This is a genomic window from Haloarcula taiwanensis, assembly GCA_002844335.1.
GTDB classification, from domain to species: Archaea; Halobacteriota; Halobacteria; order Halobacteriales; family Haloarculaceae; genus Haloarcula; species Haloarcula taiwanensis.
Map to the genome: position 1 here is coordinate 2,880,015 of CP019154.1, position 56,078 is coordinate 2,936,092.

The 56,078-nt window shown below is 65.9% G+C and carries 56 protein-coding genes and 1 tRNA gene (1 of these 57 only partly in view); 30 read left to right on the top strand and 27 right to left on the bottom strand.

Going from position 1 to position 56,078, the window contains the following annotated elements:
- Nucleotides 1–59 precede the first annotated feature (59 nt).
- Genes BVU17_14700 through BVU17_14710 form a run of 3 tightly spaced genes read left to right on the top strand, consistent with a single transcriptional unit; the run spans nt 60 to nt 1,434 of the window.
- The gene (locus BVU17_14700; protein AUG48712.1) at nt 60–338 is read left to right on the top strand and encodes a glutaredoxin; all 279 of its coding nucleotides are present in this window, start codon (nt 60–62) and stop codon (nt 336–338) included.
- Nucleotides 338–847, top strand: a complete 510-nt coding sequence (locus BVU17_14705) for a peroxiredoxin (GenBank protein ID AUG48713.1) — start codon at nt 338–340, stop codon at nt 845–847. The genes BVU17_14700 and BVU17_14705 overlap by 1 nt, the downstream gene beginning before the upstream one ends.
- A 2-nt stretch (nt 848–849) precedes the next feature.
- The gene (locus tag BVU17_14710; GenBank protein ID AUG48714.1) at nt 850–1,434 is read left to right on the top strand and encodes a threonylcarbamoyl-AMP synthase; all 585 of its coding nucleotides are present in this window, start codon (nt 850–852) and stop codon (nt 1,432–1,434) included.
- A 30-nt stretch (nt 1,435–1,464) separates the two neighbouring features.
- On the opposite strand, the gene BVU17_14715 is transcribed toward BVU17_14710, so the two are convergent.
- Together BVU17_14715 and BVU17_14720 are read right to left on the bottom strand one after the other, a co-directional pair.
- Nucleotides 1,465–2,127, bottom strand: a complete 663-nt coding sequence (locus tag BVU17_14715) for a hypothetical protein (protein ID AUG48715.1) — start codon at nt 2,125–2,127, stop codon at nt 1,465–1,467.
- 117 nt (nt 2,128–2,244) lie between these two features.
- The gene (locus tag BVU17_14720) at nt 2,245–2,865 is read right to left on the bottom strand and encodes a conditioned medium-induced protein 4 (protein AUG48716.1); all 621 of its coding nucleotides are present in this window, start codon (nt 2,863–2,865) and stop codon (nt 2,245–2,247) included.
- Between the two features lie 143 nt (nt 2,866–3,008).
- On the opposite strand from BVU17_14720, the gene BVU17_14725 reads away from it, so the two are divergent.
- On the top strand, nt 3,009–5,093 hold the full coding sequence (locus BVU17_14725; GenBank protein ID AUG48717.1) for a Fe-S oxidoreductase: 2,085 nt from the start codon (nt 3,009–3,011) through the stop codon (nt 5,091–5,093).
- 30 nt (nt 5,094–5,123) lie between these two features.
- Here BVU17_14725 and BVU17_14730 read toward each other — a convergent pair whose 3' ends face one another.
- Entirely contained in the window at nt 5,124–5,873 is a 750-nt protein-coding gene (locus BVU17_14730; GenBank protein AUG48718.1) for a potassium channel protein, read from the bottom strand.
- A 384-nt stretch (nt 5,874–6,257) separates the two neighbouring features.
- Between BVU17_14730 and BVU17_14735 the strand changes: the two genes are divergently transcribed.
- A complete protein-coding gene (locus tag BVU17_14735; protein ID AUG48719.1) occupies nt 6,258–6,995 on the top strand; it encodes a competence/damage-inducible protein A in 738 nt (245 codons plus the stop codon).
- A 1-nt stretch (nt 6,996) separates the two neighbouring features.
- Here BVU17_14735 and BVU17_14740 read toward each other — a convergent pair whose 3' ends face one another.
- Nucleotides 6,997–7,686, bottom strand: coding sequence for a hypothetical protein (locus BVU17_14740; protein ID AUG48720.1), 690 nt, complete (start codon nt 7,684–7,686; stop codon nt 6,997–6,999).
- Nucleotides 7,687–7,825: 139 nt separating this feature from the next.
- Here BVU17_14740 and BVU17_14745 point away from each other — a divergent pair, with 139 nt between their 5' ends.
- From BVU17_14745 to BVU17_14790, 10 genes are all read left to right on the top strand, one after another.
- Nucleotides 7,826–8,806, top strand: a complete 981-nt coding sequence (locus BVU17_14745; GenBank protein ID AUG48721.1) for a delta-aminolevulinic acid dehydratase — start codon at nt 7,826–7,828, stop codon at nt 8,804–8,806.
- Nucleotides 8,807–8,908: 102 nt separating this feature from the next.
- Entirely contained in the window at nt 8,909–9,622 is a 714-nt protein-coding gene (locus tag BVU17_14750) for a hypothetical protein (GenBank protein ID AUG48722.1), read from the top strand.
- Nucleotides 9,619–10,146 carry a hypothetical protein gene (locus tag BVU17_14755; GenBank protein AUG48723.1) on the top strand — a complete coding sequence of 176 codons (528 nt, stop codon included), beginning with the start codon at nt 9,619–9,621 and terminating at the stop codon, nt 10,144–10,146. Before BVU17_14750 ends, BVU17_14755 begins: the two co-directional genes overlap by 4 nt.
- Entirely contained in the window at nt 10,143–11,399 is a 1,257-nt protein-coding gene (locus BVU17_14760) for a hypothetical protein (protein ID AUG48724.1), read from the top strand. Before BVU17_14755 ends, BVU17_14760 begins: the two co-directional genes overlap by 4 nt.
- On the top strand, nt 11,396–11,878 hold the full coding sequence (locus BVU17_14765; protein ID AUG48725.1) for a hypothetical protein: 483 nt from the start codon (nt 11,396–11,398) through the stop codon (nt 11,876–11,878). Before BVU17_14760 ends, BVU17_14765 begins: the two co-directional genes overlap by 4 nt.
- 339 nt (nt 11,879–12,217) lie before the next feature.
- Nucleotides 12,218–13,546, top strand: a complete 1,329-nt coding sequence (locus BVU17_14770) for an ammonium transporter (GenBank protein AUG48726.1) — start codon at nt 12,218–12,220, stop codon at nt 13,544–13,546.
- Nucleotides 13,539–13,904, top strand: a complete 366-nt coding sequence (locus tag BVU17_14775; GenBank protein ID AUG48727.1) for a transcriptional regulator — start codon at nt 13,539–13,541, stop codon at nt 13,902–13,904. The genes BVU17_14770 and BVU17_14775 overlap by 8 nt, the downstream gene beginning before the upstream one ends.
- Nucleotides 13,905–13,913: 9 nt before the next feature.
- The gene (locus BVU17_14780; GenBank protein AUG48728.1) at nt 13,914–14,372 is read left to right on the top strand and encodes an AsnC family transcriptional regulator; all 459 of its coding nucleotides are present in this window, start codon (nt 13,914–13,916) and stop codon (nt 14,370–14,372) included.
- 197 nt (nt 14,373–14,569) lie between these two features.
- Nucleotides 14,570–15,214, top strand: coding sequence for a chemotaxis protein (locus BVU17_14785; protein ID AUG48729.1), 645 nt, complete (start codon nt 14,570–14,572; stop codon nt 15,212–15,214).
- Between the two features lie 171 nt (nt 15,215–15,385).
- A complete protein-coding gene (locus tag BVU17_14790; protein ID AUG48730.1) occupies nt 15,386–16,741 on the top strand; it encodes a branched-chain amino acid ABC transporter substrate-binding protein in 1,356 nt (451 codons plus the stop codon).
- A gap of 262 nt (nt 16,742–17,003) precedes the next feature.
- Here the strand turns inward: BVU17_14790 and BVU17_14795 are convergent, their stop codons facing one another.
- From BVU17_14795 to BVU17_14805, 3 genes are all read right to left on the bottom strand, one after another.
- Complete coding sequence (locus BVU17_14795) at nt 17,004–18,770, bottom strand: ferredoxin--nitrite reductase (GenBank protein AUG48731.1); 1,767 nt, start codon at nt 18,768–18,770, stop codon at nt 17,004–17,006.
- A gap of 425 nt (nt 18,771–19,195) precedes the next feature.
- On the bottom strand, nt 19,196–20,518 hold the full coding sequence (locus BVU17_14800) for an MFS transporter (protein ID AUG48732.1): 1,323 nt from the start codon (nt 20,516–20,518) through the stop codon (nt 19,196–19,198).
- A 320-nt stretch (nt 20,519–20,838) separates the two neighbouring features.
- Entirely contained in the window at nt 20,839–22,959 is a 2,121-nt protein-coding gene (locus tag BVU17_14805) for a nitrate reductase (GenBank protein AUG48733.1), read from the bottom strand.
- A 177-nt stretch (nt 22,960–23,136) separates the two neighbouring features.
- On the opposite strand from BVU17_14805, the gene BVU17_14810 reads away from it, so the two are divergent.
- The 3 genes from BVU17_14810 to BVU17_14820 all read left to right on the top strand — a co-directional run bounded on the left by BVU17_14810 (nt 23,137) and on the right by BVU17_14820 (nt 26,226).
- Nucleotides 23,137–24,474: an aspartate aminotransferase family protein gene (locus BVU17_14810; protein ID AUG48734.1), complete on the top strand. Its 1,338-nt coding sequence runs from the start codon at nt 23,137–23,139 to the stop codon at nt 24,472–24,474.
- 1 nt (nt 24,475) lies between these two features.
- On the top strand, nt 24,476–25,276 hold the full coding sequence (locus tag BVU17_14815; GenBank protein AUG48735.1) for a hypothetical protein: 801 nt from the start codon (nt 24,476–24,478) through the stop codon (nt 25,274–25,276).
- 95 nt (nt 25,277–25,371) lie between these two features.
- The gene (locus BVU17_14820) at nt 25,372–26,226 is read left to right on the top strand and encodes a ribose-phosphate diphosphokinase (protein ID AUG48736.1); all 855 of its coding nucleotides are present in this window, start codon (nt 25,372–25,374) and stop codon (nt 26,224–26,226) included.
- A 114-nt stretch (nt 26,227–26,340) separates the two neighbouring features.
- Here BVU17_14820 and BVU17_14825 read toward each other — a convergent pair whose 3' ends face one another.
- Entirely contained in the window at nt 26,341–29,544 is a 3,204-nt protein-coding gene (locus BVU17_14825; protein AUG48737.1) for an isoleucine--tRNA ligase, read from the bottom strand.
- Nucleotides 29,545–29,631: 87 nt separating this feature from the next.
- The gene (locus BVU17_14830; protein ID AUG48738.1) at nt 29,632–29,802 is read right to left on the bottom strand and encodes a hypothetical protein; all 171 of its coding nucleotides are present in this window, start codon (nt 29,800–29,802) and stop codon (nt 29,632–29,634) included.
- 84 nt (nt 29,803–29,886) lie between these two features.
- On the opposite strand from BVU17_14830, the gene BVU17_14835 reads away from it, so the two are divergent.
- From BVU17_14835 to BVU17_14845, 3 genes are read left to right on the top strand one after another with little or no spacing between them, the layout of a single operon-like run.
- Nucleotides 29,887–30,510 carry a uracil-DNA glycosylase gene (locus BVU17_14835; GenBank protein AUG48739.1) on the top strand — a complete coding sequence of 208 codons (624 nt, stop codon included), beginning with the start codon at nt 29,887–29,889 and terminating at the stop codon, nt 30,508–30,510.
- A 34-nt stretch (nt 30,511–30,544) separates the two neighbouring features.
- Nucleotides 30,545–30,973 (top strand): HIT family protein, encoded by a 429-nt coding sequence (locus tag BVU17_14840; protein ID AUG48740.1) that lies wholly within the window; start codon nt 30,545–30,547, stop codon nt 30,971–30,973.
- A 42-nt stretch (nt 30,974–31,015) separates the two neighbouring features.
- Nucleotides 31,016–31,744 (top strand): cell division inhibitor, encoded by a 729-nt coding sequence (locus tag BVU17_14845; protein ID AUG48741.1) that lies wholly within the window; start codon nt 31,016–31,018, stop codon nt 31,742–31,744.
- On the opposite strand, the gene BVU17_14850 is transcribed toward BVU17_14845, so the two are convergent.
- The 3 genes from BVU17_14850 to BVU17_14860 form a co-directional block, all read right to left on the bottom strand.
- On the bottom strand, nt 31,741–32,115 hold the full coding sequence (locus tag BVU17_14850; protein AUG48742.1) for a hypothetical protein: 375 nt from the start codon (nt 32,113–32,115) through the stop codon (nt 31,741–31,743). The genes BVU17_14845 and BVU17_14850 overlap by 4 nt on opposite strands.
- A 43-nt stretch (nt 32,116–32,158) precedes the next feature.
- Entirely contained in the window at nt 32,159–33,175 is a 1,017-nt protein-coding gene (locus tag BVU17_14855; GenBank protein ID AUG48925.1) for a hypothetical protein, read from the bottom strand.
- A gap of 124 nt (nt 33,176–33,299) precedes the next feature.
- Nucleotides 33,300–33,569, bottom strand: a complete 270-nt coding sequence (locus BVU17_14860; protein ID AUG48743.1) for a hypothetical protein — start codon at nt 33,567–33,569, stop codon at nt 33,300–33,302.
- A gap of 96 nt (nt 33,570–33,665) precedes the next feature.
- Between BVU17_14860 and BVU17_14865 the strand changes: the two genes are divergently transcribed.
- Nucleotides 33,666–34,403 (top strand): exonuclease, encoded by a 738-nt coding sequence (locus tag BVU17_14865; GenBank protein ID AUG48744.1) that lies wholly within the window; start codon nt 33,666–33,668, stop codon nt 34,401–34,403.
- Nucleotides 34,404–34,477: 74 nt separating this feature from the next.
- Here the strand turns inward: BVU17_14865 and BVU17_14870 are convergent, their stop codons facing one another.
- The 4 genes from BVU17_14870 to BVU17_14885 all read right to left on the bottom strand — a co-directional run bounded on the left by BVU17_14870 (nt 34,478) and on the right by BVU17_14885 (nt 37,554).
- Complete coding sequence (locus BVU17_14870) at nt 34,478–34,783, bottom strand: hypothetical protein (GenBank protein AUG48745.1); 306 nt, start codon at nt 34,781–34,783, stop codon at nt 34,478–34,480.
- 358 nt (nt 34,784–35,141) lie between these two features.
- Complete coding sequence (locus tag BVU17_14875; protein ID AUG48746.1) at nt 35,142–35,420, bottom strand: hypothetical protein; 279 nt, start codon at nt 35,418–35,420, stop codon at nt 35,142–35,144.
- Entirely contained in the window at nt 35,420–36,850 is a 1,431-nt protein-coding gene (locus tag BVU17_14880) for a competence protein (protein AUG48747.1), read from the bottom strand. Before BVU17_14880 ends, BVU17_14875 begins: the two co-directional genes overlap by 1 nt.
- Nucleotides 36,851–36,948: 98 nt before the next feature.
- The gene (locus tag BVU17_14885; GenBank protein ID AUG48926.1) at nt 36,949–37,554 is read right to left on the bottom strand and encodes a rhomboid family intramembrane serine protease; all 606 of its coding nucleotides are present in this window, start codon (nt 37,552–37,554) and stop codon (nt 36,949–36,951) included.
- Between the two features lie 119 nt (nt 37,555–37,673).
- Between BVU17_14885 and BVU17_14890 the strand changes: the two genes are divergently transcribed.
- Both BVU17_14890 and BVU17_14895 read left to right on the top strand, forming a co-directional pair.
- Entirely contained in the window at nt 37,674–37,964 is a 291-nt protein-coding gene (locus BVU17_14890) for a hypothetical protein (protein AUG48748.1), read from the top strand.
- Between the two features lie 7 nt (nt 37,965–37,971).
- The gene (locus BVU17_14895; protein ID AUG48749.1) at nt 37,972–38,415 is read left to right on the top strand and encodes an endonuclease III; all 444 of its coding nucleotides are present in this window, start codon (nt 37,972–37,974) and stop codon (nt 38,413–38,415) included.
- On the opposite strand, the gene BVU17_14900 is transcribed toward BVU17_14895, so the two are convergent.
- From BVU17_14900 to BVU17_14920, 5 genes are all read right to left on the bottom strand, one after another.
- Nucleotides 38,416–41,091, bottom strand: a complete 2,676-nt coding sequence (locus BVU17_14900) for a leucine--tRNA ligase (GenBank protein ID AUG48750.1) — start codon at nt 41,089–41,091, stop codon at nt 38,416–38,418.
- Nucleotides 41,092–41,314: 223 nt separating this feature from the next.
- Nucleotides 41,315–42,361, bottom strand: coding sequence for a ribose ABC transporter permease (locus BVU17_14905; protein AUG48751.1), 1,047 nt, complete (start codon nt 42,359–42,361; stop codon nt 41,315–41,317).
- 10 nt (nt 42,362–42,371) lie between these two features.
- Complete coding sequence (locus BVU17_14910) at nt 42,372–43,652, bottom strand: ribose ABC transporter permease (protein ID AUG48752.1); 1,281 nt, start codon at nt 43,650–43,652, stop codon at nt 42,372–42,374.
- Nucleotides 43,649–45,205 carry a heme ABC transporter ATP-binding protein gene (locus BVU17_14915; GenBank protein ID AUG48753.1) on the bottom strand — a complete coding sequence of 519 codons (1,557 nt, stop codon included), beginning with the start codon at nt 45,203–45,205 and terminating at the stop codon, nt 43,649–43,651. Before BVU17_14915 ends, BVU17_14910 begins: the two co-directional genes overlap by 4 nt.
- Nucleotides 45,206–45,378: 173 nt before the next feature.
- Nucleotides 45,379–46,500: a BMP family ABC transporter substrate-binding protein gene (locus tag BVU17_14920; GenBank protein ID AUG48754.1), complete on the bottom strand. Its 1,122-nt coding sequence runs from the start codon at nt 46,498–46,500 to the stop codon at nt 45,379–45,381.
- A gap of 205 nt (nt 46,501–46,705) precedes the next feature.
- Between BVU17_14920 and BVU17_14925 the strand changes: the two genes are divergently transcribed.
- Nucleotides 46,706–47,899, top strand: coding sequence for an anion permease (locus BVU17_14925; protein ID AUG48755.1), 1,194 nt, complete (start codon nt 46,706–46,708; stop codon nt 47,897–47,899).
- A 38-nt stretch (nt 47,900–47,937) separates the two neighbouring features.
- Here the strand turns inward: BVU17_14925 and BVU17_14930 are convergent, their stop codons facing one another.
- Both BVU17_14930 and BVU17_14935 read right to left on the bottom strand, forming a co-directional pair.
- Nucleotides 47,938–48,369, bottom strand: a complete 432-nt coding sequence (locus tag BVU17_14930; protein AUG48756.1) for a universal stress protein — start codon at nt 48,367–48,369, stop codon at nt 47,938–47,940.
- A gap of 123 nt (nt 48,370–48,492) precedes the next feature.
- Nucleotides 48,493–48,565 (bottom strand) — tRNA-Gln (locus BVU17_14935).
- Nucleotides 48,566–48,734: 169 nt separating this feature from the next.
- On the opposite strand from BVU17_14935, the gene BVU17_14940 reads away from it, so the two are divergent.
- From BVU17_14940 to BVU17_14950, 3 genes are all read left to right on the top strand, one after another.
- A complete protein-coding gene (locus tag BVU17_14940; protein AUG48757.1) occupies nt 48,735–49,343 on the top strand; it encodes an IMP cyclohydrolase in 609 nt (202 codons plus the stop codon).
- 80 nt (nt 49,344–49,423) lie between these two features.
- Nucleotides 49,424–50,122, top strand: coding sequence for a YfcE family phosphodiesterase (locus BVU17_14945; protein AUG48758.1), 699 nt, complete (start codon nt 49,424–49,426; stop codon nt 50,120–50,122).
- 89 nt (nt 50,123–50,211) lie between these two features.
- Nucleotides 50,212–50,874: a ferredoxin gene (locus BVU17_14950; protein AUG48759.1), complete on the top strand. Its 663-nt coding sequence runs from the start codon at nt 50,212–50,214 to the stop codon at nt 50,872–50,874.
- A 14-nt stretch (nt 50,875–50,888) separates the two neighbouring features.
- Here the strand turns inward: BVU17_14950 and BVU17_14955 are convergent, their stop codons facing one another.
- Nucleotides 50,889–52,064: an aspartate kinase gene (locus BVU17_14955; GenBank protein ID AUG48760.1), complete on the bottom strand. Its 1,176-nt coding sequence runs from the start codon at nt 52,062–52,064 to the stop codon at nt 50,889–50,891.
- A gap of 200 nt (nt 52,065–52,264) precedes the next feature.
- Here BVU17_14955 and BVU17_14960 point away from each other — a divergent pair, with 200 nt between their 5' ends.
- On the top strand, nt 52,265–52,663 hold the full coding sequence (locus BVU17_14960) for a hypothetical protein (protein ID AUG48761.1): 399 nt from the start codon (nt 52,265–52,267) through the stop codon (nt 52,661–52,663).
- 29 nt (nt 52,664–52,692) lie between these two features.
- Here BVU17_14960 and BVU17_14965 read toward each other — a convergent pair whose 3' ends face one another.
- Both BVU17_14965 and BVU17_14970 read right to left on the bottom strand, forming a co-directional pair.
- Nucleotides 52,693–54,078 (bottom strand): threonine synthase, encoded by a 1,386-nt coding sequence (locus tag BVU17_14965; GenBank protein AUG48762.1) that lies wholly within the window; start codon nt 54,076–54,078, stop codon nt 52,693–52,695.
- Nucleotides 54,079–54,124: 46 nt separating this feature from the next.
- Nucleotides 54,125–54,514 carry a transcriptional regulator gene (locus BVU17_14970; protein AUG48763.1) on the bottom strand — a complete coding sequence of 130 codons (390 nt, stop codon included), beginning with the start codon at nt 54,512–54,514 and terminating at the stop codon, nt 54,125–54,127.
- Nucleotides 54,515–54,767: 253 nt separating this feature from the next.
- Between BVU17_14970 and BVU17_14975 the strand changes: the two genes are divergently transcribed.
- Nucleotides 54,768–55,511 (top strand): short-chain dehydrogenase, encoded by a 744-nt coding sequence (locus tag BVU17_14975; protein ID AUG48764.1) that lies wholly within the window; start codon nt 54,768–54,770, stop codon nt 55,509–55,511.
- 175 nt (nt 55,512–55,686) lie between these two features.
- On the opposite strand, the gene BVU17_14980 is transcribed toward BVU17_14975, so the two are convergent.
- A protein-coding gene (locus tag BVU17_14980; GenBank protein AUG48765.1) for an ornithine carbamoyltransferase crosses the window boundary here: on the bottom strand, nt 55,687–56,078 show its final stretch. It continues 505 nt past the right edge of the window; only the last 392 of its 897 coding nucleotides appear in the window; the start codon falls outside the window, past its right edge; its stop codon occupies nt 55,687–55,689.

The window sequence follows — 56,078 nt, forward strand, 5'->3', positions numbered from 1 at the left end:
CATGAAGGGGTCGCCAGCGAAGCCCTTACCCGGCTTTCACGCGTACCGTCCCACAGAGTATGAGCGAGTCCGACATCACACTGTACCGGTTGCAGGCGTGTCCGTTCTGTGAGCGCGTCGTCCGGAAGCTGCACGAATACGGTCTCGACTACCAGTCGCGGTTCGTCGAGCCGATGCACTCCGACCGCGACGTAGTCAAGCGGCTGTCCGGCAAGCGGACCGTGCCCGCTATCGTCGACGAGAACACCGGGGTTACGATGTCCGAGAGCGCGAACATCGTCGCGTATCTGGAGCGGACCTACGGCGAGGGCGATGAGACCGCAGGGGGTGTAGCCTGATGGACCTCGACTTCGATGTCGTCGACCTCGACCCGGTCGACCACCCCGAAGAAGGCGACACTGCGCCGGATTTCACGCGCCCGCTGGTCAACGACGAGTTCTGGGAGGACGAGTCGCTCGCGTCTGTGTGTGCCGACAGCGACCGGGTCGTGCTCGTGTTCCACGCGATGGACGGGGCGTTCCCGGCGACGTACATCTGGAACGAGATCCGCGACCGCGCGTGGCACGAGCAGGCCACCGTCGTCGGCGTCTCCATCTCGACGCCCTACGAGCACAAGCAGTTGCTCGAAGAGCGGGAAATAGAGGGGGACTACCGGCTGTTCTCGGACCCGGCCAACGGCGTCGCACAGCAGTACGGTATCGACATGGACCTCGACGGGATGGCCGGTATCGAGGAGCCGCGCCCGTCCGTGTTCGTCCTCGATAGCGACCGGACCGTCGAGTACGCGTGGGTGGCCGAGAGCTGGCCCGACTTCCCGGACTACGACGACGTCGAAGCGCAACTCTGACGATGACGACAGTCGACGACGCCGCGGCAGCGGTTCGCGACGGAGAGCTTGTCATCTATCCCACAGAGACAGTGTACGGTCTCGGCGCAGACGCCCTCGATGCTGCTGCTGTCGAGCGGGTGTTCGAGGCGAAGGGACGGGAGCGCGACAAGCCAGTGTCGATGGCCGTCCCCGACATCGAGTCCGCACGCGAGTACACCGACCTGAGTGAGCGTGAACTGGCGTTCATGCGCGAGTTCCTTCCCGGCCCGGTCACCGTCGTCGTCAAGCGCCGCGACGCAGTGCCGGACGTGCTGGTCGCCGGCCGGGACTGCGTCGGGGTCCGCATCCCCGACCACGACCTCGCGCTCGAACTCCTCGCCGAAACCGGGCCGCTCACGGCAACGAGCGCTAACATCTCCGGGAACCCGAGCGCCCGCACCGTCGGCGACCTCGACGCTATCCGCGAGCGTGCCGCCGTCGTACTCGACGCCGGCGAGACCGACGGCGGGACCGGGTCAACGGTCGTAAACGTCGCCAGCAGGACGATTCATCGCCGCGGCGCACGCGCCGACGCTGTCGAGTCGTGGCTCGATGACCGAGACTGAGACGGGGGACTGTCCGCGCGGTTGCCCTCCTTAGCGTAGCATCGACCGCAGGGACCGCGTCTTCACCCCGCAGTCGTCGCTGAACTCACAGGGCTCGCATTTGGCGTCGTTTCGCACCCGCCCCGGCGGGCCGTCGATGCTGTCGGCAGTTCTGATTGCCCGGCGATAGACCCCGGCCCGCCGCGCGTTCACCTCGATTCGTCGAATCACGCCGTGCGCCGGATACTCCGCGTAGGCGGTGTCGATGTCACGCTCGCGCTCCCAGGCGAGCGCCTTCGCGGCGGCGACAAGCCGCACGGTCTGGGGCTCCCAGACACCGTCTTCGGGCGGCCGACCGGCGAACACGAGCGACGGCGCGGGACCGTCCTGTCCGGCGATGACCTTATGTGCGATCCCGCGGGCGTCCTTCCCTTCGAGATAGGCCTCGGTCGCTGTCGGGGCGACCAGCGCGTCCCAGTCAGCAAGCCGCTCTCGAAGCGCTCTGAGCCGGTCGCGATACTCGTCCGGTCCCACTTCGATGGGGGCCGCCAGCAGGCAGGCATCGTCAGTTAGCAGTCGCTCGTACTCCCGGGCGAGCCGGCGAATCGACTCGATTTTGTCGGGAATCTCGCTCGCTCCGTCGCGGCGGCGGTAATAGAGCTTCCGTGGGCAGTAGGCGGCCGTTTCCAGTTCCCTGAACGTGTGCGTCGGCATGGAGGTGCGTGGTCGTGCGTTCACACAAGAAGGTTCGGCGCACTGCTGGCCGGTGAAACAGCAGCACAGTGAGGCAGCCTACCGCAACGGGAGACACCTACAGAAGATTTCAGGGAGTCACATCGACACGTCAGCGCCGGAATCAAGTGAGTCGATATCCTCGGTGGCCTCGTCAAGGCCGTCCTCGCGGAGGGCGGCGGCGTGCTGTGTCGACAGCCCGGCGTCGGTCAGCACGTCCTCGAACTCACTCTGGAATCGGTGGGAGACACGGCGGGCAGCATCCTGTGCGGCAACGACGCGCCGATAGTGGGCGGCCCGGGACTCGTCGATATCGAACTCGGTCGCGAGTTCGGCGACCGAAGGGTCGTCGTTGGCGACGCGACGGCGGAACGCAGGCAGGTCAAACGGTGCCTCTGTGTCCTCCTCGCGGAGGAGATGCAGGTCCAGTCGGCCCTCGACAACGTCGGGCTCGTCCGCGTCGATCTCGGCCGCGATAGTCGCGTCGTCGCTCCCCTCGTAGAACAGTCGGACCACTGTCACTAGCTCCTCGTCAACGAGTTCGGTTCGGAACTCGTACCGCTCGCGCATCCGCGCGATGATGTCACCGAGTCGGTCCGCGACACCGGCCTCGTCAGTGTCGGCCAAGGACCCTCTCGACGCCTCTTGGGACTCCGTCACAGCCCCCTCATCGGAGACGTCCATGAAGATGTCACGAAGTTCTTCAGTCTTCTCGTCCATCGAACATGATACTACCTCTCGGGAGTCATATATCTGTCGGACGGGCAACGTAACGCGGTGAAACTTTCAACAGTTTCCAAATTCTCGCAGGACTGCGACGGGGCGTGGCAAGATTTAAGCGGACACGAAGCACGTGTTAGCGTATGTCATCTATACTCCAGACGACCACGCGCCCGACGTTCTGGCGTATCGGCGACGTGGGGAAGGCGCTGTTCTACTATCTGGCAGCGCTCGCCATCATCGTCTTTCTGTACGGTGTGTACAATCGCGTCACCCGCTATGCGCAGGGCAGCGAGGACCCCTTCGAGCGACTGGACGACTTGCCCCAGCGGACGGTTGCAGCGGCGCAGTTAGCGCTGTCAAATCGGAAGCAACTGGACCGCGACACCGTCGCTGGCGTGATGCACGCGTTCATCGTCTGGGGCTTTCTGACGCTACTCATCGGGACGACGATTCTGGGTATCGACATGGACCTCTACCGGCCGCTGACCGGCGAGTCCTTCTTTGTCGGCCAGTTCTATCTCTCTTACTCGTTCGTCATGGATGCGATGGGGCTACTGTTCGTCGTCGGCGTCGGTGTCGCGCTGTGGCGACGCTACGGCCGCAAACTCGACCGCCTCCACGACCGCCACACCTCCCGCGAGGACGACCTGTTTCTGGGCGCGCTGTTCGTGCTGGGCGTCGGCGGCTACCTCACTGAAGGCGTCCGGATTCTCGGGACCTCGACAGTCCGTGACGTCTCCTTCGAGACGGTGAGCTTCGTTGGCTGGTCGGTCAAGGAAGTGCTCGTCATGGCCGGGATGACGCCGGAGCTGGCAGCGGGCGCATACCCCTTTGTCTGGTGGAGCCACTCGCTGGTCGCGCTGTGGTTCGTCGCCTGGATCCCCTACGCGAAGCCGTTCCACATGCTCTCGTCGTTTGCCAACCTTGTCGCGCGAGACGAAAAGGCCGGGGTGCGACTTCCGGGCGTGCCGAGCGACGCGAGTCCGGACGAAATCGGCCCCAGCGACATCGACGACTTCTCCTGGAAACAGCTGCTCGACCACGACGCCTGCACCAAGTGTGGCCGGTGTTCGTCCGTCTGCCCGGCAAAGGCTTCTGGGCGGCCGCTTGACCCGCGGAATGTCATCCTCGACCTGAAACGCTACCGCGAGGAGCGCGACGCCGGTGGTGAGGACGTGCCCATCATCGCCGACGGCGGGACTTCAGTCATCGATGCTCACACGATGGAGTCCTGCATGTCCTGTATGGCCTGCATGGACGCCTGCCCGGTCGACATCGAGCACGTCACCCAGTTCACCGAGATGAACCGCCGGCTGACCGAGGCCGGCGAGATGGACGAACACGTCCAGGACGCGATGATGAACGTGTTCCAGCACGGCAACACCTTCGGCGACCCCGAGCGCGCCCGGCCGGACTGGACCGAGGACCTCGACTTCGAGGTGCCCGACGCCCGCGACGAACCGGTCGAATACCTCTGGTACGTCGGTGACTACCCCAGCTACGACGAGCGCAACCAGAAGATAGCACGCGCGCTGGCTCGCGTCTTCGAGGCCGCCGACGTGGACTACGGCATCCTCTACGAGGCCGAGCAGACCGACGGCAACGACGTTCGCCGCGTCGGCGAGGAGGGGCTCTACGAGATGCTCGTCGAGGACAACGCCGAGGCGATTCTGGACTGTGAGTTCGAGTCTATCGTCACGACGGACCCCCACGCCTACAACACGTTCATGAACGAGTACCCCGAGTTCGAGGCCTGTGAGTGGGGCGAAGACGACGTGTTCCACTACACGCAGGTCGTCGCCGACCTCGCCAGCGCCGGCGCGCTTGGCCTCTCCGGGACCGAACTGGACTACACTGTCACCTATCACGACCCCTGTCACCTCGGGCGGTACAACGGCGAGTTCGAAGCCCCGCGGGACCTCATCCGAGCCACCGGGGCCGACCTCCACGAGATGCCCCGCAACAGGGACGACTCATTCTGTTGTGGCGGTGGCGGCGGCGGTCTCTGGATGGACCTCGAAGAAGAGAGCAAACCCAGCGAGGAACGCCTGCGCGAGGCCCTCGAAGACACCGAGGCGGGCGCGGCCATCGAGAAGTTCGTCGTCGCCTGTCCGATGTGCATGACGATGTACGAAGACGGGCGCAAAACCGGCGGCTACGAGGACGACATCGAAATCGTCGGCGTCACTGAACTCCTTGCCGAAGCAGTCGATACGGCGGTCTAAGCCAGCGACAGAGGCGGGTGACACTGACGGCTACAGCCGCTCACAGACCTGCTTCCCGCTCACGACCTCAGGGATGATCACCTCGTCCGCTCCGACGCGGCGGGCCACGGTCTCGTCCTGCTGGTCGCCGGCCCGGACGATGAGCCGGACAGTAGGCGCGAGCTGGCTGGCAAGCACCGCGATCTGAATATTTGCGTTCGTGTCATCGATTGCACCGATGACGGTGTCGGCTCGCTTGACGCCCGCATCTGTCAGTGCGTCCTCGCGGCTCGCGTCAGCCTCCAGCGCGAGATGGCCGTCATCAAGCGCCTGCTCGTACTGTTCTGCCTCCTGTTCGATGACGACCACTCGGGTGTCCGTATCGCCGATCTGCTCCGCGACGGTCCGTCCGAACGTCCCGTACCCACAGACGACGACGTGGCCGTTCAGGTCCTTGATTCGCTGTGCGATTTGCATACGTGTGAGTTCCGTCTGAATCTGGCCGCCGAAGGCCGCCGACAGCGCTGTCTCACCAGTCCACAGCCCGGCGACGACGAGCCCAGTCAGTACGACGATGGCATAGCCTTTGACCAGCCTCGCAGGCCCGTCGTGGCTCTGAAAGTGGAGTTCGATGCTCGTGGGGTCGAGGAGCCAGAACAGTGCGTTGACGACGCCGACCCCGCCGAACGTGACGAAACCGACCACGCCGGCGACGACAAGCCCGACGAACGCGAGAACTGGTTTCGAGAGTTGCCGGAGCAACGACCGGTCCGTGTCTGTACTGCTGTCGCTGAGTTCCATTGCTGTAGCTATCGAAGGGAGCGACACAGCGCCGCCACAACCGGCGCTGGCGTAGTTCGCCGCTGAGTTCAGTCTGTCAGTGTCTCGGCAAGGGGTGTGTGCGGCTCCTCGACGGGCGCGTCGTCGCCGCGGTCCATGCTCGGCGCGCGGCTCCGGTCCGGGTAGACCCGTTTGACACAGTCAGTACAATTGGTGACAAGTACCATACACCGTGGTCAGGAGAGCTTGCATATGTATGTTGCCGAAATATGGCTAGACGAAAATTAATGACATAATATACCATTAATACGTGTTCAGACCGGGACCGGCAGGCGGGTCGGTTACCCGATCTATCGCTACTTGCCAGCCAAACGCTTAACGCCGGCAGACACCCACAGCGAGATAATGGAGGTCGCACTGGTCACTGTCGGTGACGAACTGCTCGCTGGCGACACGGAGAACACGAACGCGTCGTGGCTAGGGCGCCAGCTCACGGCTGCCGGTGCGAGCGTCGCCCGCGTCCTGACTGTGCCCGACGACGAGGCAGTCGTCGCCGACACTGTGGCGCGATATCACGACGCCTTCGACGCGGTCATCGTCACCGGTGGCATCGGCGGGACGCCCGACGACATAACGAAGGCCGCCGTGGCGAGGGCGTTCGACCGCGACCTCGTTGTTCCCGACGACGTGCGGGCACACCTCGAAGCGAAGGCCGAGCGCTTCGCCGAGGACAACCCCGAGCTGGTGGACCGCTACGACATGGACCTGGACCTCGATGCGTGGGCGTCGGTCCCCGAGGGCGGCCAGCCGCTACTGACCGACGAGAGCTTCGCCGCCGGCTGTGTCGTCGACAGCGTGTACGTCATGCCGGGCATCCCCGAGGAACTGCGGGCGATGTACGAGACCGTCGCCGACGAGTTCGACGGCGACCGGACGACGGAGACGCTACACACGCCCGCTCCCGAGGGGGCGCTGGTCAGCCGCGTCACCGAGGCCCGCGAGCGGTTCGGCGTCGCTGTCGGGAGCTACCCCCGCAAAGACGACGCGCCCGGCCGAGTGAAGGTGACCGGCGAGGACGCCGCCGCCGTCACCGAAGCCGCGGCGTGGCTCCGCGAGCGAATCGAGACGGTCGACGGCGAGTGACTCACATCCCGCCGCCCGCGCCGCCACAGCCCGCGGCCCCGCCGGCTCCCGCAGCAGCGCCGGTACATGCGGCGGCCGCGCCCGCGCTTGCGCCGGCGCAGTGAGCTGCGATTGCCGCCTGCCCGCCGCTGTACGCGCCCGTGCCCATCGACTCGGCGTCGAAGGGCTTCCAGTCGACCGGCGGGATCTCGTCGTCGCCGTTGTCCCCCTCGGCGACGGCCTCCCGGAGTGACTCGATGTCGAAACCCGGTTCGGTCAGGTACCGCTCGACGAGCGGCGGATGGACCGCGATGCGGCAGTAGACGACCGCGTCCTCCTCTTCGTGGGCGTAGGCGAACTGGAGGTCGTAGTGACGGACGTGGCAGTCGGCGAACGGCTCCCGCACCGCCTCCAGCGCCCGGCCGGCGAACGACCAGACGGCGTCGCGGTCCGGTTCGCCGGCGTCCTCGAAGAGGAAGGTAACCACGGGGACGAGTATGTCGTCGCCGTCGTCGTGGACGTTGACTTTGTTTATTTCGGCGAGGTCCGGGTCCTCAGCGAGTTCCTCGGGCAGCGGGTCGAAGGCGGCGTCGATGGCGTCGTTGGCGGCCTCGCGCTCCTCGCGGTAGTCCGGCGTCAGGTCCGCGAAGCCGAGGCCGTCGAGGAAGTCGTGCATCTGTTCGGTCAGCGAGTCACTGTCCTCAGAGGGCATCGGTCAGGTGTGACGGCGGCGTCGGCATAAATCTCGTGTCTGGACGGGAACGTGTCACACGGTCCCGGGTCCCGTCGCCGAGGACGCAGTCGCCGCCGCAAGCGGTGGGTTCATGCCGCGGACGGCCGGAACAGTCGGTATGAACCTGACACAGCGCCCGCGCCGCCTGCGGACCGACGGCGTGCGCCCGCTGGTGCGCGAGACGGACCTCTCGGCGTCGGACCTCATCGCCCCGGTGTTCGTCGACGCGACGACGGACGAACGGGTCCCCATCGAGACGATGCCGGGCCACGAACGTGTCCCGGTCGACGAAGCGGCCGGCCGCGTTGAGGAGATTCTCGAAACCGGCGTCGAAGCGGTGATGCTGTTTGGCGTCCCCGAGTCGAAAGACGAGCGCGGGAGCCGCGCTTGGGCCGAAGACGGCGTCGTTCAGGAAGCCACGCGCCGCATCACGAGCGAAACCGACGCCTACGTCATCACGGACGTCTGTCTCTGTGAGTACACCGACCACGGCCACTGCGGCGTCCTCGAAGACGACGCCGCCGAGGACCCGCGGCTGACGGTGTGCAACGACGAGACGCTCGACCTGCTACAGCGGATTGCGACGAGCCACGCGGCCGCCGGGGCCGACATGGTCGCGCCATCGGGCATGATAGACGGGATGGTGGGCGCGATTCGGGAGGCGCTGGACGCCCAAGGCGACACCGACGTGCCCGTCATGAGCTACGCCGCGAAGTACGAGTCGGCCTTCTACGGGCCGTTCCGGGACGCCGCCGATGGCGCGCCGGCCTTCGGCGACCGCCGCCACTATCAGATGGACCCCGCGAACGCACGCGAAGCCCGCCGCGAGGTCGACCTCGACGTCAAGCAGGGCGCAGACGTGCTGATGGTCAAGCCCGCCCTGCCGTATCTGGACATCGTCAAGGAGATCCGGGAGTCTTACGACCACCCCGTCGCCGCCTACAACGTCTCCGGCGAGTACGCGATGCTCCACGCCGCCGCCGAGAAGGGCTGGCTCGACCTCGAATCAGTTGCTTACGAGTCGCTGCTGTCTATCAAACGCGCCGGTGCGGACCTGATTCTGACCTACTTCGCGGAGGACCTCGCAGACGAACTCTGAGCGGGACCGGTCGCGGCGTGTCCCCGTTCGAACCGCGCCCGTGAGCGTTCCACCGAAGGGCAGGTCCCTAACCTATTCATGTACCAGGGGCGGAGTGGCTGTATGCAGCGACAGTCCCTCCTCGTGGCGGTTGTCGCCGCGATTGCGCTGCTGTCGTTCAGCGTCGGCGCTGCGAGCCTCGACGCCGCCACCGGATCCGACCAGGCGGAGATGACCCGGGACGACAGCCAGATTGACAACCCCGACGGACAGGGCCTCAGTGACCCGCCCGGTAGCATCGACCCGCCGGAAAGCGAGAACGGTGCCCGCGCGCTGCTGCCGAGTGTCCCCGCCCCGGCAGTCGGTGCGCTCGCCGTTGGCCTCGCAGTCGGGCTCGTGGTTCTCTGGCGACTGGCCGGCCAGAGCCGGACAATCGACGAGACGGGCGGCGAAACGCCAGCCGTCGGAACCGCGGAATCCGCGGAGACCCCCTCGCATAGCGCGGCTGCAATCGACGTGCCCCTGACCAACGACGTGTACCGCGCGTGGGCCGCCCTCGAAGATGCGGTGACCGTGGACGACGATGCATCGTCCCCGCAGGACATCGAGGCGGACGCGACGGCGGCCGGGGCCGACCCAGACGCCGTCGCCTCGCTCCGGTCAGTGTTCGAACGGGTTCGCTACGGCCGGGAGCGGCCGGACGCTGACCTGGAGTCCCAAGCCCGTGCGGCGCTGGAACGAGCCGCCGACAACGCGGACGATATCGCGGCGAGCCCCGACGAGATGCCTTCTGCGGACAAAGACGCCGACGGGTCCGCGGGGGAGGGCAAGGCGTGACACTGCGCCGGCTTCCGCTGGCGCTCGGCCTCGTCGCGACAGCCATCGGCCTCGGCCTCGCCGCGCTCGGCGCGCCGCTGTTGCCCTCGGGCGCTGTCTCGGACCTCCCGATCCTCGCGGTGGCCGTCTTCGCCGGAGGCGTCGCGCTCCTCGCACTCCTCGTTCGTTCCCTCGACAGCGAACGCGGCGTGGCGCTGCCCGACACCGATAGCCAGTACGTCACGGTCCCCGGTGACGATATCGACGAGGCGCTTGCTGGTGGAGCCGGACAGGAAGCCATCCGGCAGCGCGTCGAGGGAGTTGCTGTCACCGTCCTCCAGCGCGACGGGCTCTCTCCCGACGAGGCAGCGGACGCGCTCCGGTCCGGCGCGTGGACGGACAGGGAGCCGGCTCAGAAACTGTTCGACGGGACACCGATATCGCTCCGGGCGCGGCTGTCCGGGTGGCTCTCGGGTATCCGTCCGTTCCAGCGGCGCGTCGCCCACGCGACGGCCGAACTCCGGCGGCGCGACGAGGAGCGATGAGCGAGGTCCACCGCACCGGCCGCTGGTTCGGGCTGGCCGGGGCCGCGCTGGTCGCCGTCGGCGTCGGGCTGGTGGGGCAGGTCCCCGCGCTCGTGTTGCTGGGCGGGCTCGGCGTCACGCTGAGCGCGTACGACCGGGTCGCCGTCCCGCCCGCCGCGAACGTGTCGATACAGCGGTCCATCACACCGACAGAACCCGCACTCGGCGAGCGGGTCACCGTGGCGCTCACGGTCCGTAACGACGGGTCGCGGACGATTCCGGACCTCCGGCTCGCCGACGGCGTACCGGATTCTGTCCGCGTGGTCGAAGGGTCGGCGTCGCTGGGAACGGCGCTACGCCCCGGCGCGTCGACGACCATCACCTACGAGATTACCGGCGGGACCGACCGTTGCGTGTTCGATCCGGCGACGGTCGTCGTCAGGGACGTTGTCGGCGTCGTCGCCCGGCGAACGTCCGTTACGGCCGAGCCCGACACCGTCACCTGGGAACAGCCGGCCAGTTCGGCGCTGTTGCCGCTGGTCCCGGCGGTGGCCCGCCGACCCGGGACAGTGCCCGTCGACGAGGGCGGCGAGGGGGTCTCCTTCTACGCGGTCAGGGAGCACCGCTCGAACGACCCGCTCTCCCGCGTTGACTGGAACCAGTACGCTCGCACCGGCGACCTTCGGACCGTCGAGTTCCAGCGCGAACAGTCGGCGACGGTCGTGGTCGTCGTCGACGCCAGGTCGGCCGCCGCGCTGGCCCCGCGACCGGACGCCGAGACGGCTGTCGAGCGGTCGACGATGGCCGCCGTCGCCCTCGTCGAGGGGCTCCCGGAGGACGGCCACGAGGTCGGCGTCGCGGCGTACTCGCCACACGGCGCGTGGCTCGCACCGGGCACGAGCGCTGCCCATCAGCAGCAGGCCCGGACCCTGCTCAGGACCGACCGCGCGTTCGCCGCGACATCGGTCACCCGAACACCGGATACGACGAAGCTCATCGCACAGTTGCCGACGGCGGCGAACGTCGTCTTCCTCGGCCCACTGTGTGACGACGACAGCGAGGCCCTGGTCCGCCGACTCGCCGCCAGCGGTCACCCGGTGACGGTCCTGAGTCCCGACCCGACCGCGACGGATACGGCAGGCCACCGGTTAGCCCGACTCGAACGCCGCGAACGGCTCCGTCGGCTGCGAGCCGCCGGCATCGCCGTCCACGACTGGCCCGCAACGGAGCCGCTGGAGCAGGTCACTGAACGGGCCTTGCGAGGTGGCCGATGACGTACCGAACCGGGCTCGTCTGTGGCGGTGCGGCACTGGCGGCGGGTGTCGTGACGCTATTCGTCGCCGGCATCAGTGCGGTCTCGACCGCTGCTGCCCTCGTTGGCGTGGTGCTGCTCGCCGGCGGGCAGCTAATTCAGTCCGGGCGGCTGATCGACCTCGCCAGCGCGTCGCTGTTCCTTGCATTGTTAGTGGCCGCCCTGCAGGGAGCAACGACGACGACGGTGCTGGTCGCCGGCGGCGCGACGGTGCTGGCCTGGACGTTCGCACACGCGGCAACCGACCTCTATGCAGACCTCGGGACAGCGCCCGGGACGCCCGTCGAGCTCACACATGTCGCGGGAACGACAGGGCTTGTCGGGGCGAGCGTCGTGGTGACGACGCTGCTCTTTCAGCTCGACGTGCCGCCGCTGTCGCCGCTGGCGCTGGCAAGCGTCGTGCTGGGCGCAATCGCACTTACCGCGGCGCTCAGGCGATGACCGGCCGAGCAGTGTGTACGGATAGCTGAGAGCGCGCGCAAGCAAAAACGGCCTATTTGGCCCCCTGTGGCCGGAACTGGGGTCGACAAACGTCCAAAATTCCAGTACACATATACGGACTTTCTTTACGGAGAACAACCTTATATCCATAATATCATACCATAATTTGGACGGTCGTCTACCAGATCCCCTCTAATTTCCGTTTTCATAAAGGCAAACCTTATGTAGTGTTGTTACCAGAGCCATTCTCGTGAAAGAGTTGAAGAAGTTGAGCCATAATGGGAGAAAGTTGGACATGCAGCCGGCAGTAGATAACAAAACGAAACAGGTGAACTAGAAATGAGCTACACCGCACTACAAGTTGACCCGAACGTACTCGCAGAAGGTGTCAACCTCCTGTGGGTCCTTACAGTATCGTTCCTGATCTTCTTCATGCACGCAGGCTTCGCCATGCTCGAGGCGGGCCAGGTGCGTTCGAAGAACGTCGCGAACCAGCTAACGAAGAACCTCCTGACCTGGTCGGTCGGAGTTGTCGTGTTCTTCCTCATTGGGTCCGGCATCTCGTCGCTCGTCGGGTCCGGATCCTTCGCGCCGGCGTTCGGTGCTGAGGCCGCAAACGACTACGTCGGGTGGCTGTTCGGTGCCGTCTTCGCGATGACGGCGGCAACCATCGTCTCCGGGGCGGTGGCTGGCCGAGCCAAGCTCCGTGCGTACATCACGTACACGTTCCTGCTGGCCGCAGTCATCTACCCCGTCGTGACCGGGCTCACGTGGGCCGGGTCCCACATCAGCCTCGGCGGTGTCGTGTTCAAGGACTTCGCCGGTGGGATGATTGTCCACGGTATGGGCGGTATCGCCGGTCTCACGGCCGCCTACGTGCTGGGTCCGCGCATGGGCCGGTACAACGAGGACGGCTCTGCGAACGTTATTCCGGGTCACTCGATGACCTTCGCCGTGCTGGGGACGCTTATCCTTGCTTTCGGCTGGTACGGGTTCAACGTCGGGACCGCAGCGAGTGTTTTTGTCGTTGAAGACGGCGCACTCGCGCTCGGTGCCTTCGCAACGGTCGGTCGCGTTGCGATGACGACGACCGTGGCGATGGCGATGGGCGCAATCGGTGCCGCACTGGTCGCGTGGCTGAAGACCGGCAAAGTCGACACGCTGTACGTCGCAAACGGGCTGCTCGCCGGGCTGGTCGGTATCACGGCCATCCCCGACACCACGACCTGGTGGGGCGCACTCATCGTCGGCGTCCTCGCTGGCGGTCAGCTTCCGATTGTGTTCAGCTTCATAGAAAACCGCATGAAGATTGACGACGTGTGCGCTGTGTTCCCGGTCCACGGCAGTGCCGGTGTGCTGGGCACGATCATGTACCCACTTGTCGCAACCTCCGGCACCGTTGGCTCTATCGGCAGCGCCCTCGCCGTGCAGGTGGTTGGTGTCGCCGTTATCGCCGGCTGGACGATTGTGACCACCGGCCTCATCTGGTACGGCCTCAAGGCAGCCGGCCAGGCTCGAGTTACGCCCGAACACGAGCAGGAAGGGCTGGACGTCAGCGAACACGGCGTCGAGACCTACCCCGAGTTCGGTGGCGGCGAAAGCGTTGTCGCCGATGGTGGTAAAGTGAATCCGAGTGTGCGTACTGACGGAGGTTCCAAAGATGACTGACGAAACCGACGACTCCGAAATCAAGATGGTAGTCGCAATGGTTCGACCGGACAAACTCGGCGACGTGAAGAAAGCACTCGCCGAGGTCGGCGCGCCCTCGCTGACAGTGACGAACGTCTCCGGCCGCGGCTCACAGCCCGCGAAGAAGGGGCAGTGGCGCGGTGAGGAGTACGTCGTCGATCTGCACCAGAAGGTCAAAGTTGAGACGGTGGTCGCGGACATCCCCGCAGAGGATGTCGTCGACGCCATCGCCGACGGTGCCCACACTGGCGAGAAAGGTGACGGCAAGATATTCGTCCTCCCCGTGGACAACGCCTATCAGGTCCGAACCGGCAAAGAAGGCCCAGAGGCAGTCTGAGCGGACGAGATGGTCGATGATACCGACAGACAGGTAGTAAACGCACTGCTCCAGGACGGCCGTGCGAGCGCCCGTGATGTCGCCGCTGCGACCGGCATCGCGGCGACCACGGTATCCCGCCGGATGGACGACCTGGAGTCGACCGGTGTGATCGACGAATACACCGTCGACATCGATTACGGGGCGCTGGGCTACGACGTGACTGCCGTGTTCCAGCTCTCCGTCGAGGGCGACGGGCTCGAACGGGTGGTAGACCGGTTACGTGATCGACGCGAGATGGTGGCGGTTTACGAAGTGACCGGCGACCACGACATCGTGGCCGTCGGGAAGTTCACCGACACGCAGTCGATGAACGAGCGAATAAAGACGCTGCTCACCGACGAGGACATCCGCTCCGCCTCGACATCAGTCGTACTGAACACGGTGTGTGAACACGAGCAGTTCCCGGTCGACGGAACTGACGTCTGAGGCGCCGGCGGTCCTGTTTTCGCTGCTAGTTCAGTACGGGACGGCACGCTACGAGGTGCAACGGGAATGTGTCCGTAGTGGCTGCATTTCTTGCCCGGTACCCTGTGGGACCGGCAGCAGATGGCTGTCAGCCCCTATCCGCTGGTGAGCGTGGCTCCCAGCGGTGGCGTTAAGCCGCTCGCGCCGCTCCAGAAGATATGGGCTTGAAAGTCGACGTGCGGAAGCTGGACCTTTTCAATCAGATGGCAAAGGAGGGGTCCGGGACAGTCGCGGATAACCTCGGCCAGTTGACCGGCCTCGACGCGACAGTTCGGACCTCACAGATCAATTTTCTCGACATCGAGGACGTCAAAACACACATCGGCGACGACAAGGGCGTCGGCATCTACGTCGAACTGAACGAACCGCCCTACGGATACGTCCTGTTCCTGCTCGACCCGGCCGACAGCAAGCGGATGGCCAGCGCGATGATGGGTGGAATGGGTGAGCCAAGCGAGGGGGAGGGGTTCTCCGACATGGAACGATCAGCGATGCAGGAGATCGGCAACATCATGACCTCCGCGTTCATCGACGGGTGGGCCAACGTGCTGGAGACGACCATCGACATGGGGACGCCGAACTTCGTGTTCGGACCGGCTGACGGCATCATCGACAAAATGGGCGGCTGGCCGGACTCCGACCTGGTGTTCGTCGTCGACTCGCGTATCACCGTCGACGACGGTGACCTCGGGATGACTGTGTACACGTTCCCGGAACTGGAGGACCTCGTCGCGCTGATTCAGGATATCGACCTCGACACCGACGTGGCGGTCGACACCGAAGCCAGCGACATTCTCGACTGAGAGCGACACGCTATCTCTGCTTCCCCATTTCGTATCGTCTCCAGTGTTGCTGTAACCGCTATAGCGATGCGTGACCATCTGTTACTTCCTGAGACCAGTCAGCCTGTGCCAATTGGTTACCCTTTTCTACTGAAATAAGTATTATATATATTTATCATCAAAACAGCTGGTATGCGATTGGAAAGTGGGGGCGCAGCGGTTGATAGGCGGTCGCTACTACAGCTTGCCGGTGGGGTCGGTACCGCGGGCCTCGCCGGGTTGGCGGGATGCCAGGGCGGGGGTTCGAGAGCCGAAAGCACACCAGAACACCCACCGCTCGGGAACTATCCGGTCGACGGCGACACGGTGACGTTCGGCTTCAACGTCCCGCAGTCCGGGACCTACGCCGCCGAAGGACGCGACGAGCTCCGGGGGTACGAACTCGCTGTCGCCCATCTCAACGAGGGCGGCGGCTGGGTCGGGCAACGCTCCTTTGACGTACTCAGCGGCGACGGCGTGCTCGGAAAGACCGTCGAGTACGTCACTGCAGACACGGAGACGAAACCGGATGTCGCGACGGCTAACGCCGAGGAGATGATCAAGCAGGACGATGTTATCATGTTCTCCGGCGGCTCGTCCAGTTCCGTCGCCATCGCTCAGCAGAAGGTCGCACAGGCCCGGAAAGTCCCGTATATGTGCTGTCTGACGCACTCGAACGACACGACGGGGAGCGCCTGTGTCCGCTACAGCTTCCGAGAGATGTTCAACGCGTACATGACCGCACAGGCGCTGATTCCGGCGCTCAAGGAACGGTTCGGCCGAGACGCCGAGTACGTCCAGATCTACGCGGACTACAACTGGGGGCAAACGATGGAGTCGTCGATTCGCGATTTCTTCACGTCGAGTGGCTGGGTCGAACTCACGAGCATCCCGACACGTCTCGGGACGACAGACTACGAGGAACCACTCAAACGGGCCCGGGACGCGGGCGCGGAGGTCGTTTTCCTCGACCACTACGGACTCGACGCCGCGAACTCGCTGACAACAGCTCAGGAAATACTCCCTGACGAGGTGGGGATTGTGGTGCCGCTGTACAACCGTATCGTGGCACAGAACGCCTCGGCGGCGCTCGATGGTGTCGTCGGGACGGTCGCGTGGGACACCAGCGTCTCGTCTGACCTCTCCAATGCGTTCAAAAACGCCTTCACCGCGGAGTACGGGAACGGACAGCGGCCCTCGGGCGTGGCCCATCTGGCCTACGCACAGACGCTCCAGTTCGCCGCGGCCGTCGAGCGGGCCGGCACGTTCTATCCGCCAGCGGTTATCCGAGAACTGGAAGGCCACGAATACTCGGTCGGGCTGGGAAGCCAGACGATGCGGCGCTGTGACCATCAGGCCCAGCGTGGCGTCCCGGTGGTCGAGGGGCTGCCCGAGTCTGAGCAGTCCCTCGGTCGGTTCTATGATCTGCTCAGCGTCACGAAAGCGGTCGGATACGACTGTGACGGCGGCCCGGCCGCCGAGTGCGAACTCGGCGACTACGGGGACTAGAGCCGGAGCGTGACGTTACTGTACACCGGAAAATACGGCAAGCGGAGAAGCGAGCGGGAACTGGACGCAAGCAGTCCCCAACTGTCAGAGGCAGACGGACGCGCCCTGCAACGGGCAGGTCACGTCAGCACATCCGGCTGTTCGGAGCCGGAGGCTGCGTCACTCCAGTAGCTCCGGTGCCGCGTCGTATCCAACCCCGCAACCGCGGATTCTGGCTGATCGTCGTCGGCGTTGTCGGTCGGACAGTCTGTCTCAGCCATGGTCAGTCGTCCGCCGAAATCGGCTGGCCCTCGGCGTCGGTCGGGGCGGGGCTGTCGCCGTCGTCGAAGGGGTACCACGACTGCTTGCCGTCGGCCAGGCAGGGGTCTTCGTACCCCTCGACCTCGTGGGGTTCGGCCAGTTCAACGATTGTCTCGTGGCCGGTGGCGTCGACCCACTCGCGGAAGGTCTGGCCCTCTGAGCGCAACGCGGCGTAGGCCTCGACGATGTTCTTTATCATGCCCGGCGCTTCGTCGGCGGGGACGCGCTGGCGAACCCACTCGATGAACGCCGGCTCCGAACCGATGCCGCCGCCGACGCCAACGTCGACGGCTTCAACCATCTGGCCGTCCTTGCGGGCGCGCATCCCCTGTAAGCCGATGTCCGCAGTCATCGCCTGCCCGCAGTCGGCCGTACAGCCCGAGAAGTGCATCTTGATGCGGTCCACGTCGTCGGGCACGTCGACGTTGTCGCCGAGCCAGCGGAGCAGGCGCGCCATCCGCGCTTTCGTCTCGGTGAGCGCGAGTGAGCAGAACTCCGTGCCGGTACAGGCCATCGCGCCCTGAACAAAGGGGTTCGGCTCGGGGGTGTGCTTGTCCAGCAGCGGCTCGTTGAGCAGGTTCGAGAGCTTGTCGTCGGGCACGTCCATGACGAGCGGGTTCTGGCGGCGGGTCAGCCGCACCTCGCCGGAGCCGTAGGCGTCGGCGAGGTCCGCCAGTTCGATGGCGTCCTCGGCGGAGAGCCGACCAACGGGCACCGAGAGCCCGACGTAGTTCTTGCCGTCTTTCTGGTCGTAGACGCCGACGTGGTCGTGGGCACCGTATTCGGTGGGTTTGCCGGCGTTGTACGTGTACTCCCCGCGGAAGTCGGTTCCGGCGGTCTCGAACTCGAAGTCTAGCTGTTCGTCGAGCGCCTCGCGGATGGCGTCGGTGCCGTGCTCGTCGACGAAGAAGCGCGCGCGGTTCTTCGAGCGGTTCTGACGGTTGCCTTCCTCGTGGTAGTACTCGACGAACGCCCGGACGGTCTCGACGGCGTGTTCGGGCCGGATGAACAGGTCAAGCGGGCGGGCCTCGCGGGGCTCGCGGCCGCCAAGGCCGCCGCCGACGCGGACGTTGAACCCCTCGACTTCCTCGCCGTCGATGAATTTGTGGGCCGGCTCCAGCCCGATGTCGTTGATGCTGTCCTGGGCACACCCCTGTTTGCACCCCGTCACCGAGATGTTGAACTTCCGGGGCATGTTGGCCAGGTCGTTGTCGTCGCGGATGGTCTCCTGAATCTCGTCGAGAATCGGGCGGGACTCGACGAACTCCTCGGCCTTGCCGGCGACCGGACAGCCGGAGATGTTCCGCATCGTGTCCCCGCCGGCCGAGCGCGAGGAGACGCCGACGGCTTCGAGTTTCTCCCATATCTCGGGGACGTCTTCGAGCTTGAGCCAGTGTAGCTGGATAGACTGGCGCGTCGTGAAATCTATCCAGCCGTTGCCGAACTCGGGGTTCTCGGCCGGTCCTTTCGCGTAGTCGCGGGCGACTTCGCCGATAGCCCGGAGCTGGTCCGGTTCCAGGACGCCGCCGCAGTTGTTCAGCCGCATCATGAAATACGACTCCTGGCCGCCGCGGTGGTGGAACACGCCCCAGAACTTGAACCGCGAGAACCACTTCTCGCGTTCGTCCTCGGGAATGGACGCCCAGCCCTGCTCGGCGAACTCCTCCAGCTTCTCCCGTACCTCGTCGCCGTACAGCTCCGCTTTGTACTCCTCTTTTTTATGCGCCATCTTCTCGCCCCGCTGTTCTTGCTGTATGTGGTTTTTTATCGCCCATATATATCTGAATGTCCGCTAATCTACGTCTAATTACTCAGCTTGATTGCTTATAACCCTAATCGTTAAAGAAATAAAGAGTAAAGTGGGCTTCGAAAACAGCCGTCCAGAATTATACCGTCTAGGAGGTGTTTAAAGAGGTTATACACCACACCGCTGGAACGGGAAAACCGAGGGACTGCAGGCGGTTGTCCGGTCCGGTACCGGAGTTGTCCTTCGGAGACGCTCGCGGAAAATAGTTCGTCCGAGTCGGCTGGACCCGTAGAACTGGGGTGTCGGTCGCGCGTGCCGAACCGACGGACTGCGGGACGCAACGCAGTAGGCGTGACACTAGTTAACATGAAAAATGAAAGAATGCAGCAGGGACAGCAGGCGAGGCGTCAGTCGTCGCCGGAGGCGACAGTAGTGCCTTCTTGCGTGCTCCGGACAAACCCGGCCGTGTTAGCGATTTTCGCGATCTCCGGCCGGAACACCCACGCCGACAGCGCGACGATGGGGAGCATGGTGAGAGCAGTCACAGAGTACCCGATGTGGAGGTTCGATAGCCACGGCGCGGAGTAAAACAGCGGGTAGACAATGCCGCCGACGGTGCCGACGCCGCCGACGACGCCCGCAACTGAGCCAGAGTCGTTGGGGAACATCGCCGGTACCTGCGCGAAGATGGCGCCTTCAGCCCAAGCACAGCCCGTGCCCACGAGGAAGCCGACGACGACGGCGTTCATCAGGACCCCGGAGAGGCCGGCCAGCGTCATTGCGAACATCATCACCACGATGAAACAGAGCCCGAGGAACGTCCACTGCTCGCGGTACTGTCCCTCGAAGAAGGGCAGGATGTTCTTCTCCTTGCGGGCCAGCAGGTCGCTGCCGTAGCCGCCGAAGGGCCGGAGCAGGCCCGCGGCAATCGAGAACGTCGCCGCGAAGGTACTGGCGATGACGAGGTTGTCCTGGTTGAATGCCTCGCGGTAGTAGGTGGCGAGCCACCCGTTCATCGACAGTTCGAGGCCGAAGGACATGATGTACGCGGCGGCGAGGACGACGGTGCCGTAGCGCGTGGCCGTGTGTAGCCAGCCCTTGAAGTTGGTGTTTTCCTTGGTCGCCTGACGCTTCGCCTCGCTTTTCGCAGCCTCGCCCAGCGTGTAGTAGGCGATTGCGAGGAGGATGGAGACAATGCCGGTGTAGAAGAACGCGGCCCGCCAGTTGGTCGAGAACAGCGGCCCGCTCCAGTCGGTCCCGAACACGCGAGGGAGGATGAGCGCCCCGCCGGCGGCACCGGCGTTCCCGACGCCGGCGTAGATGCCCTCCGCCAGGCCGAGGTTCTCCTCTTCGAACCACTCGGCGACGTGCTGGATGCCGATGACGAACGTGATGCCGGCCGTCGCCACGATGAGCCGGAGCACGAAGAACACGGAGTAGTCCTGTGCGAAGGCGCTCCCTATCGAGAACACGCCGACGTAGGCCAACACGATGGCGAAGATGGCTGGCGCGCCGAACTTATCGGAGAGCCACCCGGTGAGCATCCGTCCGAACGGTGCCATCCAGATAGCCGAACTGGCGAGGATACCGATTTCCGCGGTCGTGAGCCCGAACTCTTCGGCCATCGGGCCGGTAAACGGCGCGAACGAGAACCAGATGAGAAACGAGAAATTGAACCCGATGGTCGCCAGCAACAGCGTCCGGTACTTCGTCATCTTGATCAGTCCCATACTGACACCCCGATTACGGACTGCGCGCTATTTGGAGTTATTGCCGATTTTTTGTCCACCAATCCGAGTTTATTTTGGATGTGTGCCCACATCAGTACATGAAGTTCGAAAGTCCCACCATTTAATAACAGTAACCCTTTACAGAACGGCTATTCTCATCCCTCAGAATGGATAGACCGCAAATATATCATCGGATATCCCCTGTTTAAGGACATTGAACGCCCAGCACACAGGGGAATAATTGGACATATTTTGATTAATTCGAACATCGCTGGAAAAGCGCGTGTCGTCGAGATATCGGAAGTGCGCCTGCTATCGGTTCAATCGGCCGTGGCCGGGGGCAGTTCAGCTTCAGGGGCAGCGAGGCGGGCGGCACACTGTTTGAAATTCGGTTCGTCAGACTGGGGGTCCCGGTCCGAGAGCGTCAGCCGGTTCGTCGCCGGGTGGTGGATCGGGAGCCACACCATGCCGCGGGGGACGCCCTCGTCCCGGTCGATGGCGACTGTCGCGGACCCGCGGCGCGTTTCGACGGTCAGTGTCCCGTCGTCGACGAGACTGCTGTGTTCCTCGACTGTCTCCGGGTGGATGCGGGCCACCAGCGACCCGGCCTCACCCCCGCGGGACCGGACGCCGGTGTTGTACCCGTCGGCCTCGCGGGCGGTGGTCAGGGTCAGCGGGTAGTCCTCGTCGGTCGGTTCCGGGAGCGACCCCTGGCGGCCCGTCGAGAACTGCGCCAGCCCGGAGGGGGTCGGGAACGACCACAACTCGCTGTCGTCCGCGTCGCGGTCGTAGTAGCGGTAGCCGCCCGAACTCTCCCCGTCGGGCGCGGGCCAGCGGACGGCGTGGTTCTCGTCGAGACGCTCGTAGGTGATGCCCGAGCAGTCGGCGACCGTCCCCTCGGTGAGGGCGGTGAACTCGTTGAAAACGGCCGACGGGTCCGGCGACGTGCTCTCGAACAGGCCGGGGAACAGCCGCGAGCCGATGGTGGCGATGATGTCGATATCCTGCCGGACGCCGCTTGGCACGTCGGTCGCCGGCCGGACGCGGGAGATGGTCCGCTCCATGTTCGTCGTCGTCCCGTCGCTTTCCCCCCAGGTCGCGGCGGGCAGGACCACGTCGGCGACCTCGGTCGTCTCCGTGTGGAAGGCGTCCTGCACCACGAGGAAGGCGTCTTCGAGCGTCTCGCGGACGCTCTCGGCCTCGGGCATCCCGGCGACGGGGTTGGTGGCGACGGCCCAGACGGCCTCTGGCTCGCCTTCGAGCATCCCGACGGGACCGGGGCCGTTGTCGTCGGGCAGGCGGTCGACGGGCACGTCCCAGTGGTCGGCGACGAGGCGGCGGTGGTCAGGGTCCTCGAAAGCGCGCTGACCGGGCCAGGTCCCTTTCGACGAGCAGATGCGGGTCCCCATCGAGTTGGCCTGGCCGGTCAGCGAGAACGGCCCGCCGCCGGGACGGAGGTTCCCCGTCGCCAGCGTCAGGTCGATGAGCGCCCGGGCGGTCTCGGTCCCTTGGACGTGCTGGTTGATGCCCATGCCCCAGTAGACGAGCGTCCGCTGGTCCATCACGTCGGCCAGCAGGTCCACGTCTGCCATGTCGACGCCGGCCTCGGCGGCCGCATCCGTGGCGTCGGGCAGGGCCGCGAGCAGGTCCTCGAAGCCCTCCGTCGCCGCGTCGACGAACGCGCGGTCGACCCGCCCTGTCTCGACGATGCGGGCGAGCACAGCCCTGGCCAGCGCGAGGTCCTTGCCGGGGGCGGGCGCGACGTGGTGTTCGGAGTTCTCGGCGGTCTCCGAACGGACGGGGTCGACGACGATGATTTCGACGCCGTCCTCGCCGGCGGCCTGTTGAATCCAGCGGAACATCACGGGGTGGGCGACCGCCGGGTTCGCCCCCCAGATGACGTGGCGGTCGGCGTCACTGATGTCGGCGTACGTACAGGGTGGCGCGTCGCTGCCGAAGGCCTGGTAGTAGGCGGTGACGGCGCTTGCCATGCACAGGGTCGTGTTGGCGTCGTAGTTGCGCGTCCCGAAGCCGCCGCGGGCGACCTTCCCCAGCGCGTAGGCGGCCTCGTTGGTCTGTTGGCCGCTGCCCAGTACGGCGACTGAGTCAGGGTCCTGCTGGGAGGCGGCCTGAAGTCCCTCAACCGCGCGAGACAGCGCCACGTCCCACTGAGTCTGGCGGAGTTCCCCACCGCTGCGGACCATCGGCCGTGTGAGCCACTCACCGTCAGGGGCCTTGCTCTCCCGGAGACCGCGCGCACAGGCGAGTCCCTGACTGACCGGGTGGGCGGCGTCGCCGCGGGCGGCGTCAATGCCGTAGCCCTCGTCAGCGCCCTGGTGCATGTGTCCACAGCCAACCGCACACCGCATACACGTCGTTGGCACCCAGTCGCTCACAGCCACCCACGCGCCATCCAGACGCCTGTTTGTCCATTTTTCCATAATATTGCAGTTGTTTCGGATGTCATTGTCGTATTTGAATAGACGAACACACACTGTATAACAGTGACTCTTTACGAAATACTTATTTCACCAGTGAGTATGTGACATCCGTCCGCTAGATCGATAGCACCGCCAGGTAACAACAGTTTCTTTCTGACAGCGGCCAAACGCCGAGGTATGAACCACGAGCAGTCACGAGCGCTGTACGACCGCGCCCTGTCGGTGCTGTCGGGCGGCGTCAACTCCTCCGTGCGAGCGACGCGGCCCTATCCGTTCTTCGTCGAGAAAGGGGACGGCGGACACGTCGTCGACGCCGACGGCAACCGCTACATCGACTTCGTCATGGGCTATGGCCCGCTCCTGCTGGGCCACAGCCTGCCCGACCAGGTGCAGTCGGCCATCCAGCAACACGCCGCCGAGGGGCCGATGTACGGCGCGCCCACCGAGGTCGAGGTCGAACTGGCCGAGTTCGTCACCCGGCACGTCCCCAGCGTCGAGATGCTGCGGTTCGTCAACAGCGGGACCGAGGCGACGGTCTCGGCGGTCCGACTGGCTCGTGGCTACACCGGACGCGACAAAATCGTCGTGATGCAGAGCGGCTACCACGGCGCACAGGAGTCCACGCTGGTCGAGGGCGAGGGCGACCACACCGCCCCCTCCAGCCCCGGTATCCCCGAGAGTTTCGCCGAGCACACGCTGACCGTGCCGTTCAACGACGAGGCGGCCGTCCGCGAGGTGTTCGAGGAACACGGCGACGACATCGCCGCGGTGCTGACCGAACCCATCCTCGGGAACTACGGTATCGTCCACCCGGTCGAGGGCTACCACGAGACCCTCCGGGACCTGTGTGACGCCCACGGCTCGCTGCTGATCTTCGACGAGGTCATCACCGGCTTCCGCGTCGGCGGCCTCCAGTGTGCCCAGGGCGCGTTCGGCATCGACCCCGACATCACGACGTTCGGGAAGATCGTCGGCGGCGGCTTCCCGGTCGGGGCAATCGGCGGCAAAAGCGAGATCATCGAGCAGTTCACCCCTGCCGGCGACGTGTTCCAGTCGGGCACGTTCTCCGGCCACCCCGTGACGATGGCCGCCGGGCTGGAGACGCTTCGGTATGCGGCTGAACACGATGTATACGACCACGTCAACGCGCTGGGCGAGCGCCTCCGGGCGGGCCTGCAGGACATCCTCGAAGACCAGGCCCCCGAGTACACCGTCGTGGGCCGGGACTCGATGTTCAAGGTCATCTTCACCCGGGACGGGCCGGACACCTTCGAGGGGCACTGCGAGGCCGGCTGCCAACAGCGGGAGTCCTGCCCTCGCTTCGACTACTGCCCGAAGACCGGGGGCGAGGTGACACAGGCCGAGACCGAGCGGTGGGAGCGGCTGTTCTGGCCCGCGATGAAAGACCGGGGCGTGTTCCTCACGGCGAACCAGTTCGAGTCACAGTTCATCTGTGATGCCCACACAGGTGAAGACATAGAGAATGCGCTCGAAGCATACAAAGAGGCGATATGAGGTGAGCGACGACGACATCGCACTCTCCGAGAAGCGGATGTACGGGGAGAAGCGCCCGGAGACCCACGCGTACGTCGCGTCGGGACTGGGCGTCACCCGCGTCGAGACCGCCGGCGGCCAGATAGGCCGGTTCAGCCTGAGCGAGCGCTGTACCGCTCGCGACGTGGCCGGCGCGAGCGGCGAGGTCGCGGTCGCCACCGACGACGGCGTGCTCGTGTCGACCGACGACGGCTTCGTCCCGACCGGGTTCGGGCCGGCCACTGCCGTCGGCTACGACGAGACCGGCCTGCTCGCGGCCGGCGACGGCCGCGTCGCCCGCTACGCCGACGGCGAGTGGACCGACCTCGGGGCCGTCGACGGCGTCCGCGCCATCGACGGCGACCTGCTGGCCGCGGCCGACGGCGTCTACGCCCTGCCGTCGCTGGACCGGCTGGGACTGGCCGACGCGACCGACGTGGCCGGCGACTACGCCGCGACCGAGAGCGGGCTCTACCGCCGAGACGGCGGCGCGTGGACCGAGGTCCGGTCTGGGAGCCACCGGGCCGTCGCCGCCGACGGCGAGCGCGTCCACGCCGCCGCGGCGGACGGGCTGTACGAACTGACCGACGGGGGCTGGGAGCCGTGTGCCCTCCCCGTCGACGAGCGCGTGGTCGACGTGGTTCACGGCGACGACACCTACGCCATCACCGAGAACGGGACCTTCCTCGTGGCGACCGTAGCCGAGGCTACGGCCGACGGTCAGGGCGGCTGGCGACAGCGCTCGCTGGGCGTCCCTGACGTCGTCGGCGTCGCCGTGGTCTGACCCCGACAGCACTAATCGGCCGCGTGCCTGTCTGACGCGCCACACCCGCTTACAGAACCGAAACAGGGTTTAGCCCGGGCAGCCACCCACCGCACATGATTATCCCCGGAGCTGACACGCAGGCGTTCGCGGCGACTCTCGCCGAGGCGACCGGCGAGCGGCTGGGACGGGTCGAGTACGAGCGGTTCCCCGACGGCGAGCACGTCGTCCGCGTGCCCGAGGCGGTCTCAGGCGAGCGGGCCGTCGTCGTCGCCTCGACCGTCGACAGCGACGCCCACGTACAGGTGCTCCAGTTGCAGGACGCGGCCCGCGAGAGCGGGGCCAGCGAGGTCGTCACCGTCCTCCCCTACATGGGCTACGCCCGGCAAGACGAGGCGTTCAAGCCCGGCGAGCCGGTTTCCTCGCGGGCGATGGCGAGCGCAATCTCGACCGGAACCGACCGCGTGGTGACGGTGAATCCCCACGAGCCGGCCATCTGTGACTTCTTCGATGTGCCGGCAGCCCACGTCGACGCCGCGAGCGTCCTCGCTGACCCGCTGCCGGACGCCCTCGACGACCCGCTCTTTCTCTCGCCCGACGAGGGCGCGATCGGCCTCGCCAGAACGGTCCGGGACGCCTACGGCAAGGGCGAGACCGACTTCTTCGAGAAGGACCGCGACTACGACACCGGCGACATCGAAATCCGACCGAGCGACGCGCCAGTCGAGGGCCGGGACGTGGTGCTTGTCGACGACATCATCGCCACCGGGTCGACGATGAGCGAGTCCGTCGGGGTCCTCGACGAGCGGAACGCCCGGCGGGTGTTCGTCACCTGCGTCCACCCAATGCTGGCGAGCAACGCCCTGACGAAACTCAACAGCGCCGGCGTCGAGGCCGTCTACGGGACGGACACGCTCGAACGCGCCGTCAGTGAGGTCAGCGCCGCCCCGGTCGTCGCAGACCAGTTGTAGTCACACTCTGTTTTAGGGGTGCATTACCCCGATGCTTCAGCAGCCAGTATGGCTCGCGACTGTTCTTACTCGCCGCGCGCCTGCGTCGAGCCTGCCCACTGGTCGCGTGCTGTTCTAATCAGACGCTTCGGCAGCCGCGACCGGAGCAATCGCGATCTCCATCTCTACGCCCTCAACCGGCCAGGTCTTTCGGTGGCCATCTTCGACGCCGTCTAACTCATCGGCACGAACCTCGTTTTTGATGAAGTCTTCATGTCTCCGAACCAGTTCGGAGACCCTCTCATCGTCTATGCTGAGGTCCACGACGATGCGCGCCTCGATGTCCAGTTCGAGGTCTTTGCGCATCTCCTGAACCCGGCGGATGACCTCGCGGGCGTAACCCTCGCTCTCGATGTCCTCGGTGAGCGCGGTGTCGACGTAGACCACGCCGCCGCCGTCGAGGGCGGCGAACTCCGTGCCGGTGACGCCGTCGGGCGTCTCGCGGCGGAACTCGACCATCGCCTCGGTGAGGTCGATGTCCTCGTCGAGCGTTTCCGAGACTGTGCCTTCGAGGGTATCGAGGGACTGCTCGGTGACGCGGGCCTCGTTGAGCGCGTTCATCACGCGGCCGGCGTCGTCGCCGAAGGCCGGGCCGAGTTCGCTCATGTCGGCCTCTGCGGAGTACTGGAGTTCGCCCCACTCGTCGTCAGCGCCGACGACTTCGACGGCGCGGGCGTTGAGTCGGTCGGCGATGATGGCCTCCTGCGCGCGAACGGCGTCGGCCACGTCGTCGCTGTCGGCGTCGACGACGACGCGCGTGACGGGCCAGCGGAGTTTGCGCTCGGCCTGCTGGCGGGCGTTCGACCCCGCCTCCTCGACCTCGCGGACGACCTCGATTTCGCGTTCGAGGGCGGGGTCGCGCAGGTCCTCGTCGGCCTCGGGCCAGTCGCACATGTGGACCGTCGGGTGGCCCGATTCCCCGGTGAGCGCCTCGTATATCTCCTCGGCGACGAAGGGGGTAAACGGCGCGAACAGGGCCGCGACCTCCTCCAGCACGCGATAGAGCGTGGCGTAGGCGGCCTGCTTGGAGTCGCTGTCTTCCTCCTCCCACATCCGCTCGCGGACGACCTGAATGTAGAACCGGGAGACGTCCTCGACGACGAACTCCAGCAGTTCGTCGACCGCCTTGTCGTTCTCGAAGTCGTCCATCGACTCGGTCATCGCCGCCTCGACGCTCTGCAGACGGGAGAGGACCCACTCATCGACGAGTTCGAGGTCGTCGCGCACGTCCTCGACGGTAGTCTCTTCGGGGCCGAAGTCGTCAGCCCGCATGTACGGCAGCGGGAAGCGGGCGACGTTCCAGAGGATGTTGAGCCGGCGCTGCATCTCGGCGGTCTCCTCCCACGAGAAGTTCATGTCCTCGCCCTGGGCGGTCACCGACAGCAGGAACAGCCGCATTGGGTCGCGGCCGTGCTTGTCGATGACCTCGTGGGGGTCGACCAAGATGCCCTTCGACTTGGACATCCCGCGGCCGTCGGGCATGTTGGCGTAGCCGTGCATCAACACCTGCTTGTACGGGATTTCGCCCGTCGCGGCGGTACTCATACCCAGCTGGGACCAGAACCACCCGCGGGTCTGGTCGTGGGCCTCCATGATGAGGTCGGCGGGCCACAGTTCCTCGAAGTCCTCGGTCCGCTCGGGGTAGTCGACGGTCCCCCACGTCGCGACCGAGGAGTCGAGCCACACGTCGAACACGTCGCCGACGCGGGTGTAGGTCGTGCCGTCCTCGGTGATGGTGAGGTCGTCGACGGTGCCCTTGTGGAGGTCCACGCTTTCGGGGTCGATGTCTTGGTCGACGCGCTCGGCGAGTTCCTCGCGGTCGCCGACGACGATTGCGTCGTCCATGTCACCGGACCAGTCCTCAGGCAACCAGATGGGGATGGGGATGCCCCAGTAGCGCTGACGCGAGACGTTCCAGTCGGGCGCGTCCTCGACGAAGTCCCGGAAGCGGTTGTCGCGGGCCCACTGGGGGTACCACTCGCTGTCCTCGATGTTTTCGAGCAGTTCCTCTTTGATGTCGGTCACCGTGATGAACCACTGGTCGGTGACGATGCGGACGATGTCGGTGTCACAGCGCCAGCACTGCCCCTCGCGGACGGTGTGGCCCTCCTCGCTGGAGAGCAGGCGGCCGTTGTCGTCGAGGTCGTCGATGACATCGTCGTTGGCGTCGCGGACGAAGGTCCCGGCGTACTTGCCCGCGTCCTCGGTGTAGACGCCGTCGGAGCCGACCGGACAGAAGATTTCCAGACCGAGTTCCTGCCCGCGCTCGAAGTCCTCCTCACCGTGGCCGGGCGCGGAGTGGACCAGTCCCGTGCGGTCGGCCTCGACGTAGTCGGCGGTGTACACCTGCCCGGAGCCCTCGCCCTGGGCGTGGTCCGGCACTTCCTCGGCCAGTGGGTGGTCGTACTCCCAGCCGATCATCTCCTCGCCGGTGAGGTCCTCGACGACCTCGTAGTCGTCGTAGCGGCCGGCCTTCAGCACGCCCTCGACGCAGGCCTCGGCGACGTAGAGACGCTCCGTCTCCCCGTCTTTCGTGGCGTCGACGCCCACGTAGTCGAGGTCGCCGTCCACGGCGACGAAGGTGTTGGCGACGATGGTCCACGGGGTCGTCGTCCAGATGACCAGACTGCCCTCGCGGTCCGCGAGGTCGAACTTCACGTAGATGGAGGGCTTGCCCACGTCGTGGTACTCGACCTCGTTGTTGGCGATGCCGGTCTCACAGCGGGGGCACTGATTGATGGAGCGCTGGCCCTGCTCGACGAGGCCGCGCTCGTGGGCCTGCTGGAAGCCCCACCACGCGGCCTCCATGTACTCGGGGTTGACCGTCTTGTAGGGGTCGTCCCAGTCCATCCAGACGCCGAAGTCCTGGAAGTCCGACTGGAGGCCCTCCAGTTGCTCCTCGGCGAAGTCCTTGCACTCCTCGATGAAGTTCTCCTCGCCGAAGCGCTCGATGTCCTTCTTGTTCTCGAAGTCCAGGCGCTCCTCGACTTTGGTCTCGATGGGGAGGCCGTGCATGTCGTAGCCCGGCCGGTCGGTGACGTCGTAGCCCTGCATCCGCAGGTAGCGGATGTAACAGTCCTTCAGGGTCTTGTTCCACGTCGTCCCCATGTGGGCCGCGCCGGAAGTGTAGGGCGGCCCGTCGACGAAGAAGTAGTCCTCGCCGTCGGCCCGGTGGGCCTTCGTCTGCTCGTAGGCGTCGACGTCGTCCCAGTAGGAGAAGACCCCCTCCTCGACGTCCTCGGGGTCGTACTGGTCGTCGACAGCGGCGAAACGTTCCATACCCGTTCCATCCGCCGCCGGCAATAAAGGACAATCGATTGTGTGTGTGCCGTTCAGACCGCGGGGCCGCCGGCCTCGCGGCGCCGGTCAGCGCTCGCGCTGGAGGAGCAACCCGGCGGTCTGGCCGCTGTTTTCCGTTATCGGCGCGACGACTTCCCAGCCGTCGGCACCGAGGTCGTTCAGTTCGTCGACGGGAACGCTGCTGCCGCCGAACATGCCGGTGTCGACGTCGAGCGTCTTGTACTCGTAGGAGGGCATACACGCGCTGTGGCGGCCACCAGCGGCAAACGTCTTGTGGTAGCGACCGCCACCGCTTTGCCGCCGACGGCCCTGGCCTCGCGTGTGCCCACGTTCCCCGACGACGAGGCCAGACACGCCCTCGCCGCGGACTGCCAGCGCTGTCCCGAACTCGCCGCGAGCCGGACCTGCATCTCGTGGGGCAACGGCCCCCTGGACGCCGCTCTCGTGGTCGTCGGCGAAGCCCCGGCCGAGGGCGACCCGGAGGCCGAACGCTGGCGCGGCGGCAACCTGACGGGGCTGGCCTACACCTCGCGCCGTTCCGGCCGGAAAATCCGGCAGATACTCGCCGACGCCGGCTACGGCCGCGACGCCTGCTACTTCACGAACGCGGTGAAGTGCCACCCGCCGGAGAACCGCGACCCCACCGACGCGGAGCTGGCGAACTGCCGGCCGTACCTCGTCGAGGAGGTCGAGGCAGTGGAGCCGGCGGCGGTCGTGACGACCGGGAGACACGCCACGGAGACGGTGCTGTCCCTCGACGACACGTCCCTCGATGGGTTCCTCGATAGCGTGCTCGACCCCCGGCGGAGCGAGGCGCTTGGCGTCCCCGTCGTCCCGCTGCTCCACCCCTCGTATCAGGAGGTGTGGCTCTCGCGACTGGGCTACGACCGCACGGAGTACGTCGACGCCATCGCCGAGACGGTGGCCGGTGTCGCCGACACCTAGAACCTTCATGTGACCGCCGGACGCAGGGACGACCATGAGCGAGGACTGCATCTTCTGTCAGATTGTCGCCGGCGACATCCCCGGACGCACCGTCTACGAGGACGACACCGTGCTGGCGTTTCTGGACGCAAACCCCCTCTCGCCGGGTCACACGCTCGTCATCCCGAAGGCCCACCACGAGCGGCTGAACGACACGCCCGCCGACGTAGCGGGTGCGGTCATGTCGACCCTGCACGAACTCGTCCCCGCCGTCGAGGCGGCCGTCGACGCCCCCGCCAGTACGGTGGCGTTCAACAACGGCGAGGAAGCCGGTCAGGAGGTCCCCCACGTCCACGGCCACATCGTCCCGCGGTTCGAGGATGATGGCGGCCGCCCCATCCACGCGCTGGTCACCGACCGGCCCGACCTCTCCGAGGACGAACTGGACGCCATCGAGAGCGACATCGTCGCCCAGCGAGACTAAAATTCCGTATCTTTTTACCGAAAGGTAGTCGAACAGCGACGCATGGGGGTTCCGACGCTCGCGTTCGTTGGGTGTACCGGTGGTGCTGGCACGACGAGACTGACAGTCGAGGCGGCGGCGACGCTGGCCCGGGGCGGGCGGTCCGTTGCCGTCGTCGACGCGGCCTTCGGGACGCAGGGGCTGGCCACGTACGTCGACGGGCGACTCGACGCCGACGTGACCGCGGTGGCGGTCGGCGACGCGCCGGTCGAGGACGCGCTGTTCGAGTGGGATATCGACGCCGACGGGCGGGTCGCGCTCTGTCCGGCCCACGCGCCCTTCGAGCGCCTCGCCCGCGCCAAGACCGCCGAGAGCGCACAGGCGCTCGAACGGGCCATCGAGGAGTTGACCGGTCGGTTCGACCACGTCCTGCTGGACGTGCCCCCGGTCGCGTCGAACCCGGCCGTCGCCGCCGTCACGACCGCACAGCGGCGGGCGCTCGTTGTGCCGGCGAGCCAGCGGGGCAGCGACCTGCTCCCGAGACAGCGGGGCCGGCTGCGGGACATCGGCGCGCCGGCCACGGCCGTCGTCGCGACCCGTGTGGCCGGCGACGACGCCGAACCAATCGAGGACGCGGCACACACGGTGGGTCACATCGGAGCGGCCGCGCCCAGGCCGCTCGCGACCGACCCCGATACCGAGGTCGCGCCGGCCGTCGCCGCGATGACCGAGGATCTACTCGATACGGACCTCGGCCTGACCTTCGAGGACGACGGGCTGTTCTCTCGCTAGGGGAGCGGAACGACGACGACGGGGCGGTCGACCCGGGCGAACAGCTCCGCGGCCGTCGAGCCGACGCCGTCGCTGTCGTCGGTCCCGCGGTGGGGGCCGACGACGAGTTCGTCCGGGTCGTGCTCGTCGACGGCCGCCAGTAGCTCCGCGGCGGGTTCGCCCTCTCGCGTCTCTGTCGTTGGCGCGAACGCCGCGAGCCGCGAGCGGGCGACGTTGACGGCGTCACCGGCGTCGCGGGACGGCGCGTCGGGGTCGCGGACGGCGACCACGACGATTTCGTCGTCGGCTCCGGGGTCGAGCCGGTCCTGGAGGTAGTCGGCGGCGGCCGCGGTGACGTGGACGGAGCCGGTGGCGAGCAGAAACGTCGTCATGGGCTACCGTGGGGACCCGCCCGGCTTCGGGCTTTCGCTCGGCTCAGACGGCCGCCAGCAGAAGTTGGAGCGCCTTCGGTATCATGACGCCGACGACGAGCTGGGTCCACATCGTGAACGTTGCCGGGTACTCCTTGGTCCCGGTGACGAACTCGACCTGCTTGCGGTACCGGCGGTACTCCGCCGGGGGGCTGAGCGCGTCGAACGACCGGATGTCCCACGGCGCGTCGACGTGGTCCCTGGCCCGCCTGTCGAGGTCGTAGAGGAGTTCGCGCTTCTGTCGGGCCATGTGCTGGTGGAGGACGCAGATGCCGTAGGCCATGACGCCGACCGACAGGACCCAGACGGCCGTGAACGCGGCGTTGACCGCGAGGCCGGGCGCGTCCAGCGCGCTGTAACCGAGCGCCCCGCCGAGGATGTGCGGCCCGTACGTCGCGACGGCGTAGGCGACGAGCCCGACCATCAGGTAGTAGTAAGCCACTTTGACCAGTTCACCGACCGGTCGCATCCCGCCCAGTTGCTCGGGGTCTAAGTAATCGAGCGTCACGTCCGCCGCGGCGATTCGGCGGGGCAACAGCACCTCGACGGCGACGTAGGTCGCGAGAAACGACGCCAGCACCGGGACGTAGCCGAAGGGCGTCACGACGAGGAAGCGAAACACCCGCGTCGCGCCGCCGGCGGCGTAGAGCTGTGGCACGGTGAGGATGACGACGGCGACGACGAGCGTGAAGCCGGTCCCCAGGCCGACGAGCAGCCAGACGAGGCGGTCCGCGACCAGCCCGTCGAACCGCGAGGCGTCGTCGACGCGCGCCTCGATGTTGCTCCGGGCGAGCGCCCGGTCGTAGCGACGGTACAGCGACTCCGTCGCGAGCGCGGCCCCGAGCAACACCAGCGGTCTGACCAGCCACAGCGGGTTCTGGACGAACGTCAACACCTGCCCGGTGAGGAGGCGATACCCCTGCAGTCCGACCAGTTCCACGGCGACGACGGCGACGGCAAACCACGTGAGCGGCCCCCAGACCGCCGGCGTCCCGGTCGAGCGGTCGCCGGACGCGCCCAGTCTACCAGCGAGGCGGGCGAGCAGTGGTCGGCCTGCCCTGGGCCCCTGTCCTGAATTGTCACCGATACCCATACGCCAACTGTCGACGTGAGCGTGTAATCAAACTGGCGGCGAGACAGGCCACTCAGCGGTGACGTACCGGCCGGACTCGGCTTCGCTGTCCGAGAAACGCTATATAAATAGTGACGTGACCATGGCCGTCGTATGCACGTAGCGGACAGACGTTCAGGGACGGGACGCCGCGTACGACCATGTCCGGAACCGACACCGTCGGCGCGTCACGGTTCATCTGTCCGTTCTGCGAGCGGACGTTCGAGCGGTCGCGGACGGCGTGTTCGAACTGCGGCAGCACGGTCGTGCTCCCGCTCGAGAGCCAGTCCGCGTACGACAGCATCCTCGCGATGTGTGGGAAGTAGGTCGGACGCGACCGACCGCCGGCCCGGGGGCGTCACCGACGGGCTTACATACAGCCCAACCTGTACCCGAGAGCGTGCGCGTCGAGAACAGTTTCATCGGTACCGACGGCGTCGGGGAGAAGACCGAGCGGTCCATCTGGGAGCGGGGCGTCACCCACTGGGACGAGTTCGAACCGTCCGTCGTCGGCGGGCAGCGCGGCGACCGCATCCAGCAGTTCATTGACGAGGGGCGCGAGCGGGTCGCCGAGACCGACGTGGCCTACTTCGACCGGGCGTTTCCCAGCAGCGAGCGCTGGCGGCTGTACGAGACCTTCCGCGAGCGGGCCTGTTTCTTCGACATCGAGACGACCGGACTCGACCAGGACCGAAATCAGGTGACGACGGTGAGCCTCCACCAGGACGGCGACACAGAGACGCTGATAGCCGGCGACGACCTGACGACCGAGAACCTCCGGGCCGCGTTCGACGGCGCGGATCTGCTGGTGACGTTCAACGGCAAGCGCTTCGACGTGCCCTTCCTCGAAGCGAACTTCGACGTCGACCTCGACCGGCCGCACCTGGACCTCATGTACACCTGCAAGAAAATCGGGCTCTCGGGCGGGCTCAAACAGGTCGAGCAGGACATCGGCATCGAGCGCGACCGGCCGGACATCTCGGGCCGGGACGCGGTCCGTCTCTGGCGGGAACACGAGCAGGGCCGTGACGGTGCACTCGAAACGCTGGTGTCGTACAACCGGGAGGACACAGTGAACCTCAAGACGCTGGCCGAAACCGCGACCGAGCGCCTCGACGAAGAAGTTTTCGTCGGTTGAGACCGCGGACGGGAACCGTCACCATACCCCCATCGTTTCAGGTGGAACGGGGAGCCGACGCCCGACTGGGTCGGCTATCGGCTCCAGAAGGGCGTGTGTCCGTGGCCGAGCAGGATAGCCGCGACGTGCCAGGCGACGAGTTCGACGAACAGCCCCGTGTCCTGGCCCGTGCCGACGCCGTAGAGCGACGGGAGATAGCAAAGCGGCAACACTACCGCGCTCCAGAACGCGACCGGACGGACGCCGGCGAGCGTCACGGTCCAGACGCCCCGAGCCGCGAACGCGAGCGTATCGAGGTATCGGCCGGCGTCCGTCGCCCCCAGGCTGTCGGTGTCGCTCTGGCGGGGGAGCGAGGGGTTATCGCTGTTCGACGACCCCACCGTCGCTCACCCTGTCTGGCCTCGGTATCATCGGTCGAAACAACAGTATACCGCACCTAATCGGTGGTTGCTACACATATAAGCGGACGCGTCGGCGCGGCTACGTGTATTCACCGTCCCAATCGGTGTCATCGGGTGTCACACCGGGTTCACGGCGCCCGCACAGTCCGGGCACTCGGCGAGCATCCGGGGCCAGTCGCCGGCCGTGTCGTAGGCGATGACGAGGTTCGCCGCCGGAATCGTCACGTCACAGGCCGGGCACTTCCCGAGCGGTGGGTCGGCCGTCTCTATGTCACTGTTCCACATACGACGAGCTACACACGCTAAACGTATTGTTACCAACCTCCTACGGCGCGTCTCACTCCCCGTCCCGCGGCGGCCGCTTCGAAAGCCGGTCGAACCGGCGCTGGGCCTCGCTCGCCCGGTCGACGGTTTCGTCGGCCTCGTAGGTCACGTCCGCGAGCGCCGCGTCGGCGACGGTTACTTCGAGGACGGCGTCGGCCGTCCGCGCCTCGGCCGGCAGTTCGGCCGCCTCGATGTCGAGGGCGTACAGGTCGTCCTCGGCCTCCAGTTCGAGCGTCGCGATTCCATCCTCGATTCGGTCGACGACGGCGGTGTAGGTTCCATCGGGTACCATTAGTAACTCCGTTCGAGTACGGTCTCGTTGTCGGCGTCGGTCACGGTCACGGTGTCGCCGCCGTTGTTCCATACCGGCCGCCCGGCCCCCCAGTAAAGGTCGGTAGCCGTGTCGGTGCCGCTGCCGGTGTGCAGGGTAACAGTCTCGTCGGGGCCGAGGGTGACCCCCTCGGGGAAGGCGTAGGTGCGGCCAGACTCGTCGGCGACCGTCCAGCCGCCAATCGAAAGCGGGGCCGCGCCCGCGTTCCGGAACACGACGTACTCGTCGTTGAGGTTGTCCCGGTCGTCGCCGGCGGCGTCGGCGCGAATCCGGTCGACGACCAGGTCCCCGCTCGTGTTTTCGGCGGGCGTTCCACCGTCAGTCACGACCGGCGTGTCGGCCCGGACCGACACGCCGGCGCGGTAGGTCGCACGCTCCGAGACGGGGTCGGTCGCGCCGGGGGCAATCGGGTCGCCGGCACGCAGCGACAGCGGGTCGGTCGGTGCGGCCCGTTGCGTGCTGACGGTCACGGCGGTCCCGCCGCTTGTCACCACAGTGTCGCCGTGGGTGGCGGTCCAGTACGTCGGCACCGACCGCGCTGCGAGCCGCGCGAGCGTCTCGTTGCTGGGGTGGCCGTACTGGGAGTCGTAGGCGCTCGACACGATGACCGTCCGGGGGTCGGCGGCGTCGAGCAGCGCCCCGCTCGTGCTTGACGCGCTGCCGTGGTGCCCGGCTTTTAGCACGGTGGCCCTGAGCGTTGCTCCGTAGGTGTCGACGAGATACGCCTCCTGCTTGTCCTCCGCATCGCCGGTAAAGAGGAAACTCGTCTCACCGTGCTCGACCCGGAGGACGATGCTGTTCTCGTTTCGGTCCCCGTTTTCGAGGTATGGCTCCGGCGGGCCGAGGACGGTCGTCTCGACGCCAGCGAACCGAATCCGGTCGCCCTCGCGGGTCTCGTACAGCGTCACGTTGTGGGCTTCGACAGCGTCGAGATATCGCTCGTAGGTCTGCGTACTCGCGGCGATACCGGGGTCATACACCGCGCCGACGCCGTTTTTTTCGGTCTCATAGTGCCTGATGACGGCCGCGTTGCCGCCGATGTGGTCGGCGTCGTTGTGTGAGACGACGAAGTGGTCGATTCGGTCAATATCCTGTCGGTCGAGATACTGCAAGACGTGCTCACCGTCGTCAGTGAAGTCCCCGGAATCGATGAGCATCGTCTCGTTGTCGGGACTGATCAAGAGGGTCGCCACCGACTGGCCGACGTTGATGTAATGGACCTCTAGCGTCCCGTTCGCTGCGACCGGCGAGGAGGAGTCCGGCGTCGCTGTCTCGGTTGCGGTCGGCTGGGTCGCGCCGCTGTCCATCCCGTTCGCCACGAACCCGCCACACCCGGCAAGTACCAGCAGTACTGCGACGGCTATTGACGCAACCCCGCGACTCCGTACCATTCCGTCTGTCTACGCGCCCGGGTTATTTGATAGCACTTACCAATTACATGCCGCGAGACAGTGCGTGGCGTCGTGCACCCGGAACAACAGCACGCCGTTCAGTAGTTGGCGGCCTCGGGTGTCTTCGGCGAGTCCGTCGGCCGCAGCAGGTGGACGCGCCCGGCAAGAAACCCCAGCAAAAGGCCGGTGAAATGTGCGATAAGCGCGACGCCGGGGTTCGCGGTGGCAATCGTGATCGCGGCGGCGACGACGCCAGCCAGTGCCAGCTGGACGCGCGGCGCGAGTTCGAATCCGCCGATGACAGTGTCAGTCAGACGATTGGCGGCGAGCAGGTATCCGAAAAGCGCAAACACCGCGCCGCTGGCCCCGAGCACGGAGACGTGACTGACCATCCCGGGGACGAACGGGCCGACGAGGCCAGCTATCGAGACCTGTGAAACTCCGGCGAGTGCGCCGGTCGAGACGAAGAAGGCGTGAAACCGGAGTGGCGAAGTCCGGCGTTCGAGGACAGCGCCAGCGAGCGCCAGCCCGACGGCGTTTGCGAGGAGGTGGGGCAGGCCAGCGTGTGCATACACGTTGGTGACAAGCGTCCAGGGACGGCTGAGCAGCGGAGGAGAAAGGGCGAACAGGCTCCGCGGCGCGGCCACTACGCCGACGGCCTGCTGTGCGAGGAACACAGTACAGATGACGGCCAGCGTGACCACGGTTGGGCTTTGTCGCAGCGGCTTCATCTCGCTGATATTGTTGCCCTCGATACAAGAAACGCTCGGACGCCCCGAACCGTTGCAGAACGCATACGTGGCAGCGTGGCGTTACCTCGCGTATGTCCGAGCTAACTGACGCCCTCACTGCGGCGTTCGCAAACGAGACCGACGACGACATCGCACAGGCAGCCGCCGAAAACATCGCCGACTTCGCCGAGGAATACGACGAGGACTTGACGAGCGACCGCGTCACCGACCTGCTCGCGGACGCACCCTACGACGGGTTCCAGCGCCGGTTCAACTGGGTCGTCGGCGAACTCGCCGCCGAGAGCGAAGACTGCACCGACTCCCGGGAGTTCCGCATCGACGGCTTCGGCGACCTCGCGGCCGACCCCGATATCGGGACCTGAGCGGGCCATGCCCGGCGGAACCTACACGCTGGTACTCCAACGGGACGCCCGTGGACCGATTACGGTCGGCGCGCTTGGCGAATTCACGTTCCCGGCGGGCTGGTACGCCTACACTGGGAGCGCGCTGGGCAGCGGCGGCTTCGGCCGCATCGACCGCCACCGCGCGGTCGCCGCCGGCGACAACGACACCCGGCACTGGCATATCGACTATCTGCTCGGTGACGCAGCGACGACCGTCGAGCGGGTCGTCACAACCGAGGCCGACGTCGAGTGTGCCGTCGCCCGGCGGGTCGACGGCCCGACGGCCGAGGGGTTCGAGCGTATCGACGCTTTCGGCTGTTCTGACTGTGACTGTCGTTCGCATCTGATACACCACGCGCAGCGGGCACAGCTGGTCGGCGCGGTGACCGACGCCCACGAGGCCGTCCGCGACGCGCCCACAGACGAGTAGTCAGGAGATGTGAATCGCGGGCTTGTTCGGCCGTGCCTTGGCCGCGAGGTCGTCGTCGGGGTCGGCCCGCCGGACGACAACGTCACAGGCGAACTCGTCTTCGAACAGCCACGCGGCCTGCTGGAGCGTGTTGAGTTCGCGTTCGCCGTCGATAATCGGTTCCAGTCCCGCGCCGCGGTCGGCCAGGCGGTCGGCGAACTCGGCGGCCGCGTCACCGTGCTGTTTGATGTCTTCGTCGGCCATGATTTCGCCGACGATGGCGTCGTCGGGATCGGACTCGCGGGCGATCTCGTAGGCCCGGTACTTCCAGTCGGCGGCGACGACGAGTTCGATCTCGTTCGGTTCGTCGATGTCCACGACTTCCGTGATTTCGCGCACGTCGTCGAGCGTCCGCCGAACGACCTGCCGCTCGATGCGGTAGTTGTCAACGTCCCGGAGCGGTTCCGGCCACCGGCTCTCGGCGACGAGGCCGTCCTCGTCGAGCAGTTGCCACATCTCCTCGGCGAGGAACGGTGCAATCGGAGCAACCAGACGAGCGAGCACCCGCAGGCCGCGGCCGTAGGCGAACTGGTAGGGCCGGTCGTAGCCCGCGTAGCGCCCCAGAAGCCGTGCGAACCGCTGTATCTCGCCGATGACACGATGGAAGCGAAAGCGGTCGTACTCCTCGGTGACGGCCGCGATTGTCCGGTCGATTTCCCGCTCCAAGTACGCGTCGTGGTCGGTGCTCTCGGTGCGTGTCTCCGTTCGGTCGGTGTATTCCGTGACAAGGCGATACAGCGTCTGCTGGAAGTCGTAGGCCGTCGAGACGTCCTTCACGGTCCACTCGAAGTCCTGCGAGGGGTGGGCCGCCGAGAGGACGAACAGCCGCGTCGTCTCGGCCCCGTACTCGTGGGGCGCGATGTCGTTGCCCTTCGACTTGGACATCTTCTCGCCGCTGTGGAGCACCGTCCCCTGGTTGATGAGCCGCTCGACCGGTTCCTCGCGGTCCAGCAGGCCGATGTCCGACAGCGCCCGGGCGAAAAAGCGGATGTACAGCAGGTGGAGGACGGCGTGTTCCTCGCCGCCGACGTACACGTCGACCGGGAGCCACTCGTCGGCGGTTTGCTGGTCGAAGGGGGCGTCCTCAAAGTGTGGAGACAGGTATCTCAAAAAGTACCACGAGGAGTCGACGAACGTGTCCATCGTGTCTGTCTCTCGCACCGCGTCGGCCCCGCAGTCCGGACAGGTCGTCTGCTTCCACTCCTCGGCCGCATCGAGGGGATTTCCGGTCGTCTGGACGTAGTCGGGCAGTTCCACCGGCAGGTCCTCCTCGGGGACGGGGACGTGGCCGCAGTCGTCGCAGTGGACGATTGGAATCGGCGTCCCCCAGTAGCGCTGCCGGGAGATGAGCCAGTCCCGCAGGCGGTAGGTCACTGCGGACTCGGCGGCCTCGTGCTCACACAGGCGCTCGCGGGCGGCGGAACTGGCGAGGCCGTCGTACTCGCCGCTGCCCGTGAGCATCCCGTCGCCGGTGTACGGTGCGTGTGGCAGGTCCGTCCCGCTGCCATCGACCGGTTCGACAGCCCGCTGTACGGGCAGATCGTGTTCGTCGGCGAAGGCGTGGTCCTGTTCGTTGTGAGCGGGGACGCCCATAACCGCGCCCGTGCCCACGTCGTCCAGCACGTACGCCGCGACGTACACCGGCAGTTCCTCGCCGGTGTAGGGGTGTGTCGCGGTGAGGTCCGTCTCGACGCCGCTCATCCCGGTGTCGTCCGTAGTCGCCACTGATTCCACGTACTCGGCGACGGCCTCGTCCGCCTCGGCGAGCGCTCGGGCGAGGTCGTGGCCCGGAGACAGTGCCAGATACGTCGCGCCGTAGACCGTATCGAGCCGCGTCGTGAACGCCTCGACGGTGTCGTGGTCGTCGTGGTCAATGGAGAACGCGACGCGAGCACCTTCTTGTCGGCCGATCCAGTTGCGCTGGCTGTCCCGGACGCCGTCAGGCCACCCCTCCAGGTCGTCCAGCCCGTGATACAGCTCCTCGGCGTAGTCGGTGATGGCGAAAAACCACTGGTCGAGGTCGCGCTGCTCCACGCCGGTCCCGCAACGCCAGCAGACACCACCGTGGGTATGGCTGTGGCCGGTGCCGGCAATCGTCTCGCCTTCGTCGGTTTCCGGCGGCGTCTCGACCTGCGCGTCAGCAAGCACCGTCTCGCAGTCCGGACACCAGTTCACGGTCGCCGCGCCGTAGTCGACCAGCCCCTCGTCGTAGAACTGGGTAAACAGCCACTGGTTCCACTGGTAGTATTCGGGGTCGCAGGTCGTGATCTCCCGAGACCAGTCGTAGCCAAAGCCCATCTCCCGAAGGTCGTCTTTCATCTGGTCGATACACGTTCGGGTCCAGGACTCGGGGTCCGTGTTCCGTTCGTAGGCCGCGTTCTCCGCCGGCAGGCCGAAGGCGTCCCACCCCATCGGGTGGAGTACGTCGTCGCCGGCCATCCGCCGGTACCGGGCGTACGCGTCCGTGATGGCGTAGTTCCGGATGTGTCCCATATGCAACGAGCCGGACGTGTACGGGAACATCCCCAGTACGTACGTCGGGTCGTCAGCTTCAGCGGGGCACTCGAAAACGCCCTCGCGCTCCCAGGCCTGCTGCCAGTACTCCTGAACCCGAGCGTGGTCATATCGGCGCGACATTTGCTACCTCGTCCTGTGCCGGCGGCGCACATCAGTGTTCGGCTCTGAAAAGGGGCTGGCCCCAACGGGACTGCTATTGTGTACAGCCAGAAAGCCCCGGCTGTCATCGGACGCGCAGCGTCCGATTGCCCGCGAGAGCGCGCTCTTGCCCTGGCTGTTCGCATTACATAACTTTGTGCTACTGTTGCGGGCAGAAATAAGCCCAGAGAAGATTGTTTCTAGCTCATTCCTCGCCGGACTCGTAATGCTCACCCGCGGCTTCGGGCAGGCGAGTCTTGCCCACCAGAGCGAGCACGACGATGACGGCGACGAACGGGATCGTCTGGACCAGTGAGTCGGGGACAGCGATGACATCGGCCGTCTGGAGGCGCAACTGGACGGCGTCGAGACCGGCAAACAGCGTGGTCGACAGCAGCGCACCGACCGGGTTGTAGTTGCCGAACAGATAAGCGACGATGGCGATGAATCCCTTGCCGTTGACCATCGTCGGCCCGTTGCCGGTGAACTGGCCGATGTTGATGGCCAGCGCGGCCCCGCCCATCCCCGAGAGGACGCCGGAGAGGAGTACGGCGGCGTAGCGGACGCGTGACACGTCAACGCCGGCAGTGTCCAGTGCCTTCGGGTTCTCGCCGGAGGCCCGGACCCAGCGGCCGAAGGTGGTGCGGTTCAGCACGTACCACGACGCCGCCACGGCGAGGAACATAATATACACTGCGGGCGAGGCATCGAACAGCGCGCCGAAGAACGGGATGTCGGCCAGCCCCGGGACCGTTATCGTATCGAAGGTCCCGACGTTGCTAGTGTTTGGCCCGCCGTAGAACACCTGTGAGGCGAACGGCGCGAGGCCGAGCGCGATGAGCCAGACGGCCAGACCGGCGATGATCTGATCCGCGCGGAACTCGATACAGACGACGGCGAAGACGCCAGCGAGCAGCGTCGACGCGACGATGCCGATGAGGAACCCGAGCCACAGCGACCCGGTGGCGTCGGCCCCGAAGATAGCTGCGAACGCCGAGATGATGAGCAGCCCTTCGAGCCCGATGTTGATGATGCCGCTTTTTTCCGCAAAGATGCCACCGAGCGCGGCCAGCACGATTGGGACCGAGAGCCGTAGCGTCGATGACAGCGTCGATTTCGAGGCCAGCACCCAGAATATCTGCCCGGGGGTCGACGCCGGTGCCACGAGGCCGAACCCGGCGAGGACAGTCAGCGTGAGAAACGCCGCAGCGGCGATGAACAGTCGGCCTGACGCTGACGAAAGTCGATCCATGGTGCTGTCGTTAGTCATCAGCACCACCTCCGGCGGTCGCGGTGGCCGGACTGTCTGGCTCGCGCGTTGCGAGCCGCCGTCCGATGATACGGAAGAACTCCGGCATCGCGACGAACAGGATGATAAGCCCCCGGAGGACGCCGACCAACTGTGGCGGCACGTCGGTCGCGAAGGCCACCACGTTCGAGCCGGACTTGAGGACGCCAAAGAGCAGGGCAGCGAAGACGGCTCCAATCGGATTGTTGCCGGCAAGGATAGAGACGGTGATCCCGTCGAAGCCGTAGCTCGGAATGCCAGTCTGGAACTTTCCGAGGGTCATCATCACGAACACGGCCCCGCCGATACCGCCGAGTGCGCCGGACAGCGTCAGCGACGTCAAGATAGTCCGGGCGGAGTCGACACCGCCGTACTCCGCGGCTGCAGGCTGGATACCGGCGGTTCGCAGGTCGTATCCGAAGGCCGTGTGTTCGAGCAAGTAGTAGACGCCCCCGACGAACGCGAGCGCAATCAGCAGCGCGAGCAAGGAGAAGTCCGTCCGCGGGTCGAACAGGATCGAGGGGAACTGCCCCTCGACGGGCAGCGTCCGGGTCTGTGTCGCCTGACTCGTCGGGTCGGCGAAGTGGTTCCGGACGAGATACAGCGTTACCCGGACGGCGACGAAGTTGAGCATAATCGTCGTAATAACCTCGTTTGCGTCGGCATAGGCTTTCAGCGCGCCAGGTATCGCACCGTAGAGGCCGCCGCCGATTGCGCCGGCGAGCAGGCCGAGCGGAATAAACAGGACGAGCGCGATTGTTCCGGAGACTAGCGAACCAGCCCAGAGCACCGTCAGTGCGGCCGCCAGCGCGCCGATGATAAGCTGGCCCTGCGTCCCGATGTTGAAGATGCCGGCACGGAACGCTAATGCAACCGAGAGTCCGGTGAACACCAGAATCGTCGTCTCCCGAAGCGTCGCCGCGAACTGCGCGTTCAGCGGCGACCAGCCGCCGGCGAAGGGATCGCCCAGCGCGCCGAGGAACAGCCGGTTGAACACGTAGAACGGGTCGTAACACAGCGTCGTGGAACCGAACGTAAGTACCGGCGACCGGCACGTCGCCAGCAGTCCCGCGACGGTGACGATGACCGTTCCGACGACGATAGAGAGCAACAGCGCCGAGACAGCGATGAGGATACGCTCGCCGACAGAGGTCTGCCCCAGTCTGATGAGTTGCTGTCGGTACTGTGACCACCGGTCGTCCGCATCCGGCGTCGGCGGGTCGTCGCCGTTCCGCGACGGGTCGCTATCGCTCATTGGTGTCCCTCCCCGTCCGCCGCAATGGTCGGGGCGGCGTCAGGTTGCTGCCCGGCCATCAGCAGTCCGAGCTGTTCTTCGGTCACGCGCTCGGGATCGACGATGTCGACGATCTCGCCCTCGTAGACGACGGCGAGGCGGTCCGAAAGCGACTGGACCTCATCGAGGTTCGAAGAGATGAGCAACACGGCCCGGCCCGCTTCCCGGAGCGCGTTGATCTGGTCGTGGATGAACTCCATCGACCCCACATCCACGCCGCGCGTGGGGTGAGAGGCAACGACAAGACGCGGGTCCCGGGCGAACTCCCGGCCGACGACGAACTTCTGCTGGTTCCCGCCGGAGAGAGACTTCGCGTGAGCGTTGGCATCCGGCGGCCGAACGTCGTACTCTTCGATTATCTCCTCCGCGTGGTCGCGCGTGTAGTCCCAGTCGATGCGACCGTTCGAGGAGTAGTCAGGGGCGTGCTGGCTCCCCAGCAGGCCGTTCTCGACGAGGTCGAAGTCCATCACCAGCCCTCGCTCCTGTCGGTCTTCCGGGATGTAGGCCAGTCCGGCCTCGATGCGCTCCCGGCGGCTGTCGGTGGTCCGGTCGACGTCGTCGTATGTGATCGTTCCCTCGTCAGGCATCTGGAGCCCGGTAATTGCCTCGACCAGTTCCGACTGGCCGTTCCCGTCAACGCCAGCGATACCGAGCACCTCGCCGGCCCGGACCTCAAGCGAAATCCCGTCGACTGCGCGGACACCCCGGTCGTCCTCCACAACGAGGTCCGAAACCTCGAGGATAGACCGGCCCGGCTCGGCAGGGTCCCGGTCGAGGTCCAGCAGCACCTCTCGACCGACCATCATCTCGGCCAGTTCTTCCCGAGTGATGTCGTTGGCCGGCACCGTCCCGACGTTTTTCCCCTCGCGCAACACAGTGATTTCGTCGGCAGCCTCCATCGCCTCGCCGAGCTTGTGCGTGATGAAAATAATCGTCTTGCCCTGGTCGGTCAGCTCTTCGAGCACGCGAAAGAGATCTTCGACTTCCTGTGGCGTGAGTACTGCCGTCGGTTCGTCCAGAATCAAGACATCCGCGCCGCGATAGAGCGCTTTGAGGATCTCGACGCGCTGCTGGACGCCGACACCGACATCTTCGATTCGGGCGTCGGGGTCCACGTCGAACCCGTACCGCTCGGACAGTTCACGGACCTGTTTTCGGGATTGCTCGCTGTCGACCGTGAGACCGAGCCACTTGCGGGGCTCGTTCCCAAGCGTGATGTTTTCGGTGACGGTCATCGGATCGACCAGCATGAAGTGCTGGTGGATCATACCGACACCCTCGTCGATGGCGTCGCGCGGCGAGTCGAACTGCTGTGTCTCGCCGTGCACGTTGACCGTCCCCTCGGTGGGCTGGTAGAGCCCGTAGAGGACGTTCATCAGGGTGGTTTTTCCCGCACCGTTCTCGCCGAGCAGTGCGTGAACCGTCCCCTTCTCGACCGCCAGATCGACGTCGTCATTCGCGACTACCCCCGGAAACCGCTTCGTAATACCATCGAGGTGGACGGCCTGTTCCATACTCTGAGCCGTTACCGTCCCGGTGTTTTAACTTCACGGTTCCACATGTCTGCCAAAAATATGCGGCAACTGCGTGTGTGACCGCGAGGACTCATACGGACTGGTGTGGTTTATTTCAGGACAGTGTCAGTCGCAGAGCCTGGCATACCGGCACACTGTGCCACTGATCCGCCTCAGGCGTTTTCGGGGTCGGTCGGCACGCTGATGTCGCCGTCGATGATGCTCTGACGGACTTCCGACACCTCGTCTTTGACGCTCTGTGGGATTTCCGAGCCGAGCTGCTGGCCGTACACCGCTTCGACACCGTTCTGTTCGAGGCCGAGCGTGTTCACACTGCCGCCCTCGAAGTTATCGTTGACGACCGATTCGACCGACGTGTACACCGCGTTGTCGACGCGCTTGACCATGCTCGCGAGGATAACGTCGCTGAAGTTCTCTTTCGTGACCGACTGGTCGCGGTCGACGCCGACTGCGAAGCGCCCGGCCTCCTGGGCCGCACGGAACACGCCAGTCCCGGTGTTACCGGCCGCGTGGTAGACGATATCCGCACCGGAGTTGTACATCGAGAGAGCCGCCTCCTGGCCGCCCGATGGGTCGTTGAAGTCGCCGACGTAGGCTGTCTGGACATCGACATCCTCCTCTGCGTGCTTGACGCCGGCTTTGTAGCCGGCTTCGAAGCGGCCGATGAGGTCACCCTCGACGCCGCCGACGAAGCCGACGCTCGCGGAGTCACTCTGCGTGGAGCCGGCGCCAGCCGAGAAGTCCTGACTGGTCAGCTTCGCAGCCATCAGCCCAATGAGGAACGAGCCCTGATGCTCACCGAAGACGTACGAGCCGACGTTGTCCGATTCGACGACGGAGTCGACGATCATGAAGTTCTGCTCGGGGTACTGTTCGGCGTTCTCCGTGAGGGCGTCCGCCTGCAGGAAGCCGATACAGCAGACGAGGTCGTAGTCCGGGTTCGAGGACTGTGCGTACTGCTGCTGGAGGCTGCCGAAGTCCTGTACCGCTTCCGGCTGCGACTCGTCGTATTCGATGTTTAGCTCGTCTGCTGCCCGAATAGCACCGGTCTGGGCCTGGTCGTTGAACGACCCGTCGCCGAGTCCGCCTGTCGCGTACACCATTCCGATACGAGCGGCCGGACCACTGTCGCCGCCGTCTCCGCCGTCTCCGCCGTCGCCGCCGTCTCCGCCGTCGCCGCCGTCGCCACCGTCGCCGCCGCCAAGGCAGCCGGCTAACCCGATTGCAGTTGCGGTACCAACACTACTGATGAACGTGCGTCTTCGCTGTGACATGTCCCACCAGCGGTGTCGATAGGCGTTAAAGACTTCGGTGTCGCACATTAGCCACATCGGCGACAAACCATGGCAAGGCGGGCCGGTCACTGTTCGCTGTCGACGCCGCGGACATTTTATGTACTGGGTGTGAACGGCTGGCAATGACAGTCTGGTCGCGTTCACACAGCAACAACTGGCAGGCTCAAGCGGAGTTCAGCACGCGGTGACTACCGTCGTCTTCTGGGCGCTGGTCGTCCTCGCGACAGTCACCGGCCTTGTAACGGCCTGGACACTCGGTGCGAACAGCAACTCACCGCCGTTCGCCCCAGCCATCGGTGCAAACGCCATCTCGACGATGCGCGCCGCCTTCCTGATCGGCATCCTCGCCGCGCTGGGAGCGCTGACACAGGGTGGGAGCATCTCGGAAACAGTCGGGGCCGGTCTCATCGACGGCGTCGCAATCACCTCGCTGGCGGCAGTCGCCGGCCTGCTGACCGCGACTGGGTTCATGGCGTTCGGTATCTACTCGGGCTACCCCGTTCCGGCGGCGTTCGCGACGACGGGCGCGATGGTCGGCGTCGGCCTCTCGCTCGGCGGCGACCCCGTCTTCGACACCTACCGCCGCATCGCCACCTTCTGGCTGCTCGTCCCGCCTGTCTCGGGAAGCCTGGCCTATCTCACCGCGACTGTGTTGCGTCGGGACGACATCCCCGAAACGGTCGGCGTCCCGTTGCTCGCCGGCGTTGTCGGCGGTATCGTCGCCAACGTCCAGTTGAGCATCATCCCGTCGCCTGCCGGCACCGACCAGGGCTCGCTGGCCGGCTTCGCCGCGATGGTCACCGGGACGGATATCGCCGCCGTCGCCGCGACGCTGCTCGTCGCCGCCGGGAGCTTCTACTACATCCGCCTGCAGACACAGGCCTCCGTCGACAAGGGTATCAAGACGTTTCTGGTCGTTCTCGGCAGCGTCGTCGCCTTCTCCAGTGGCGGCAGTCAGGTCGGCCTCGCGACCGGGCCACTCGAAAACCTCTACGGTACCGAACTCGGCCTCCCCGGGATCGTGTTGCTGGCGCTCGGTTCCGTGGGTATCCTCGGCGGCGCGTGGATGGGTGCCCCCCGCCTGCTACAGGCGACCTCCCGCGAGTACGCACAACTCGGCGTCCGCCGCTCCATTGCGGCGCTGGTCCCCGGCTTCATCATCGCACAGGCCGCCATCGCGCTTGGCATCCCCATCTCGTTCAACAACATCATCATCTCCGGAGTCATCGGCGGCGGCCTCGCCGGCGGCTCCGCCGGGGTCTCGCGCCGGAAGATAGGCGTGACTGTCGGGTTCTGGCTCATCACGCTCGCCACCAGCGTCGTGATCGGCTTCGGCGTGTATCAGGGGCTGGAAGCCGTCCTCGGCAGCCAAGCGTGAGTCGCCGCGTGCTGTCTCCGAGTCGTCGGCGTCGGTGACTATCGGACGACCGTCACTGTCACTGGCGCTTCGCTGACGACCGCCGTCGCGACCGTTCCGAGCAACCGCCGGGCGATCTCGTTTCGCGTTCCACCGTGGCCACCCATTACCACCTGATCCACGTCGACCGCCTCAACGTAGTCCAGAATCGTTTCTGCCGGATCACCTGTCTCGACAGCCGTTTCGATCTGCTGGCCGACCTCGCTGGCCTGCTGTGCCGCCCGGTCGACGAGATTCGTGGCTCGCTCGTCAGCCGCCGCCCGGCGATCCGCGCCCGGTTCGAGCATCCCACCTTCGCTCATTCCCGTGTCGAGCGGCGCAACGACGTTCAGGACTGTAATCCGACAGTCAAACGTCTCCAGCGCGTACGTCAGCGCCTCGTCAGCCAGCGGTGACCCGTCCAGCGGGACGAGGACGTGTGTCGGTGTCATATGTTCTCTCTGGAAGGGAGCTACAAGTAGCCAGGGGCAAGCGAGGCGTTGCTGGTTCCGTCGCCACCAGAGAATAGTCCAGTAACAACGACGCTGTCGCTCACGAGTTGTTCGCCACAGAAATAGTCCATCCTGGATTCGAACCAGGGTCGAAGCCCCCAGAAGGCTTCAGGATTGGCCTCTACCCCAATGGACTGTGCGCACTCTACAGTATCGGGTGCCCCTTTGTAAGCGTTGCGCGATTCGGTCGGACATGAAGCGTGTCAGCAGCCCGCACAATACTATCGGGAAGACAACAGCGTAACGCCTACGCCAGACAGTGAGACATCGACAGCGCTTTTTTCGGGTGCTGTGCACACTCGCATATGTACGTTGGACGATTCGTCGTTGTCAGTCCCGAAGTCGGTGCGTACCGCGTCTCTTCGCGCTCGTTCCCCAACCGCCAGGCAGTCCAGCGCGACGGGACAGTGACCGTCGAGCCGACGCCGGACGCGCCGGAGACGGACAACCCATACATCTCCTACAACGGTGTCCGGGTCACCGAGCGCGGCGCGGTCGTCGGCAACGGCTCCCACGTCGACCCAATCGCCGAAAAGCTCGAACTGGGCTATCCAGCGCGGGACGCCCTTGCTGAACCGCTCCTGTCGCTCGACTTCGAGAAGGACGACTACGACACGCCGCGGGTCGCCGGTATCGTCGGTGTCGACGCGGCGGACCCAACGACGAACGCCGACGGGCCGGGCGCGGTCATCGGGACCGTCCGCCGGGACGCGCTGCTCGTCGAGGAGGTCACCGAACCGACGCTGGTGGCGACCTACGAGGAGAACAGTCCCACGGCGTTCGGCCTGGCCGCCACCGACGCGGACGCGGTGGCCCGCGAAGTGTACGGCCACGAGTACGAACACGCCGTCTGTTCGGCCGGTGTCGCGGGGTCGGCGGGTGAGTTCGACGTGGCAGTGTACAACGGAGAGTGAGGATGGCAGCGAACGCACAGCGGACACAGATGCTGAGCCGGGACCGACACTCAAGACCCCGCAGGGGGTAGACACGAACAATGAAACTCGGGATACTCTCTGATATTCATGGGAATCGGATAGCGCTCGCGGCAGTGCTTGCAGATATGCCGCCGGTTGACGGGCTAGTCTGTGCGGGCGATGTCGTCGGTTACAATCCCTGGCACGCCGACTGTGTCGACGCGATGCGCGGGCACACCGACGCGCTCCCTGCAGACGCTCCCTGGCCGACCGAAGCGGTCCCGACGGTGATGGGCAACCACGACCGTGCCGTCGCCGCCGAGACGCCGTTCGCGTTCAACGGGATGGCCCAGGCCGGCGTCGAACACGCCACGGAACAGTTGTCCGACGAGCAGATAGAGTGGCTGGCGGCACTGCCCGACGAGCGACTGGTGTGTGACGAGCGGGTGAAGCTCGTCCACGGCCACCCGGACGACCCGGACCACTACACATACCCCGAGGAGTTCGGGCCGGACCTGCTGGGTGACGAGGACGTGCTCGTGATGGGACACACGCACCATCAGCACCACGAAGTGTACGAGGACGGTGTCGTGCTGAACCCCGGCAGCGTGGGCCAGCCTCGCGACAGGGACCACCGGGCCGCCTACGCTGTGCTTGACCTCGCGGACCTGACTATCGAGGAGCACCGCGTGGCCTACGACACGAGCGCGGTTATCGATGCGGTTACCGACGCTGACCTGCCGCGGCAAATCGGTTTCCGGTTGACACAGGGCCGGTAGCCCGGGAACAGCACGTCGGCTGTCGTCGGTAGCCTGCAGATACTGCAGCGGGAGGAGGGGATTTATGTCCGTGACCGCTACTGTGTTGCGTGGCGTCTCCATTCGAGGTCCTCGGAATCACGCCGGACGCCGACGACGGGGAGATCGTCGACGCGTACCGCGAGCGGGTAAAAGAGGCACACCCGGATCAGGGCGGGTCGGCGGCCGAGTTCCAGGCAGTCAAGACAGCCTACGAGCGACTGCAGAACGGGTACGAGCCCGGAGACCCCCTGCCCGACGAGGCGTCAGAGTCCGAATCCGAGGCCGAGGAGGCCCCGCCGGAACCGGACGACCCGATGGTAGAATTTCTCAATTTCGAGGTGCTCGAAGACCACGGCTGGGCACTGGAAGACGAGGACCTGTTCGCGAAAGCCGCCGACGCGAACCTGCAGTCGACTGATTTCGGGCGGTTCTACGTCGACCCGAACGACACGCTGCTTGAAGCGGCCGAAAAGAACGGCTTCGCGTGGCCGTTTGCCTGCCGTGGCGGCGCGTGCACGAACTGCGCGGTGGCAGTCGTCGAAGGCGAGATGCCGTCGCCGGCGAGCCACATTCTCCCGCCGGACCTCACCGAAAAGGGGATTCGCCTGTCGTGTATCGCCGCACCGGTGTCTGACGACGCGAAGATCGTCTACAACCTGAAACACCTCCCCGAAGTGAGCGAACTGTTGCTGCCCGCGAGCCGGTTCGAGCAGGCCTCCTCAACCGATTAAAAAGAATTCAGCGGTCAGAACACGTCCTGTACGAGCGAGAGGGCCTGTTCACGGTCCTCCCACGGAACGAACACGGAGACCGATGTTGCGGACGTAATCACGTCGTAGAGATGGATGTGCGCGTCGGCAAGCGGTGCGACGACCTGGTGAGCCAGCGCCGACTGGCTGGGGTCGCCGCCGGTGACGCGGATGACGGCGATATCGTCCTCGACAGTGACTGACGAGAGCGTCTCGTCGTCGACGATACGGGCGTGCAGCAGTGCTTCGGCCTCCTCGGCGTCGTCTTCGTCGACGTAGAACGTCAACGAGTCCATGCCCGAGGAATTGGCCTCGATGTTGATCTCCTCGTCAGCGATAGCGCCCGACAGGTCCGCGAGGATGCCCGGGCTGTTCCGGATAGCGCGACCGGCGACGGTCACGCAGGCGATTGGCTGTTCCTGCAGGTCGATCAGGTTCTGGAACTCGCCTTCTATTGAGGTGCCGCCGGAGAGCAGGTCGCCGTGCTGGTAGTGGACGACGCGAACACCGAGGTCGTCGCTCTTGTACGACAGCGCCGACGGCGCGACCACCTCGGCTCCGCGGAACGACAGCGAACGGAGTTCGTCGACGGATATTTTGCCGACGTTCCGAGCACCCTCGACGACCCGTGGGTCCCCGGTCATGACGCCCTCGACGTCGGTGACGATGACGACTTCGTCGGCGTCCATGTAGTCGCCCATCATCACGGCGCTCGTATCGGAGCCGCCACGGCCAAGCGTCGTCACGTTGCCTTGGTAGTCCTGTGCGAGGAAGCCGGTGATGACCGGGACGACGTCCTTGAGCTGGCCGGCCAGCGCGTGGGCGCGCTTCTGTGTCTCCTCGACGTCGACCTCGCCGTACTCGTCGGTGATGATCGGCCAGTCCTCGCTGCCGGGTTCGAGGAAGACCGCCTCGATGCCCCGGGCTGCGAGCGCGCCCTTGAGCATGCGGACGGAGGTCCGTTCGCCCATCGAGACGATTTCCGCGCGGTCCGCGGAGTCGGCGTCGTAGTTGATCTCATCGAGCAACTCGTCGGTCGTGTTGCCCATCGCCGAGGCGACGACCGCGACCTCGTGGCCCTGCTGGACGGCAGCGGCAATCGAGTCCGCGGCCCGGTTGATTCGGTCGCCGCTACCGAGACTCGTCCCACCGAACTTGGCGACTACGCGCATGCTACCACCGTGCCCGTGTGTACGTGAACCATTGCCCTCGCGTTATCCGTCGCTCGGGATAACTGTGTTCATCTGTGACCGCGTCTCACTGTCGACAGCGGCAGTAGATTCCGTCGTGCGAAGCCCTGTTGGCGCGAAGGCGGGGACAGTCCGGAGCGTCCGACACACCGTTTATTTGCGTGGGGTTCCCACGCACATGTATGGATATCCGCGACGCTATCGAAGACGACGCCGAACGACTGGCCGCCCTCGCTGACGGGCCGCCGGACGTGATGCGAAACCTCGTCCACGACCGTACCGTCCGCGTGGCCGAGGAAGACGACACCATTGTTGGGTTCGTGAGTTTTGACGCCGAGCGTGGGACCGTCCACGTGACGCAACTGGCCGGGTCAGGCAACGCCTGTGAGAAGCTCCTGACAGACCCGATTGAGTTCGCACGTCGAGAACACATGACCGTCGAACTCCTGCTCCCGGAAGACGAATCCGAAGTCCGAGCCGCCGTCGAGGCCGTCGGGTTCGCCTCGACCGGAAACGGTCCCCGGTTCGATGGGCAGGCGACGACACGCTACCGGCTGGAGCCAGAACGGGCGGAGCACTGACCGAGTCGAGACGTCTCGTCGCCGTCCTTCTACGAACGGAATTTGCGGTAGAGATACGCGATGCCGAAACCGCCGGCGACCAGTGCCGGGACCAGCGGCGCGTCGGCGGCCTTCGACACCTGTCGCCGAACCGTTCCGGTGACCGACGACGGTTCTTCGATGAGGTCCAGCACGGCCTCAGTGCTGTTTGCGACCGGCTCCGGCTCGTTCCCGGCTTCGGCGGCTGCCTCGGGGTCTTTGAGGAGATGGCCCGTGGTCAGGCAGACGACCGACTCGTCGCTGTCGACCTCGCCCTCCTCGCGGAGTTTCCGGAGACCGGCGACGGATGCCGCAGAAGCCGGTTCGACGCCGACGCCTTCCCCGGCGATGTCGCGCTGCGCTTCAGTAATTTCCTCGTCGGAGACGGCCACCGCAGTACCGCCGGTCTCCCGGATGCCCGGCAGGGCCTTCGGCGCGTTGACCGGATTGCCGATGCGGATGGCGGTCGCGCGGGTCTCGACGTCGTCCCAGCGGCGGGTGTCCTCGTACCCCTCCTCGATGGCTTCGACCATCGGAGCGGCCCCCTCGGCCTGGACGCCGGTGAGTTTGGGCACCTGGTCTTCGGTTATCGCGCCGGCCTCGACGAGTTCGCGGAAGCACTTGTACAGCGCCGCGGTGTTGCCGGCGTTGCCGACCGGCAGGACGATGCGGTCCGGGTACTCGCCGTGGTCGGCGTAGAACTCCTCCATGATTTCCAGCCCGATGGTCTTCTGACCCTCCAGTCGGAACGGGTTCAGCGAGTTCAGCAGGTAGGCCTCGCCGCGGGCGGCGAGGTCCTGCACGATGTCGAGACACTCGTCGAAGTTGCCGTCGACTTCGAGAATCCGGGCGCGGTGGAGGCTCGCCTGCGCGATCTTGCCGGCCGCGACCTTCCCTTCGGGCAGGAGCACGAGCGTCTCCATGCCGCCGCGTGCGCCGTAGGCCGCAAGCGCCGCGGAGGTGTTGCCGGTCGAGGCACAGGCCAGTCGGTCGACACCGACCTCCTGAGCGACCCGGACACCGACGGTCATGCCGCGGTCCTTGAACGAGCCGGTGGGATTCATCCCCTCGTGTTTCACGCGGAGCGCGTCGACGCCGATGTCGTCTTTCAGGCGGGGCATCTCGTGCAGCGGCGTGTTGCCCTCGGGGAGCGTGACGCCTTCCTCGAAGGGCAGGGCGGCGTTGTACCGCCAGACCCCCGAGCCCTCGAACTCGTCGAAGGTCGGCAGATCGTCGTAGCGGACCTCAAGCAGGCCATCACAGTCGTCGCAGGTGTAGCGAATCGCGTCGAACGGAGCGAACGTCTCACCACACTCGATGCAGGCCAGCCAGACGCCGTCGTCGGCAACCGGCGGCACGTCGTCGGTGAGTTGCAGGTCAGCCATTGTCGGGACCATGCTCCCAGTATGCAAAAGTCGGACGGTTGCCGGCCGTACGCCCGACTCACTCGCCGGGGCTGGCGTCGAACTCGTCGATGCGGTGGTGGACCGCGGCGGTCCACTCCTCAAGCGTCTCGTGCATCAGTTCGCGGGCCTCCGACAGCGGTGTCGCGGTGTACTGGTACACGTGGCCACCGCCGTCGAGGAGGCGTCGTTTCCGCGTCGCAAGCCCCTTCTCGCGGAGCGTCGACAGCGACCGGTTGACGTTCGAGCGGTCCCGGCCGAGTTCGTCAGCGAGTTCCTCGACAGTGCTTGCTGGTGCCTCAAGCAATGTCTGATACGTCCGTACCTCGTGTTCCTGAACACCGAAGACTGAGGCCATCACATCCGAAAGCTTCGGTTCGTCGTCGACCATCAGCTCGTGGGACTGGTCCGGAGAGGGGTTGACAGACATACCAGGCTGTACTGTGTGGACTCGGATAAACAGGGCCGTTACCTCGACCTCACCGGCCCGGAACCGGCGCTGAGCGGACGCGGAGCGGGCGGTCGGGTCACCAGCAGTCCTGTGTGAAACGTTGCCAACCAAACCGAAAAGGGCAGTGTTTCGGGTGGAAAACTGCCCCGGAACGGTCGTCGACACCGCCGGGCCAACCGCCACTCCCACTCGGGGCCCAAACGCTAACCACGAGACGCCCGTGGGTCTGACCATGGGTTCGGGACCACTCTCAGAGACAGCCACACTCGTTACCGGAGCGAGTTCGGGTATCGGCGCGGCAACCGCTCGGAAGTTGGCACGCGACGGAGCCGACGTAGCACTGGTCGCCCGCCGGGAAGACCGCCTCACTGAACTGGCCGACGAAATCACCGCCGAGCACACCGTCGACACCCAAGTGGTGCCGGCCGATGTTAGCGACCGGACGCAGGTCACGGCCGCTGTCGAGTCCACCGTCGACACGCTCGGCTCGCTCGACGGCGTCGTCGTCAACGCCGGAGTCGGCCGCGGCTCGGACGTGGAGACGCTGTCCGACGAGCAGTACCGGACGATGATGGAGGTCAACGTCGACGGCGCGTTCTACACCGCCCGCGAGTCGCTGCCGCATCTCCGTGCTGGGGCAGGGTCACTCGTGTTCGTCGGGAGCTTCGCCGGCCAGTATCCCCGGCCGTTCAATCCTGTCTACGCCGCGACGAAGTGGTGGCTCCGCGGGTTCGCCCACAGCCTCGCCGGGCAGGTCGGCGACGACGATATCGGCGTCACCGTGGTCAACCCTTCAGAAGTCCGGTCTGAGTTCGGCTCCGAGGACGGAACCTCGTTCAACGAGCGGTTCGAACCGGGTGAGGTGACCGAACCAGAGGAGGTAGCCGACGCTATCGCCTTCGCTATGCGACAGGAGCCACCGACGACGATAAACAGCATCGACGTGTTCCGACGGGACAAATTTAGTCACTTTTAGCCCACCACCTTTTTCAGCGTCGGGTTCGCGCGAAGCGCTCCTCGAAAAACGTGGGCGAAAAAGGCGCGAATCGCAGAGCGATTCGCGTGAAACCGCGCGCCGACGGCGCGCGGTACAGCGGGCTCGCCACAGACCGCCTCCGCCCGGCTAACCGTTCTAAATGTTCGGGCCGGTTCTACGCCTGCTCAGACAGCCACACGAGTAGCCCTTTCTGGGCGTGCAGCCGGTTCTCCGCCTGGTTCCAGACGACGGCGTTCTCCGACTCGATGGCGTCGTCGGTGACTTCCTCGCCGCGGTGGGCGGGGAGGCAGTGCATGAACGGGCGGTCTCCGAGCAGGTCCCTCGTAATCTGGAACCCCTCGAAGTCCGCCAGTTTCTGCTCGCGTTTGTCCTCCTGGCCCATGCTGACCCACACGTCAGAGTACACCACGTCAGCGTCAGCGACGGCCGCTTCGGGGTCGTGGGTGGTCTCGGGCGCGTTGCCGAAGGCGGCGGCGCGGTCGGCCACGTCGTCGGCGATGCCGTAACCCTCCGGCGTGGCGACGGTCAGGTCCAGCCCGACCATCG

Bases quoted from the DNA above. Each gene is read 5' to 3' on its own strand.
- BVU17_14740 (AUG48720.1), bottom strand. From the start codon at position 7,686: ATGCCCTCTGAGGACAGTGACTCGCTGACCGAACAGATGCACGACTTC.
- BVU17_14745 (AUG48721.1), top strand. From the start codon at position 7,826: ATGAACCTGACACAGCGCCCGCGCCGCCTGCGGACCGACGGCGTGCGC.
- BVU17_14735 (AUG48719.1), top strand. From the start codon at position 6,258: ATGGAGGTCGCACTGGTCACTGTCGGTGACGAACTGCTCGCTGGCGAC.
- BVU17_14960 (AUG48761.1), top strand. From the start codon at position 52,265: ATGGATATCCGCGACGCTATCGAAGACGACGCCGAACGACTGGCCGCC.
- BVU17_14725 (AUG48717.1), top strand. From the start codon at position 3,009: ATGTCATCTATACTCCAGACGACCACGCGCCCGACGTTCTGGCGTATC.
- BVU17_14730 (AUG48718.1), bottom strand. From the start codon at position 5,873: ATGGAACTCAGCGACAGCAGTACAGACACGGACCGGTCGTTGCTCCGG.
- BVU17_14955 (AUG48760.1), bottom strand. From the start codon at position 52,064: ATGCGCGTAGTCGCCAAGTTCGGTGGGACGAGTCTCGGTAGCGGCGAC.
- BVU17_14785 (AUG48729.1), top strand. From the start codon at position 14,570: ATGGGCTTGAAAGTCGACGTGCGGAAGCTGGACCTTTTCAATCAGATG.
- BVU17_14940 (AUG48757.1), top strand. From the start codon at position 48,735: ATGTACGTTGGACGATTCGTCGTTGTCAGTCCCGAAGTCGGTGCGTAC.
- BVU17_14965 (AUG48762.1), bottom strand. From the start codon at position 54,078: ATGGTCCCGACAATGGCTGACCTGCAACTCACCGACGACGTGCCGCCG.
- BVU17_14770 (AUG48726.1), top strand. From the start codon at position 12,218: ATGAGCTACACCGCACTACAAGTTGACCCGAACGTACTCGCAGAAGGT.
- BVU17_14760 (AUG48724.1), top strand. From the start codon at position 10,143: ATGAGCGAGGTCCACCGCACCGGCCGCTGGTTCGGGCTGGCCGGGGCC.
- BVU17_14910 (AUG48752.1), bottom strand. From the start codon at position 43,652: ATGAGCGATAGCGACCCGTCGCGGAACGGCGACGACCCGCCGACGCCG.
- BVU17_14900 (AUG48750.1), bottom strand. From the start codon at position 41,091: ATGTCGCGCCGATATGACCACGCTCGGGTTCAGGAGTACTGGCAGCAG.
- BVU17_14890 (AUG48748.1), top strand. From the start codon at position 37,674: ATGTCCGAGCTAACTGACGCCCTCACTGCGGCGTTCGCAAACGAGACC.
- BVU17_14765 (AUG48725.1), top strand. From the start codon at position 11,396: ATGACGTACCGAACCGGGCTCGTCTGTGGCGGTGCGGCACTGGCGGCG.
- BVU17_14930 (AUG48756.1), bottom strand. From the start codon at position 48,369: ATGACACCGACACACGTCCTCGTCCCGCTGGACGGGTCACCGCTGGCT.
- BVU17_14840 (AUG48740.1), top strand. From the start codon at position 30,545: ATGAGCGAGGACTGCATCTTCTGTCAGATTGTCGCCGGCGACATCCCC.
- BVU17_14830 (AUG48738.1), bottom strand. From the start codon at position 29,802: ATGCCCTCCTACGAGTACAAGACGCTCGACGTCGACACCGGCATGTTC.
- BVU17_14715 (AUG48715.1), bottom strand. From the start codon at position 2,127: ATGCCGACGCACACGTTCAGGGAACTGGAAACGGCCGCCTACTGCCCA.
- BVU17_14820 (AUG48736.1), top strand. From the start codon at position 25,372: ATGATTATCCCCGGAGCTGACACGCAGGCGTTCGCGGCGACTCTCGCC.
- BVU17_14700 (AUG48712.1), top strand. From the start codon at position 60: ATGAGCGAGTCCGACATCACACTGTACCGGTTGCAGGCGTGTCCGTTC.
- BVU17_14880 (AUG48747.1), bottom strand. From the start codon at position 36,850: ATGGTACGGAGTCGCGGGGTTGCGTCAATAGCCGTCGCAGTACTGCTG.
- BVU17_14905 (AUG48751.1), bottom strand. From the start codon at position 42,361: ATGGATCGACTTTCGTCAGCGTCAGGCCGACTGTTCATCGCCGCTGCG.
- BVU17_14790 (AUG48730.1), top strand. From the start codon at position 15,386: ATGCGATTGGAAAGTGGGGGCGCAGCGGTTGATAGGCGGTCGCTACTA.
- BVU17_14875 (AUG48746.1), bottom strand. From the start codon at position 35,420: ATGGTACCCGATGGAACCTACACCGCCGTCGTCGACCGAATCGAGGAT.
- BVU17_14750 (AUG48722.1), top strand. From the start codon at position 8,909: ATGCAGCGACAGTCCCTCCTCGTGGCGGTTGTCGCCGCGATTGCGCTG.
- BVU17_14975 (AUG48764.1), top strand. From the start codon at position 54,768: ATGGGTTCGGGACCACTCTCAGAGACAGCCACACTCGTTACCGGAGCG.
- BVU17_14850 (AUG48742.1), bottom strand. From the start codon at position 32,115: ATGACGACGTTTCTGCTCGCCACCGGCTCCGTCCACGTCACCGCGGCC.
- BVU17_14780 (AUG48728.1), top strand. From the start codon at position 13,914: ATGGTCGATGATACCGACAGACAGGTAGTAAACGCACTGCTCCAGGAC.
- BVU17_14920 (AUG48754.1), bottom strand. From the start codon at position 46,500: ATGTCACAGCGAAGACGCACGTTCATCAGTAGTGTTGGTACCGCAACT.
- BVU17_14805 (AUG48733.1), bottom strand. From the start codon at position 22,959: ATGGAAAAATGGACAAACAGGCGTCTGGATGGCGCGTGGGTGGCTGTG.
- BVU17_14710 (AUG48714.1), top strand. From the start codon at position 850: ATGACGACAGTCGACGACGCCGCGGCAGCGGTTCGCGACGGAGAGCTT.
- BVU17_14970 (AUG48763.1), bottom strand. From the start codon at position 54,514: ATGTCTGTCAACCCCTCTCCGGACCAGTCCCACGAGCTGATGGTCGAC.
- BVU17_14810 (AUG48734.1), top strand. From the start codon at position 23,137: ATGAACCACGAGCAGTCACGAGCGCTGTACGACCGCGCCCTGTCGGTG.
- BVU17_14825 (AUG48737.1), bottom strand. From the start codon at position 29,544: ATGGAACGTTTCGCCGCTGTCGACGACCAGTACGACCCCGAGGACGTC.
- BVU17_14895 (AUG48749.1), top strand. From the start codon at position 37,972: ATGCCCGGCGGAACCTACACGCTGGTACTCCAACGGGACGCCCGTGGA.
- BVU17_14860 (AUG48743.1), bottom strand. From the start codon at position 33,569: ATGCTGTCGTACGCGGACTGGCTCTCGAGCGGGAGCACGACCGTGCTG.
- BVU17_14915 (AUG48753.1), bottom strand. From the start codon at position 45,205: ATGGAACAGGCCGTCCACCTCGATGGTATTACGAAGCGGTTTCCGGGG.
- BVU17_14845 (AUG48741.1), top strand. From the start codon at position 31,016: ATGGGGGTTCCGACGCTCGCGTTCGTTGGGTGTACCGGTGGTGCTGGC.
- BVU17_14775 (AUG48727.1), top strand. From the start codon at position 13,539: ATGACTGACGAAACCGACGACTCCGAAATCAAGATGGTAGTCGCAATG.
- BVU17_14795 (AUG48731.1), bottom strand. From the start codon at position 18,770: ATGGCGCATAAAAAAGAGGAGTACAAAGCGGAGCTGTACGGCGACGAG.
- BVU17_14945 (AUG48758.1), top strand. From the start codon at position 49,424: ATGAAACTCGGGATACTCTCTGATATTCATGGGAATCGGATAGCGCTC.
- BVU17_14800 (AUG48732.1), bottom strand. From the start codon at position 20,518: ATGGGACTGATCAAGATGACGAAGTACCGGACGCTGTTGCTGGCGACC.
- BVU17_14705 (AUG48713.1), top strand. From the start codon at position 338: ATGGACCTCGACTTCGATGTCGTCGACCTCGACCCGGTCGACCACCCC.
- BVU17_14720 (AUG48716.1), bottom strand. From the start codon at position 2,865: ATGGACGAGAAGACTGAAGAACTTCGTGACATCTTCATGGACGTCTCC.